The following is a 56,011-nucleotide window of genomic DNA, read 5'->3' on the forward strand; positions in this document are numbered from 1 at the left end:
CCCATTGTCGACATCGCCACCGACCAGGCGGTTGCCTTTGTCATCGAACTTCTCGACGTGCTCCAGAACCTGGACAGCGCGATAGGCGGCGTCCGGGTCTTTTTCGAAGTCTCCGACACGTTCCTTGAGCTTGTCTTTCACCCCGCCCTGGTTGCCGAGGTTTTTGAGGATGGGTGAGTCCTTGATGATGTCCTGCGCAGAGCGCTGATCGTCCGCGGGCCTTTCCCAGCGGATGCCGACATCCTTGGCTTGTTGCGCGGCTTGTTCCCAGGCAGTGACGGAGTCCGAGCCTCCTTTCGAATCGACGTCTGTATTGCCCGCTGGCTTGACGGTCATTGTCTACTCCTTTTGCAGGACGCCAGAAAAGTACAGTAGCTGCCGAAGCCTTCCCGGGCCGGGCGCAAACGTTGCTACTGGCTGAACTGGCAAATATGTGGGTGAGAGAGGCAGCTCTCCTGATTCGCACCGGCCATGCCTTGCCCCAGGCAGGGCACTGGTCGCTGTGCCAGCACATGAAAACGGGTCTCTATGAACGTTCCATGACGCGCTTCGGGTCTACTGAACCCAAAAAATGATGGCGAATTGGATATGCAGCGCCGCCCAAGCGGCTGGAAACAAGGGCTGCCGCAGGGGCAAGGCAGGTTGTGAAAACTTGTGAATTCGGTGGTTCGCGCTGAATCGATGGAGAGCTTGCAGGCGACTTCGATTGACGTGGAGTTTCAGAGACAGCGCGTTGCGGCTGTCGCGGGCAAGCGCGCTCCTACTCTGGGTAGGTGCAAACAGATGCTCCTGCAAGGTTCATTCAATCCGCTGTGATGCCTGGCCCATGGCTGTGGGGCGGACTTGTCCGCTCCCACAAAAGTGCACGACGGACCTACAGGCTCAGCACGTAGAACTTGCTGTCTACGGCCATCAGCGGGAAGCTGGCGGGCAACGTTTCTTTCGCGACTTCGGTGAAGCCGTGCTTTTCATAGAAGCGGTGGGCGGCGAGGAATTTGTCGGTGGTGCCGAGGAAGATGTCCTTCACGCCGCGATGCCGAGCATCTTCAATCAGACGGTGCAGCAGCTGGGTAGCAACGCCGAACTCCCGGCCTCGGTACTCGGCGTCGACAAACATTTTGCGCAGCGCTGCCTGGCCTGAACCGATGTCCTTGAGACCGATGGTGCCGATCACCTGCTCGCCTGCCTTGGCAACCCAGAAGTCGCCCGTCCCGCTCTGGTAGAAATCCGGAATCGCTTTCAGATCCGGCTGATCTTCGGCGGTGATCGCAATGCCGAACTCTTCACGCTGGATCGGCACGATGACGTCGATCACACCTTGTTGGTCGTCGGGTTCGAAACGCTTGATCTGTATGTCGGGCATTGACTGAGGGCTCCGGTCATCCTCTGTGTAGGAAAGACAATATGCCAGATAACGAACCATTAAGGTATTGACTCAAGCCTCAGTTTCGGATTAGTTACAGGAACTCGCTGGTAATTCAAAAACAGCCTTATTCTTAACTATTGCTCAACCTGGAAGCCTGCTATCTGACCTGCGCGATCAATTCGCGAGCCATATATAATTATATCTTTCGATCCAAACCTGAAACATATCCTCCACTTACAAGCGGTCGTCGCCTTTCGCCTTTTGATTGCTGCACCGCAAACAAGATGAAGTTAATAACTTAACAAGGAATAGTACTCATGAAAGCAACTAAAATCTTACTGCCCGCCCTTGCCCTCGCCGTGATGACAGCGGCCGCTACGGCACAGGCAGGCCCGCCTGTGACAGTAACCTTTAAAAACCTGGGAACCGAGGCGGCTGAATATACCGTTGTTACGAGCAACGAAATGTCTACACAGCGAAATGCGAGGTCCCCTATCAGCCAAAAGGTGGAAGCTGGCGGGTCCAATACCTACACAGTACAAAGTACTATTTCGCCAGACACAAGCTACGCCAATGTTCGCTACGTGATGGGCGGCAAGACCTGCGTGTTCTCTACGACATTTAGCAAACTTCCGGCTGCGGGTGGCGTTCGGGTGCCGAAGTGGACCCGAACCGCAACCCCTAGCGGTGGTGCGGTCTGTACAGCTACTTCCAGGGTCACTGACCTCTCTAGGCACGCCTGGGCTGCCGAGTTTACGATGAAGTAAATTATGCGCGTGCGCGTCAAAATGTGACGCGCACGTCTTCTTGAAACTCAAGTTTACGCTCGCTCTGCCGATATGGATAACGAACATAACGCCATGGATTGGCAAATGACGCGAGGACGCAAGCATGATCGATAGCTACTCTATTTCTGGCTTTAGTGCCAACAGGACAGTTCACACTCTAACGAAAACCGCTTCAATAGCGACCGACAACACTGACGTTAAAGCGCTGACCGTTGAAACTGCGAAATCGGATGAGGCGACACTCTCGGCGCTGGCCCGACAATTGGGCGATAGTGCAGTACGCGCCGCAAATCGAGATGCCAGCCTCAGCCCAAAAGAGCTAGGCGGGTTTGGAAAAGCTGTTATTGATAAACTAATCGGTAACAGTTACTACGGAAACAAAGCAGCGCACGACGCCGAAGTTCCTGACAGCAACGATCCTGAGCTTCTTGAAAGAGCCAAACGGGCAACTCTTTTTACGAACAAAACAGGAACTAATCCGTTTACGGGATTATCCCAAGACCAGCTAAGGCTGATCATCTACGATGAAAGTGGTAATTACACTATCAATGAGAGGAAGGCAGCGTACACAGAAAATGATAGGCAGGAGCAGATTTGGAAGAGAGCCATATGCCAGCGCTATGTAGACGAGTACTGTGAAACCGGCAAAAGTACCGAGACGCTGGTCATGATCCTGGCGCATTATAACGAACTGCCGCCTATAGAAAAAGCGCAATACCCCGCCAACTTCGCTGCCAACCTGACGTCGGACGACAGTTCTGCCATGGCTATTTTCAACAGACTGCAAATCCAGTCGGCCGGCCCGGAAGCATAAGGTAACGCGAGGACGCAAACATGACAGACATTCAGTTTGGCCCAAGTTTTATCACCTACACGGCTATCCACAAGATAGCGAAAACTTCTGCAGCAGCCACCGAAAATAGCAGCGTCAAAGAGACTGCCTCTGCAGCCATCAGCTCGGATGGCGCTACGCTCTCGCCCCTGGCAATACAGCTAAATGATAGCGCGGCGCGCGCCGAGTCCCGCGATAACACTCAAAGTCCCAAAAGCCTGGGGGCTCTGGCAAAAAACATTATCGATAAAATTGCGGGTCGAACTTACTACTCAAATCGACAGGTGCACGATGCCGAGGTGCCTGACACAGATGACGCGGCTCTTCTGGAAAGAGCCAGACAGGCAACTCAGTTCGCCAACGGCACAGGAAAAAACCCATTCGCAGGCCTGTCTCAGGATCACCTGAGACTAATCATGTACGACGAAAGCGGCTCCTACACAATCAATGAAAGATCTGCGGCTTTTTCTGAAAACTATGCGCAAGAAGAAGTCTGGAACAGAGCCATGGCCCAGCGCTATGTAGACGAATACAACGAAACCGGCAAAAGTACCGAGACGCTGGTCATGATCCTGGCACATTACAACGAACTGCCGCCTATAGAAAAAGCGCAATACCCCGCCAACTTCGCTGCCAACCTGACGTCGGACGACAGTTCGGTCATGGCTATTTTCAACAGGCTGCAAAACCGGTCGGCCGGCCCGGAAGCATAAGGACAGCCCTTGTGCCGGACACGAAAACGCCCCGACAAGTCGGGGCGTTCGCTCAAGCCAGCTGAATATCGCGTAGCGAATTACAGCTTCGGACCGGCTTCCTTGATGGCGTCGCTCACTTCGAACTTCTTGAAGTTCTCGATGAACAGACTGGCCAGGCCTTTGGCCGCTTCGTCGTAGGCCGCTTTGTCAGCCCAGGTATTGCGCGGGTTGAGCAGCACGGTGTCGACGCCTGGAACCGATTTCGGCACGTCCAGGTTGATGATGTCCAGGTGCTCGGTTTCAGCACCGATCAACGCGCCGCTCTGGATCGCAGCGATCACGCCGCGAGTAGTCGGGATGTTGAAACGCTTGCCAACGCCGTAGCCGCCGCCAGTCCAGCCGGTGTTGACCAGATAGACCTTGGAGCCGAAGCCGCGGATACGCTTGATCAGCAGCTCGGCGTAAACGCCAGCGGGACGCGGGAAGAACGGAGCGCCGAAGCAGGTAGAGAAGGTGGACTTGATGCCCGAGCCCGAACCCATTTCAGTCGAGCCGACCAGTGCAGTGTAGCCGGACAGGAAGTGGTAGGCCGCCTGCTCTTCGCTGAGGATCGACACTGGAGGCAGTACGCCAGTCAGGTCGCAGGTCAGGAAGATTACAGCGTTTGGCTCGCCGCCCAGGTTCTTCGGCGCGCGCTTGTCGATCAGCTCGCGAGGATAAGCGGCGCGGCTGTTCTGGGTCAGGCTGTCATCAGCGTAATCGGCCTTCTTGGTCACAGGGTCCAGGACCACGTTTTCCAGTACCGCGCCGTGCTGAATGGCTTTCCAGATAACAGGTTCGTTCTTCTCGGAGAGGTCGATGCACTTGGCATAGCAACCGCCTTCGATGTTGAACACTACGCCTTCACCCCAACCGTGTTCGTCATCGCCGATCAGGTAACGGCTTTCGTCGGCGGACAGCGTGGTCTTGCCGGTGCCGGACAGGCCGAAGAACAGGGTGACGTCGCCGTCTTCGCCCATGTTGGCGGCGCAGTGCATCGGCAGTACGTCGGCTTCCGGCAGCAGGAAGTTCTGCACGGAGAACATGGCTTTCTTCATCTCGCCGGCATAACGCATGCCTGCGATCAGGACCTTGCGGGCCTGGAAGTTGATGATGACGGTGCCGTCGGAATTGGTGCCGTCGCGCTCAGGGTCGCAGACGAACCAAGGGGCGTTCTGGATTTCCCACTCGTCCTTGCCAGCCGGGTTGTACTGTTCCGGATTGATGAACAGGCAGCGGCCGAACAGGTTGTGCCATGCCGTCTCGGTGGTCATCTTGACAGGCAGGTAGTGCGCAGGATCAGAACCTACATGAACGTGGGAAACGAAGCGCTCGCGTTCGGCCAGGTAGGCACCTACACGATTCCACAAAGCATCGAATTTCTCGGACGGGAACTTGCGGTTGATCGGGCCCCAGGCAATAGCATCCTGAGTACCGGGCTCGTCAACAATGAAACGATCGACCGGCGAACGGCCAGTGCGATGGCCTGTCTGCACAACCAGTGCGCCAGTGTCGGAAAGTTCGCCTTCGCCGCGGGCAAGGGCTTCCTTCACCAGTTCGTCGATGCTCAGATCGGTGTACACAGCGTTGTTGGTTTGCGTCATGAGGGTCCCCGTCGGCCAGCGGCCGAGTGCTCCAAACGGTTTTGTAGTAAAAAAACAACCACTACTACAGCCTAAAAGTGGGCCGGATTATGCCAGAAAAGCTCAGGAATGGTAGGACCCTCCTGTCAGAACTGCTTTACAGCGGCCCACGTAGTGTTCTGAGTCTGTTTCAGACGTAATCAGTGGCGCGTATCGGACGGCGAGTCAACACCACCGCCAGCGAAAAGCTGGGCTACGTCAGTGGCATCGAACAGATAGCGCTCGTTGCAGAACTGGCAGTCGATTTCGATCTTGCCGCCATGCTCTTCAACCAACTGCTGCGCATCTGCCAGCCCAAGACTGACCAGCGCATTGGCAGAACGTTCGCGAGAGCAGCTGCAACGGAAGCAGATCGGCTGAATATCGAAGAGCCGAACAGGGTCTTCGTGATACAGCCGGTGGAGGATAGTCTGGTTATCCAGGCCCAGCATTTCCTCGGCGGAAAGCGTGTTGGCGAGCGTAACCACATGTTCCCAGCTGGCATCGCGTTCTTCTGGATCGGTGATCTGCGCGACCGGCAACTGCTGCAGCAGCAGACCTCTGGCGCGGTGGCCGTCGGCCTTGAGCCAGAAGCGAGTGCCCAGCTGTTCGGACATGACGAAGTAGCTGGAGAGGCTTTCCGACAGGTCAACGCCATCGAGCGCAACGATGCCCTGATAACGCTTGCCCTTGCGCGGATCGACCGTCAGCGCCAGCGAGCCTTCAGGCATCAGGTCCTGCAAGCCCGCACCGGGGGTGATCAGGGATTCGTCGTAGCGCGCGATGCCGCGCAGCTCACGCTCGCTCGAACACTCAACCATCAGCAGCGGTACCGCGCCGCTGGAGCGGGCCTGAAGGATCAGCAGCCCGTCGAACTTCAGGGTGCCAACCAGCAAAGCGGCGGCGGCCATCAGCTCACCGAGCAGTTGGGCGACAGGCTCCGGGTAGGGATGCTTGGCAAGGACTTCGGCGTAGCTGCGCTCCAGGGCAACCAGCTCTCCACGAACGTCGCTTTCGTCGAAGATGAAGCGTTGGGTGAAATCGATGTCCGGGGAATCATGCATAGGGAAAGGTATCTGAAAAGGTGACAGTTCGCTGACAGACGCTCCTGAGCGTCGATGGCACCCAAGGGTGCCTTATGCCATGCCGTTGGGATGGCATTTTAGGAGCTATCCCCCGCTCTTCCAACCCGCAGGCGTGAAGAGTCCGTAAAGGCGGCCGACGCCGAGCGTATCAGTTGCCGTGATCGCTGCCGTGAAACTCGAACAACTGCCGACGCTGTTTCTTGGTCGGGCGTCCCTCGGTGGTCACGCCCAGATTGCCGGCCTTGCGCTGAGCGGCTGCGTGCTCACGCTTGGCGACACTTTCCGGGGTTTCGCGATAAAGTGTCTGCGCTTCGGGCGCACCGCGGCGAACAGTGGATAAAGCCTCGACCACAACCGTCCGTTCGTCGAATCCGGTACGGATCTGGAATTCGTCGCCGATACGTGGTTCTTTACCCGGCTTGCAACGCTCGCCACGGCAGTGAACCTTGCCACTTTCTATAGCCGCTTTGGCCAGCGCGCGTGTCTTGAAGAAGCGTGCAGCCCAGAGCCATTTATCCAACCTGACTTTTTCGTCGTCTTCTGGCTTTTGCGCCATATGAATTCCCCAACTGCGTGACAGTCTCAAAACTTGCTGGCTGCAACCGGGCCGCCCCGTGCGAGCGCCCGTTTTGCAGCCGATACGTCATCAAGAACATGAAGTACCCGAACCTTGATTGTCAAAACCAGTTATCCGGAATTTCATGGACCTGACCAACCCTGGAGTGCGTTATGACCGATTTTCCAGCCTCATTGACCTCGCCCAGGACAGGCTGTGAGGGTTGCACCGGCAGCCCGGAACTCAATTTCTCGTTTGAATACGCCTATCAACCCATTGTCGACCTGCGCGACCACTCGATCTTTGCCCATGAAGCTCTGGTGCGTGGCCCCAACGGTGAAGGTGCGTTCACCGTTCTTAATCAAGTGACCGATCAGAACCGCTATCGGTTCGATCAAAGCTGTCGGACACGCGCCATCGCAGGGGCTGCGCAGCTGGGCATGGCCGAGCGCTTGTCGATCAATTTTCTGCCCAACGCCGTGTACCGCCCCGAGCTGTGCATTCGCAGCACGCTGGAAGCGGCTCGGAAGCACAATTTCCCCATCAGCAATCTGATTTTCGAAACTGTCGAGACGGAGCATCTGGACAATCATGCTCATCTGAAAAATATTCTGCGCGAATACCGCGAGTTTGGTTTCATGACCGCGATCGACGATTTCGGCGCTGGCTACTCCGGCTTGTCGCTGCTGGCAAACTTTCAACCTGATCTGATAAAACTCGACATGGATTTGATCCGCAATATCCATCGCGATCGTCCGCGTCAGGCTATCGTTCGTGGGATCGTGAGCATGTGTATGGAGCTGGGGGTCACCGTTATCGCCGAAGGCATCGAGCAGGCGGAGGAGCGGGATTTTCTTGCTGACTGCGGCATTTTCCTGATGCAGGGTTACTGGTTCGCCAAACCTGCGTTCAAAGCCCTGGCCCAGGTTCCGCCTGGCGCCTGGCAGACGTCCTGAAGAGTACGGAATCGCATTGAAGACATTCGACCACCTGACAGTTATCGGCCTGCGCGAATGGGTGGCACTGCCCGATCTGGGTGTTGCCGGTCTGCGGGCCAAGATTGACACCGGCGCCAGCACCTCAAGCCTGCACGCGACCGAAATCGAACCCTTTGAACGCGACGGACAGAAGTGGGTCCGTTTCAACGCTCATCTGGGCACCGTGGTTCAGTTGCGGCACCGGCGTTGTGAAGCGCAGCTAGTTGCCATCAAGACCATAAAGAGTTCCAACGGTCAGGCGCAGGTGCGGTATGTAATTCGAACTACGCTGGCCCTGGGGGATCGTATCTGGCCGGTGGAATTCACGCTGGCATGCCGCAAGTCAATGCGCTATCGACTGCTGCTGGGTTCCAACGCCCTGATTGACGGCCAGTTGGTGGTCAATCCAGGCATAACTTACGTACAAGACAAGCCGGTGTTCCCGGCCTCTACTTCCTCAGGTGCTGCATGAAGATCGCTGTGCTTTCGCGTAACCCGCGTCTGTATTCCACCCGCCGCCTGGTTGAAGCCGGGATCGAGCGCGGTCATGAAATGGTGGTGATCGACACCCTGCGCGCCTACATGAACATCGCCAGCCACAAGCCGCAGATTCACTATCGCGGCAAGCCACTGGAGGGTTTCGACGCGGTCATCCCGCGCATCGGTGCTTCGGTGACGTTCTACGGCTGCGCGGTGCTGCGCCAGTTCGAAATGATGGGCGTGTTTCCGCTCAACGAATCCGTGGCCATCGCACGCTCGCGGGACAAGCTGCGCTCGCTGCAGCTGCTGTCTCGCCGGGGCATCGGCTTGCCGGTCACAGGCTTTGCTCACTCGCCGGACGACATCCCGGACCTTATCCAGATGGTCAACGGCGCGCCGCTGGTCATCAAGGTGCTCGAAGGGACTCAGGGAATAGGCGTAGTGCTGTGCGAAACGGCCACGGCGGCCGAGTCGGTGATCGAGGCGTTCATGGGCCTCAAGCAGGACATCATGGTTCAGGAGTACATAAAAGAAGCCGGCGGCGCGGACATTCGCTGCTTTGTAGTCGGTGACAAGGTCATCGCCTCCATGAAGCGTCAGGCCAAGCCAGGCGAGTTCCGCTCCAACCTGCACCGTGGCGGCAGCGCCAGCCTGATCAAAATCACCCCCGAAGAACGCATGACAGCCCTGCGCGCCGCGAAAGTCATGGGCCTGAGCGTGGCCGGCGTCGACATCCTGCGTTCCAACCACGGCCCGCTGGTGATGGAAGTCAACTCATCGCCCGGTCTGGAAGGCATCGAAGTGACCACCAGCAAGGACGTCGCCGGGATGATCATCGAATACCTGGAAAAGAACAGCGGCCCGCACATGACCAGAACCAAGGGGAAGGGTTAACGTTCAAGGTACGCGAACCATGTGGGAGGGAGCTTGCTCGCGACGCAAGCACCTCGGTGCTTCAGGAACAACGCAGCAGCGTTTATCGCGAGCAAGCTCCCTCCCACAAGGATCGTATTTGAGGCGACACTTGTGAGGTTGCAGGCCAAGACTGACTGACGCAAGGGCAGCAAATGCAGCGGTGGATCTCATGGCCCTCTCGCCAGCAAGCTGGCTCCCACGGACTCGTTGCGCGTTTCAGTCAGCATGTAAAACCAGATCGCTACGTTTCGGAAAGGGCCCTAGGAGACGCGATCTCTGCGGGAGGGAGCTTGCTCGCGACGCAAGCACCTCGGTGTTTCAGGACCCACGCATCAGCGTTTGTCGCGAGCAAACTCCGTCCAGATACCCCATGCATCCAAACCGCCCTACACGGCATCCCTGGGCAACATCAGCCCCAGCGGTAGGCGTACGCGGGCTTCCAGGCCACCGCCTGAGCGGTTGCGCAATTCGACATTGCCGCCGTGCATGGACGCAATCCGTTTGACGATGGCCAGTCCCAGACCGGTGCCTTTGCCGCTGCGGGCACGGTCGCCGCGAATGAAAGGGTTGAAAATGGTGTCCAGCTCGGCCGGATCGATACCCGCGCCCCGATCCAGAACGCTCAGCACCACGTAAGGAGCGTTTCGGTCGCCGGATACGTAAGCGGCCACTTCGATACCGCTTCCGGCATGATGCATGGCGTTGCCGATCAGATTCGTCAGCAGCCGCTTCATCGATATCCGTCGCAACGGAAACGGCGGAATCGGTTCAAGGCAGAGACGGATGTTGTCGTCAGGGCTGTTGAACGGCGCGACCACTTCCCGCACCAGTTCGCTGAGGTCGACTTCTTCGATCTGTTCGTCGCGCCCGTCGCGGATGAACGCCAGGAACTGATCGAGGATGGCGTCCATGTCTTCGATATCGCGGACCATGCCTTCGCTGAACTCGTTGTCGTTCATCAATTCCAGTGAAAGACGCAGCCGGGTCAGCGGCGTTCGCAGGTCGTGGGAAACGCCTGCCAGCATCAGCTCCCGCTCTTGCCCTGCCTGCTCGACATCTTCCGCCATCTGGTTGAACGCGCGATACACCTCGGTCATTTCGCTGGGCGTGTCGCTGATCGGCAACCGCACGCTACGCCCCTGGCCCAGTTGGCGCGCGGCGAAAACCAACCGCTTGAGCGGCTGGTTGAGCTGGCTCACGAAAATCCACGCCGATGCCGTGGACAGCAGGCCGATGGCCAGGAACCAGCCAAGCACGCTCCAGATTTTCTGCCCGCGCAACGGGTGCGGATACAGCGGTACCTTCAGCCAGCCGTCCCCAAGGCTTGGCGCCCGAACCCACAGCGCGGGCGGTGCGTGTACGCGCAGGCGCACCTCGGTGTCGGCGCCCAGCTCGGCCTGCATCTGGCGCTGATAGATTTCACTGTAGGGCCAGTGTTGCTCACCTTCCGGCACACCGCCGCCAACCACCCGGATCAGGCCTGCCGCCTCGGCTATGGCTTCACGGTCGTCCTCGTCGGCGGCCCAATAGGCGCGCAAAGTCAGGGCGACACCGTGACTGTACTGCCGGTCGACGAGCACGTCTTCATTCATCAGCAGGTAAACCAGGGTCAGCGCCTTGGAAAACAACACGACGATGAGCACCAGCCAGAGGGTGCGGGAGAAAAAGCTTTGCGGGAACCAGAGCGGAGTCTTCATAACTGCAGCCATACACTTTGCAGGACAAGCCTGGCTCGCAGAGTATGCGGGACGCGGGCCAGCCGGGGTTACACATGCGAAAAACCAGTCAGCTCGACAACCCTTGGGTTATCGACCTGACTGGCATGGACTTCAGCGCTCGGCACGGCAAGCGGTTGGTCAGCGGTTTCCGGCACCGTCGGGAACGAACACGTAGCCTACACCCCAGACGGTCTGGATGTAGCGTGGCTTGGACGGGTCAGGCTCGATCAGTCGACGCAGACGGGATATCTGCACGTCGATGGAGCGCTCCAGCGCGTCCCACTCCCGGCCACGAGCCAGGTTCATCAGCTTGTCCCGGGTCAACGGTTCACGCGCATGCATGACCAGCGCCTTGAGTACCGCGAATTCGCCGGTGGTGAGCATATGCACCTCATCGCCGCGCTTGAGTTCGCGCGTCGCGAGAGAAAGCACATAGTCGCCGAAGCTGACCGACTCGTCTTCGCTGCCGGGCGCACCCGGAACCGGGGAGGCCTGACGGCGCAGGACAGCCTTGACACGAGCCATCAGTTCGTCGGGGTTGAAAGGCTTGGCCAGGTAATCGTCGGCGCCCAGTTCCAGGCCCTTGATCCGACTCAGCTCATCACCCTTGGCGGTGAGCATGATGATAGGCACCTGGTTATTTGCAGCGCGCAAGCGGCGGCAAGCGGAAAGGCCGTCTTCGCCGGGCAGCATCAAATCCAGCACCACAAGGTTGAATACCTCACGGGACAAGAGCCGATCCATTTGCTCAACGTTGGCCACGGCGCGGGCACGATAACCCTTGCTGGTGAAAAAGCGCTCCAGAAGGCTGCTCAACCCCGGATCGTCATCGACGATCAGGATTTTTTCGCCTTCAGCATTTTGTGCAGTGCTGCTCATCGGATGCTCCTTTGATCTCGGGGCGCATTATGGCGTAGCTGCGGTGATGCGCACCGTGTGCATTGTTAGCAGATTTTACTAGGGGGCTACACCCGAGCCTTCCCGGATGCGCAAAATAGTGCACGCTTGTCGACCGATCCCCTAATCCGGGTTCGCTGGGTATAATGCGCCGCCCTCGAAGTCAGGCAACACCGGACTTCTGGCAGTTCGCCAGCGACGGAAACAAACCCCGGCGGGCGCAGCCAAGGCAGCGCAAAACCGTATACAGCCCAGTTTTTTGCTCACAATTCCAGGTGGTCTCATGGACAGCATCAACAGCCGCATTGCCGAAGAACTCGGCGTACGCCCCCAACAGGTCGCAGCGGCCGTAGCACTACTGGATGAAGGCTCGACCGTGCCCTTCATTTCCCGCTACCGAAAGGAAGTGACCGGCAGCCTCGATGACACGCAACTGCGCCATCTGGAAGAGCGCCTGCGCTACCTGCGCGAACTCGACGAGCGCCGCGTCAGCATCCTTGCCAGCATCGAAGAGCAAGGCAAGCTGACCCCGGAACTGGCCCGTGATATCAAGCTGGCAGATACCAAGACCCGCCTCGAAGACCTGTATCTTCCGTACAAGCAGAAGCGCCGCACCAAAGGTCAGATCGCCCTTGAGGCCGGTCTGGGCGAACTGGCTGACGGCCTGTTCAATGACCCAAGCCTGACGCCCGAGGCTGAAGCCGCGCGTTTTGTGAATGCCGAAAAAGGCGTCGCCGACGTCAAGGCGGCTCTTGAAGGCGCCAAATACATCCTCATGGAGCGCTTCGCCGAAGACGCCACGCTGCTGGACAAGCTGCGCAGCTTCCTCAAGCAGGAAGCCGTGATCAGCGCGCGAGTGGTGCCGGGCAAGGAAGAAGAAGGCGCCAAGTTCCGCGACTACTTCGAACACGACGAGCCGCTCAAGAGCATGCCGTCGCACCGCGCGCTGGCAATATTCCGCGGTCGCAACGAAGGTTTCCTCAGCTCGGCGCTGAAAGTCGGTGAAGAGCTGCCGGGCACTCTGCATCCATGCGAAATGATGATCGCCGAGCGCTTCGGCCTGCAAAACCAGAACCGTCCGGCTGACAAATGGCTGGCCGAAGTGGTGCGCTGGACCTGGAAGGTCAAGCTCTACAGCCATCTGGAAACCGACCTGCTGGGTGAGTTGCGCGACAGCGCGGAAACCGAGGCCATCAACGTTTTCGCTCACAACCTGCATGACCTGCTGCTGGCCGCGCCGGCCGGCCCGCGCGCGACGCTGGGCCTCGATCCCGGCCTGCGTACCGGCTGCAAGGTGGCGGTCGTCGATGCGACAGGCAAACTGCTCGATCACGCTACCGTTTACCCGCATGTTCCCAAGAACCAGTGGGATCAGACCATCGCGGTGTTGGCTGCGCTCTGCGCCAAGCATTCGGTCGACCTGATCGCCATCGGCAACGGTACGGCCAGCCGCGAGACCGACAAACTGGCCGGCGAGCTGATCAAAAAGTATCCAGGCCTGAAAATGACCAAGGTCATGGTTTCGGAGGCAGGTGCTTCGGTGTACTCGGCGTCTGAACTGGCTGCCAAGGAGTTCCCGGACCTGGACGTATCGATCCGGGGCGCGGTGTCCATCGCCCGCCGCCTGCAGGACCCGCTCGCCGAACTGGTGAAGATCGATCCGAAATCCATCGGCGTCGGCCAGTATCAGCACGACGTTTCGCAGCTGAAACTGGCGCGCGGCCTGGACGCCGTGGTGGAAGACTGCGTAAACGCCGTCGGCGTCGACGTGAACACCGCATCGGTGGCGTTGCTGGCGCGCATCTCCGGCCTCAACACCACACTGGCGCAGAACATCGTTGCCCACCGCGACGCCAATGGCGCGTTCAAGAGCCGCGCGGCATTGAAAAAAGTCAGCCGTCTCGGGGAGAAGACCTTTGAACAGGCTGCCGGCTTCCTGCGCGTCATGAATGGTGACAACCCGCTGGATTCGTCTGCCGTTCACCCGGAAGCCTATCCGCTGGTGCAGCGCATCGCGGCGCAGACTGACCGCGATATTCGTTCACTGATCGGTGATGCGAGCTTCCTGAAACGCTTGGACCCGAAAAAATTCACTGACGAAACCTTCGGCCTGCCAACAGTTACTGACATCTTGCAGGAACTTGAGAAGCCTGGCCGCGACCCGCGTCCCGAGTTCAAGACTGCCGAATTTCAGGACGGCGTCGAGGATCTCAAGGATCTGCAACTAGGCATGATTCTCGAAGGCGTGGTGACCAACGTCACCAATTTCGGCGCGTTCGTGGATATCGGCGTTCATCAGGACGGCCTGGTACACATCTCGGCGCTGTCCGAGAAGTTCATCAAGGACCCACGCGAAGCGGTCAAGGCCGGCGATGTGGTCAAGGTCAAGGTCATGGAAGTCGACATCCCGCGCAAACGCGTCGGCCTGTCGATGCGCATGAGCGACACGCCCGGCGAGAAAATCGACGGCGCTCGCGGTGCCCGCCCAGGCTCGACCCCGCGCCAGCCAGGCAGCGCCCCGCGTCGCGAAACAGTTGCGGCGGCCCCGGTCAACAACGCCATGGCATCGCTGTTCGCCAATGCCAAACAGTTGAAGAAGCGCTGATGGACATTCCAGAAGACCTTATCCACAGCGCCTACTTCAAGATGCTCGGCTGTGAGCTGCGACGTCTTGATGAGGGAGTGGCCGAAGTGGCGTTGCCGCTGGAGGCGCATCTGCGCAATCGCGGCAACGTGATGCACGGCGGTGCGATCTTCAGCCTCGTCGACATCGCCATGGGGCTGGCCTGTTCCAGCTCCCATGGTTTCGACCAGCGCAGCGTGACCATCGAATGCAAGATCAACTACGTGCGCGGCGTGTCGGAGGGTGAAGTGCTGTGCATCGCCAAGGTCCTGCATGCCGGCCGGCGCACGCTGGTGGTCGAGGCGGAGGTGGTGCAAGGCGACAAACTGGTCGCCAAGGCGCAGGGCACTTTCGCCGTAATCTGACGGCTTGCGGCGACCCGATACATCGTCTTAATGAACTGCACCTAGCTGTGCAGGGCCGATTTGCGGTAATTTCGGCACCATTAACGTGGTGCCGTGTCCATTTGGGCAGCGCGACGAAGAGCCGTGATTGCGGGAGCCGTTACCGACCCGACCAGGCGACAACGCCGGTTCCCTTTCCTCACCCCTTGTAGACCGTCGCGTCCACCCCCATATCGGGGCGACAGATGCGTGAAGGATTCCACTTTGAGCGAACTTCTCAACCGCCGCCTGGCTTTGCTCGGCGAGCGCAACAACCTCTCTCTGCTGGAGCAGTGCCTGCACGGTATCGAGCGTGAATGCCTGCGCATCACCGGCCAGGCAGAGCTGGCCCGCACGCCACACCCGCCAAGCCTGGGTGCCGCGCTGACCAACAGCCTGATCACCACCGATTATTCCGAATCGCTCCTGGAATTCATCACACCGGCCTTGAAAGACCCGGCCCAGACGCTGGACAGCCTGGACAAGATTCATCGGTTCGCCTACAGCAAGCTGAATGACGAGATGCTGTGGAGCCCGTCGATGCCATGTCCGCTGCCGGCCGAGGAAGATATTCCGATTGCCTATTACGGCACCTCGAACATCGGCAATCTCAAGTACGTCTATCGCAAGGGGCTGGCGCTGCGCTACGGCAAGACCATGCAATGCATCGCCGGTATTCATTACAACTTTTCGCTGCCTGAGGACGCCTGGGCGTTGCTCAAGCAGACCGAGAAGTTCGAAGGCGACGCGCGCGATTACCAGTCGCACGCCTACATCGCTCTGATCCGCAACTTCCGCCGTTACAGCTGGCTGTTGATGTACCTGTTCGGTGCTTCGCCGGCGCTTGATGCAGGTTTCCTGCGTGGGCGCCCGCACCAGCTGGAACAGTTCGACGCCGACACGCTCTACCTGCCTTACGCTACCAGCCTGCGGATGAGTGATCTGGGTTATCAGAGCAACGCTCAGGCCGACTTGACGCCGTGCTACAACGATCTGGTCAGCTATACCGACAGCCTGCGCAAGGCAGTGGCCACGCCCTACCCGGCCTACGTGAAAGTCGGCACTCACGACGAGAACGGTGAATGGGTTCAGCTCAACACAAACGTGTTGCAGATCGAAAACGAGTACTACTCCAACATTCGTCCCAAGCGCGTGACCTACACGGGTGAGCGCCCGATTCAGGCGCTTACATCCCGTGGCGTGCAGTATGTGGAAGTGCGCTGTCTGGACATCAATCCATTCCTGCCGACCGGTATCAGTCTTGAGCAGTCGCGGTTCATCGACGCGTTCGTCTTGTACTGCGCGCTTCAGGAAAGCCCACAACTGGCCAGCCACGAATGCTCGAATGCCAATTCGAATTTTCTGACCGTGGTCAAGGAAGGCCGTCGTCCGGGCCTGGAACTGCACCGCAATAGCACGCCTGTGGCGCTCAAGGACTGGGCGACCGAACTGCTCAAAGAGATCGCGCCTATCGCGCAGCTGCTCGACAAGGCCCAAGGCACCGATGAGCATGCAAAATCGCTGGCGGCCCAACAAGCCAAGGTGGACGATGCCGCGCTGACCCCGTCGGCGCAGGTGCTGGCAAGCATGAAGGCCAACCACGAAGGTTTTACGGCGTTCTCGTTGCGCCAGAGCAAGCTCCACGCGGAGTACTTCCGCAGTACCCCACTCAGCGCCGCCGAGCAGGCGCATTTCGAAGAACTGGCGAAAAGCTCAATCGAAGAACAGGCCGAGCTGGAAGCCACCGAAGAAGTCGTTGATTTCGACACCTTCGTCGGCGCCTACCAGGCGAGCATCCTGTCGATCAGTACCTGATAGTAGGGACGCGCCGTAGGAGCGGACCGGGCGGCGCTCCGCTTGTCCGTGAAGACTAGGTATAGCCGACACGGATCTGTCGGATGTACCGGCCTCTTCGCGGACAAGTCCGCTCCCACTACGGCCCGCTCCCACAAGAGGGCGTTTGCTTAGAGCGCCTTTTCGAAGATCTTCGAATTGCGCTGGTAGTTGTAAAGCGAAGCCCGGGCGCTGGGCAGGCGGTCGACGCTGCTTGGCTCGAAGCCCCGTTCGCGAAACCAGTGCGCGGTGCGCGTAGTCAACACGAACAGCGTCGTGAGCCCAAGCGCCCTGGCACGGCTCTCGATGCGCTCCAGCAACTCGTCGCCACGCCCACCGTGCCGGTATTCCGGATTGACCGCCAGACAGGCCAGCTCGCCCGCTTGCGAATCGGCAATCGGATACAACGCGGCGCAAGCGATGATCAGGCCTTCGCGCTCGACCACGCTGAACTGTTCAATTTCACGCTCCAGCACTTCACGCGAGCGGCGCACCAGAATGCCCTGCTCCTCCAACGGCGTGATCAGGTCCATCAGACCACCGACGTCTTCGATGGCGGCTTCACGAACCAGCTCGAATTGCTCTTGCGCGACCAGAGTACCGCCACCGTCGCGCGTGAACAGCTCGGTCAGCAGCGCGCCATCCTCGGCGTAGCTGACGATGTGGCTGCGACCCACGCCGCCACGGCAAGCCTCGGCTGCGGCATCAAGCAGCTCTGCCTGATAGTTGCTGCCCAGACGCTGCAGATGCGTCGGCACCTGCTGCGGACGCAGCTCGCGGACCAGCCGTCCCTGCTCATCCAGCAACCCGGTTTCGGCACCGAACAGCAGCAGTTTGTCCGCGCCAAGATCAATGGCGGCGCGGGTCGCGACGTCCTCGCACGCCAGGTTGAAAATCTCACCGGTCGGTGAATAGCCCAACGGCGACAGCAGAACGATGTGACGCTCGTCCAGCAAGCGGTTGATACCCTTGCGGTCGACCCTGCGGACTTCGCCTGTGTGCTGATAATCGACACCTTCAAGCACGCCGATGGGCCGGGCGGTGACCACGTTGCCGCTGGTCACCCGCAAACGGGAGCCCTGCATGGGCGATGCGGCCATGTCCATCGAAAGCCGGGCCTCGATGGCGATACGCAGTTGGCCGACGGCATCAATCACGCAGTCCAGGGTCTCGGTGTCGGTGATGCGCATGTCGCGGTGAAAACGCGGGGTAATGCCGCGCTGGGTCAGGCGGCTTTCAATCTGCGGACGCGAGCCGTGCACCAGCACCAGGCGCACGCCAAGGCTATGCAGCAACACAAGGTCGTGGACGATATTGCCGAAGTTGGGATGCGCAACGCCGTCGCCGGGCAGCATGACGACAAAGGTGCAGTCGCGGTGGGCATTGATATACGGGGACGCGTGGCGAAGCCAGTTAACGTAATCGGGCATGACAGCAAGAGCCTGTGGAAAAGGGACGAAGGACAGAAACACGCACAACGTTGTGGTGGTTATCGTCGTAACAGGCTTGGCAACACGCGCTTTCTCCTCTGGTTCGCAAACTCCTGCCCCCGGCTCACTGCGGGCTCAGGCAATAATGTTCGATCAACTGCCGTATCAGACGCACTGTAGGCTGCAAGCGTGACATTTCGAGGTATTCCCCCGGTTGATGCGCGCAGGCGATGTCACCAGGCCCCAGTACCACCGTCTCGCAGCCGAGCCGTTGAAGATAAGGCGCTTCGGTGCCAAATGCTACCGCAGCTGCCGTATGGCCGGTCAGACGCTCCGCCACGCGGACCAGTTCTGCGTCGGCGGCCTGCTCGAAGGGTGCGCATTCGGGGAACAGCGGCTTGTAGTCGATCTGCACCTGGTGCCGTTCGGCCAGAGGACGCAGCTTGTGCATGATGGCCTCGCGCAGCGCTTCCGGGTCCATGCCCGGCAATGGCCGCAGGTCGAATTCAAGCGAACACTGTCCGCAGATCCGGTTGGGATTGTCGCCGCCATGAATGCAGCCGAAATTCAGCGTCGGTTGCGGCACTGTGAATTGCGGATTGTGGTATTGCAGCTGCCACTGACTGCGCAGGCCGCGCAGCTCGGTGATCACGTCGTGCATGGCGTCGAGCGCGCTGTGCCCCAGACTCGGGTCGGACGAGTGACCGCTGCGCCCGAGGATCTCGATGCGCTCCATCATCACGCCCTTGTGCAGGCGAATCGGCTTGAGTCCGGTCGGCTCGCCGATTACCGCGGCTCTGCCCAACGGCCGACCGGCTTCAGCCAGCGTCCGGGCGCCAGCCATCGAGCTTTCCTCGTCGCAGGTAGCGAGAATCAGCAGCGGCTGGCGGAACGGCTGATCGAGCACCTCGCGGACCGCTTCGATCACCAGCGCAAAAAAGCCTTTCATGTCGCAACTGCCCAACCCTACCCAGCGACCATCGACCTCAGTCAGCTTCAACGGATCGGTGGTCCACAAGGCCTCGTCGTACGGCACGGTGTCGCTGTGCCCCGCCAGCACCAGGCCGCCGGGCCCCGAGCCAAGGGTCGCCAGCAGGTTGAACTTGCCGGGCGAGACTTGCTGAATGTCACAGGCAAAACCCAGATCGCCGAGCCAGCCGGCCAGCAGATCGATCACGGGGCGGTTGGACAAGTCCAAAGAGGGCTGAGTGCAGCTCACCGAAGGCGTAGCGATCAGCGCTGCGAACTGATCTTTCATGGATGGCACGGGCATAGGCTCTTCCTGAGATCGGAATCCGGACACCGGCCATCATAGGGCCAGAACGGACCAGGAATAAACCGTTACGGGCCATGTCCTGTACACTGCCGTCCTCGGCAGCCGCTCGTTCATGGCTGCGCTCTCGTCATCAGCATCAGCGTTTGGATTCCACCGGCCATGCAAAAAGAAACAGAAATCAAACTCCGCGTCAGCCGCGAGACCCTCGCTGCATTGCGCGAACACCCGTTGCTCAAGAAGCGCAACAAAAGTGGCTGGGAGCGCCATGAGCTGTCGAACCAGTATTTCGACACCCCGGAGCGGGAGCTGGCCCAGGCCAAGGTTGCCCTGCGCATCCGCCGCGACGGCGATCAGGTCATCCAGACCATGAAAACCCGTGGGCAGAGCGTGGCCGGTCTGTCCGAGCGCAACGAATACAACTGGGATCTGCCCAAGCCCAAGCTGGACCTCAAGAAGCTGGATGGCGACTTCTGGCCCGAGCAGCTGGCGGATCTGGACAAGAAAACCATCAAGCCGCTGTTCAGCACCGACTTTGTGCGGGAAAAAGCCGAGATTGCCTGGGGCCGTGGCAAGACCAAAGTAGTCATCGAAGCCGCACTGGACCTGGGCCAGGTGGCCGCCGGCAAGCTGAAAGAAGAAATCTGCGAGCTGGAGCTGGAATTGCGCGAAGGCGAGCCGGCCGCTCTGCTGGAGCTGGCCGCCGAGCTGGCCGCCACCCTGCCGCTGATGCCGTGCGATATCAGTAAAGCCGAGCGCGGCTATCGTCTGCTGGATGCCAGCAGCTACTCGCTCAGCCTGTCGGCTCCCGAGCTGACGGCCGAAACGCCGCTGGACGACGCCTACGCGGCACTCGCCTGGCACTTGCTGGGCAGCAGTCAGCGGCTGGCCGAGCAGTATCGTTTCAATGGTCATTGGCGCTTGCTGCAGGACTGGGTCGAGATGCTGGCCGAGCTGCGCTCGCTGACCAGCAGCCTCGGTCAGGCCGCACCTCGCGCCTCCTCAGCGCAACTGCGCACCGCGCTGGATGCGCTGCTGGAGGACTGGCGTCCGCTGGTTCAGGCCGGTCAGGATGATGCCGATGTGCGCGCCGCCGCTCACGAACAATTCCTTGAAGAACTGCAGGACACCCGCTGGGGCGAATTCTCGCTGAATACATCGCGCTGGTTGCTGGAGCGCAGCTGGACTGTGGAGCGCAACAATCGTGGCAACCGCCAGGGCGCCGCGCTGCTGTACAGCTGGCTGCCACGCCTGTTGGCCGAGGAAGCGACCGCGCTGCAGTTGGGCCGCTACCAGCAGCAGCCGGAAGACCTGGCCGAGCAACTGCCACGTATCGAACGCATCCAGGTCTGGCTGCACTGGGCTCGCGGCGCACTGGAGTTGCCGGACCTCGATCGTCTTTATGGCGAGCTGAACAAGCTGCAAGAACTGGCCAGTCAGGACATCACCGACGAAGTCCTCGAAGCCCGCGTGCAGCAAGCCCTGACCGTTTTCCAGAGCCGCGTCTGGAAGCAGTTGCTGCGTTTGTAATCCACCCTTCTGGCCGGAGTAGATCGGCTGCGCAGCTTTTGTGGGAGGGAGCTTGCTCGCGACACCCGTAGTTCAGGCGAAATATATGTACAGCCCGATCGGTCGTCGCGAGCAAGCTCCCTCTCACATCAGTGCAGTCCGGTGGCACCAGGGTTATTTCAACAACGGCAGGCTCGTTGTCGACTTGATCTCGGACAGCGCTACGGTGGAGTTCACTTCCTGAATCCCCGGCACCAGCGACAGCTTCTCGAAGAAGAATCGCTCATACGCCTCGATGTCCGGCGTGACTATGCGCAGCAGGAAGTCCACCGACCCCATCAGTACGTAACATTCCAGCACCTCGGGGAAGCCGCGAATCGCATCGGTGAACTCGGTAAAGTTGGAGCGGCCGTGGGCGTTGAGTTTGACCTCAGCGAAGATCTGGGTATTCAGCCCGATCTTCTTGCGATCCAGCAAGGTGACCTGGCGACGGATCACGCCTTCATCCTTGAGCCGCTGAATCCGGCGCCAGCACGGCGACTGCGACAGGCCTACCTGTTCGGCGATCTGTGCGCTGGACAGCGAGGCATCGTCCTGCAGCAGAGCAAGAATCTTGCGGTCGTAGCTATCCAGCTCGGTTTGCATAATCAATTCTCGATCAGAGTTTTCTGGGCATTAACAAGTCGTAACAAGCGTAATCCAATCGATCAACGATCAGAAATTTCTTTTCTGGCATGCAAGACTTTTCTCCATTGAACAGGAGATGCCAGATGCCCACTCTCGAAGCCGTGAATACCCCCGTACACCGCGTCGACACCTGGTCGGCGACCAGTATTCATTGTGGCGCCAGCTACCGGATCGTGGCCTGCGCCGAACCGGCGTTGCTGTGTCAGGTACTGAACCTGTTTGCCTTGCAATACCTGGTACCACGGGAAGTTTCGGTAAGTCGCGTGGATGATTTGTTGACCATCGAGGTGGCAATCGACGGCCTGAGCTGGCATCGTGCGCAGGTCATTGGTGAGAAAATGCGCAACTTGATCGACGTATGCTCGGTTGAACTGACGCGGCTCGACTCGGTCGATCCTGTACAACATCACGTCGCCCTGGCAGCCGGCTAACATCTCGCGAAAAATCGACAACACCGGTCACACAGCGAAGCTCATATCGGTCTGCCCGGGCGCTACTCTTGCTCATCGTCAAGATGAACTGTTCAAGGAGCGCGCATGGCAGTCCTCGCCCCCTCTTCCCAAGATCGCTGGCTGGATCTGAATGACCTGCTGCGGGATCTGGTCGCGCAGGGCCATCTTGGCCAGGATGACGCGGAAACAGCGCTTACTCAGCGGCGCAGCGCTGCCAATATCCAGCTTCACCCGCTCGAATTTCTCGCTTCGCTGCAGTTCGATGACCTCAAGCGTCCCGGCAAGCGCCTGGATCTGGAAACTCTCACCGCGTGGCTGGCCCAGGAATGCGGCCAGCCGTACATGCGCATCGACCCGCTGAAGATCAACGTCACGGCGGTAACGCCCCTGATGTCCTACGCCTTTGCGCAACGCCACAAGATTCTGGCGGTTGCCATCGACCGCGAATCGGTGACCATTGCCAGTGCTCAGCCTTATGTGCGCTCGTGGGAGGCGGACCTTGCCCATGTGCTGAAACTCCCGATCAAGCGCGTTGTGGCGAATCCGGTGGATATTCAGCGGGTGGCGGTCGAGTTTTTCAGGTTGGCCAAATCGGTCAGCGGCGCCAATTCGACTGAACAGAAAATGAGCAACATGGGCAACTTCGAACAGTTGCTCAAGCTTGGCGCCAGTGATCAGGAGCCTGATGCCAACGATGCTCACATCGTCAACATCGTTGACTGGCTGTTTCAATACGCATTCCAGCAGCGCGCCAGCGATATTCATATCGAGCCGCGACGCGAGCAAGGCACGGTGCGGTTCCGCATCGACGGCGTGTTGCACAACGTCTATCAGTTTCCGCCTCAAGTGGTCATGGCTGTCGTCAGCCGCCTCAAGAGCCTGGGCCGCATGAACGTGGCGGAAAAGCGCAAGCCGCAGGACGGCCGGGTCAAGACCACGACACCCGATGGCGGCGAGGTGGAGCTGCGGCTTTCCACGTTGCCCACAGCGTTCGGCGAAAAGATGGTCATGCGGATTTTCGACCCGGAAGTGTTGCTGAAGAATTTCGATCAGTTGGGGTTTTCCAATGACGATCTGCGGCGCTGGCAGGACATGACCCGCCAGCCCAACGGCATCATCCTGGTGACCGGCCCGACTGGCTCGGGCAAAACCACCACGCTCTACACCACCCTCAAAAAACTGGCGACCTCGGAGGTCAACCTCTGCACCATCGAAGACCCGATCGAGATGGTGGAACCGGCGTTCAACCAGATGCAGGTGCAGCACAACATCGACCTGAATTTCGCCAGCGGAGTCCGGGCACTGATGCGACAAGACCCGGACATCATCATGATTGGCGAGATTCGCGATCTGGAAACTGCGGAAATGGCTATTCAGGCAGCGCTGACCGGGCACCTGGTGCTGTCGACCCTGCACACCAACGACGCTCCAAGTGCAATCAGCCGCATGCTCGAACTGGGCGTCCCGCATTACTTGCTCAAGGCCACGATTCTGGGCGTCATGGCGCAGCGTCTGGTCCGGACCCTGTGCCCGCATTGCAAGGCGCCGATCAATCTGAACGAGACCGATTGGCAGACGCTGACGCGACCCTGGCAAGCACCGGTACCTACGGGTGCGCACCAGGCTGTGGGTTGCGTGGAATGCCGCGAAACAGGCTACCGAGGCCGGGCAGGCGTCTACGAAATCATGTTGATGTCCGATAACGTCAAGGCGCTGATTTCGGCGGATCTGGACCTCACCGCGATGCGCCGTCAGGCGTTCAAGGAAGGCATGCGCAGCTTGCGTCTGTCCGGCGCGCAGAAGGTATCGGCGGGCCTGACGACTCTGGAGGAAGTGCTGCGGGTCACGCCGCAGAGTGAACAGCGCTGATCCTTCACCTCCGCGTGGCTGCACCGACCTCTTCGCCAGCAAGCTGCCTCCTACAGTTCAGCAGCGTGCCGCAGCACTGTGGACATGTGCCGCAGCCCTGTGGGAGCCAGCTTGCTGGCGAGAGGCAGAACTGCCGCAGCCGCTATGTCCTCTGTACCAAAGTCCTCGCCAGCAAGCTGGCTCCTACAGTTCAGCAATATGCCGCAGCACTGTGGACATGTGCCGCAGCCCTGTGGGAGCCAGCTTGCTGGCGAGAGGCAGAACTGCCGCAGTCGCTGTGTCGTCTGTACCTATGTCCTCGCCAGCAAGCGGGCTCCTACAAGACCACTCAAGACCGTTGCAGGCTCTCACGATGGGCTATTGAACTAGTCCTGTGCTGCGCCTATCCAAGTGATCAGAACAACCACAGTTGGAGTACCTGATTATGCGTCTCAAGTTTGCTGTTGCCACGGTAGCCTTGCTATCTCTTCCAGTCGGCTCAGCGATGGCTGACACTTTCTGGCGTAACGTGATTTCCTCGGGCGCGACCACCGGCTCGACTTACCTGACTTTCAAGGATCACAAGTTGATCGTTGCCGCTCAAGACGATGCCGGCAGTTTCGTTGCCAGTGACGGCGGGATTCGCGGCCCGTTCCTGGAAGCGGCTATTCAGCAGGTACGTAACGACAATCCGGGGCTGCAGGCGACAGACATGGATTTGGCCAACGCCATCCTGGACAAGAATCTGGTCGCCGAAAACCAGTAAGCGGCGCAAAAAAAATGCCGCTCAATCGAGCGGCTTTTTTTTGTGTCCGGTTTACTCGCCGATGGCGTTCCTGTAACCGGCGGCGTCCAGCAGCTTGCCCAAGTCGGCATCAGCGTTCGACGGAGCGATCTTGAAGATCCACGCGTCGTACGGGGTGCTGTTGAGCAACTCCGGGCTGGCGCCCAGCTCTTCGTTGACAGCGGTTACTTCGCCGGCAATCGGCGAGTAGATGTCGGACGCAGCCTTGACGGACTCCACGACGCCAGCAGCTTCGCCTGCGGCAAACACTTTGCCGACTTCCGGCAGCTCGACGAACACGACATCGCCCAATGCTTCCTGTGCATGGTCGGAGATACCGACCGTTACCGTGCCATCCGATTCCAGACGCGCCCATTCATGGCTTTCGGCGAAACGCAGTTCGGCGGGAATATTGCTCATTTAGTCATCCTCTACATCGAGTCAGCGGAAACCCGCCAGATAGGTTAGATAAGGACCTTGCCATGGCGCACGAACACCGGCTGTACGACCCGTACGGGATACCATTTGCCGCGGATTTCCACCTCGGCCCGGTCGGCGGTCGCCATGGGTACACGTGCCAGGGCAATGGATTTGCTTAGCGTAGGCGAGAAACTACCACTGGTGATCTCACCTTCGCCAATTTCTGCGATCCGCACAACCTGATGCGCCCGCAGCACGCCGCGCTCTTCGAGCACCAGGCCGACCAGCTTGGACGCCACACCACGGGCTCGTTCGTCCTGCAACGCAGCCCGCCCGATAAAGTCGCGTTCCGCCGGCTCCCACGCCACGGACCAGGCAATGTTGGAAACCAGAGGCGAGACGCCTTCGTCGATGTCCTGGCCGTACAGATTCATGCCGGCTTCCAGGCGCAGCGTATCGCGAGCTCCCAGGCCGATCGGCGAGATACCCGCACCAACCAGATCGTTGAAAAAGCTGGGCGCCTGTTCGGCCGGCAGCATGATCTCCAACCCGTCTTCGCCCGTGTAGCCGGTTCGGGCGATAAACCAGTCGCCTTCATCGTGGCCCTCAAAGGGCTGGAGCCTGCGAATCAGTTCGGCGCGAGAGCTGGTCACCAGCTCGGCGATCCGGCTCCGTGCCTGCGGCCCCTGAATGGCCAGCATGGACATTTCGTCTCTGGCGATCAGCTCCACATCGAAGCCCGCCAGCTGCGACTGCATCCAGGCCAGGTCCTTGGCACCGGTAGCCGCGTTGACCACAAGCCGATAACCGTTGGCGGTGAGGTAAACGATCATGTCATCGATGATGCCGCCACTGGCATCGAGCATGGCGCTGTAAAGCGCTCGACCCTCGCTCTTGAGGCGGTCGACATCGTTGGCGAGCAGGTAGCGCAGCCAGGCCTTGGCCTGACTGCCGATCACATCGATTACACGCATGTGAGAGACATCGAACACCCCGCAATCGCGGCGCACCTGATGGTGCTCCTCGACCTGCGATCCATAATGCAACGGCATGTCCCAACCACCAAAATCGACCATTTTCGCGCCAAGCGCGAGGTGCAGGTCAAAGAGGGGCGTACGCTGTCCCATGGGTTTCTCCTTCCGGGCGTGGCGAAGGCGCGGACCGGCAAATGTTCGACAAGCCCCCATGACTCGGGGTTTGCAGCAAATATCAGCTCATCGAAAAATCTGACAGACCGCACCGATTGCGGCGCATTGTAGCCGCATGGTGGGGGACCCGCACCTAGCCAATCTGCCGGGCAGAACGCCGGATCAGACCGATGACCGGCAACAGGCCGACGAGCACCAGCGTCAGGGCCGGTAACGCGGCCCGCGCCCACTCGCCTTCGCTGGTCATTTCGAAGATTCGGACGGCCAGCGTGTCCCAACCGAACGGGCGCATCAACAGGGTGGCCGGCATTTCCTTCAGCACGTCAACGAACACCAGCAGCGCGGCGCTCAAGGCACCCGGCACCAGCAACGGCAGATACACCTTCAAAAACAGCTTCGGTCCGCTGACGCCGAGGCTGCGCGCGGCCTCCGGAAGCGAAGGTCGGATGCGCGCCAGACTGTTTTCCAGCGGCCCGTACGCTACTGCGATGAAGCGCACCAGGTACGCGAGCAGCAACGCCGACAGGCTGCCCAGCAACAGCGGCTTGCCCGCGCCACCCAGCCAGCCGGACAGCGGGATCACCAGTACGCGATCCAGGTAGCTGAATGCCAACATGATGGACACCGCCAATACCGAGCCCGGCAGCGCGTAGCCCAGGTTGGCGATGCTGACGCCGGAACGAATCGCGCGAGTAGGCGCCATGCGCTGAGCAAAGGCCAGAATCAGCGCAACGCTCACTGTGATCAGCGCCGCAATGCCACCTAGATACAGCGTATGCAGAATCAGTCCGGTGTATCGCTCATCCAGGTCGAAACGGCCCCGCTGCCAGACCCAGACGATCAACTGCAACAGCGGCACCACAAAGGCGCAGGCAAACACCAGTCCACACCAGAACGTAGCGGCCAGAGCCTTGAAACCATGCAGGTGGTAGAGCGCCTTGCCACGAGGACGTTCGTTGGTGGGCCGGCTGGCTCCGCGCGCCCGGCGCTCGCCATACAGCACGATCATGACCGCCAGCAGCAACAGGCTGGCTAGCTGCGCCGCGCTCGAAAGGCTGAAGAAACCGTACCAGGTCTTGTAGATGGCGGTAGTGAAGGTGTCGAAATTGAAAACCGACACGGCGCCGAAATCAGCCAGCGTCTCCATCAATGCCAACGCCACGCCCGCGCCGATGGCCGGGCGAGCCATCGGCAGGGCAACCCGCCAGAACGCTTGCAGAGGCGATAGCCCGAGAACCCGCGCCGCTTCCATCAGGCCTTTGCCTTGAGCGAGGAAGGCGGTCCGCGCCAACAGGTAAACGTAGGGGTAAAACACCAGTACCAGAACCAGAATGACCCCGCCGGTGGACCGCACCCGAGGCAACCGTAGCCCGGTGCCGAACCAGTCGCGCATGAGGCTTTGTACCGGCCCGGAAAAATCCAGCAATCCGACAAAGACAAACGCCAGCACGTAGGCCGGGATGGCGAAAGGCAGCATCAACGCCCAGTCCAGCCAACGACGGCCGGGAAACTCGCACAGGCTGGTCAGCCAAGCCAGGCTCACGCCCAGCACGGTGACGCCAATCCCCACACCCAACAACAGCGTCGCCGTGTTGCCCAACAGGCGGGTCATCTGCGTGTCGAGCAGGTGGGACCAGATCTCGCGATCTATGGTCTCCCACGACAACAGCAACACGCTAAGCGGCAGCAGCACCAACGCGGCGATGGCGAAGACCAGAGGGTACCAGCGGCGTTGGGCGGGATGGGCCAAGGGGAAAACTCAGTGCAGAAAAGGAAGATGGCCCGTGTTAGGCGGCGGCTATTAAATCAATTCCAGCCGACGCGATCCATCATGCGAATCGCTTCGGCCTGACGCTTGCCCGCCACTTCGACGGGAATGGTGTCGGCCTTGAACGAACCCCAGCTTGCCACTTCATCAGACGGCGCAACCTTCGGGTTAGCCGGGAACTCCTGATTGACGCTGGAGAAGATGGTCTGCGCCTCGGGGCCGGTCATCCATTCGACCAGCGCCTTGGCTGCCTCGGGATGCGGCGCGAATTTGGTCAGGCCAATGCCCGACAGGTTCACGTGAACGCCACGGTCTGCCTGATTCGGCCAGAACAGTTTCACGGCCAGATTCGGATCCTGCTTGTGCAGGCGACCGTAATAATAGGAATTCACGATGCCAACGTCGCACTGCCCGGCGTTGATCGCTTCCAACACCGCGATGTCGTCGGAAAACACGTCGGTGGACAGGTTGTTGACCCAGCCCTTGAGGATCTTCTCCGAGGCTTCGGCGCCGTGGGTCTCGATCAGGGTTGCAGTCAATGACTGGTTGTAGACCTTCTTGGCCGTGCGCAGACAGAGTCGACCCTCCCAGTTCTTGTCCGCCAGCGCTTCGTAAGTACTCAGCTCCGCCGGTTTCACGCGGTCGGTGGAGTAAGCGACAGTCCGCGCTCGCAGACTCAGGCCTGTCCAGCCTTGGGTCGAGGAGCGATATTGAGGCGGGATGTTGCTCTCGATAACGGGTGTAATGAACGGCTGGAGAATGCCCATCTGTTCGGCCTGCCACAGGTTGCCGGCATCAACGGTCAATAGCAGGTCGGCGGTCGCATTCTCGCCCTCTGCCTTGATGCGCTGCATCAACGGCGCTTCCTTGTCGGTAATGAACTTGATCTTTACCCCGGTCTTGGCGGTGTAGGCGTCGAACACCGGTTTGATCAGTTCATCGATCCGAGAGGAATACACCACGACTTCATCGGCGGCCTGCGCAGTGCTGCCAAGAATGGCCAGTGTCAAAGCAGCCAGAATACGCTTGCTTGCCTGCATGGGAGTCTCTCGCGTTCGCAAATTGAGGCGAAATGGTAGTGAATACCATTTGCTATCTCAATCAGCGGGGGTCTTTAGACGTTACAGAATGTTGCGAGGCAAGCAATGCAGGAGCGCGCTTGCCCGCAACTGCATAATGCCAGTTGAACCATCCGGCACTGACACAACCCAGTCGCGGGCAAGCGCGCTCCTACGGGTCTAGAGCCGCGCCAGCTCAGGTAATTCGCCAGACAAACCCAGCGCCTCGCGCACGAACAGCGCCTTGGCTTCGGGCATCTGATTTACCAGCTTCAGACCGGTGTTGCGCAGCCAGCGCAACGGCATGCGGTCGGTCTGGAACAGGCGCTCGAAGCCTTCCATCGCGGCCATCAGCGCCAGGTTGTGCGGCATGCGGCGGCGCTCGTAGCGGGCAAGCACACGCATGTCAGCCAAGTTCTCGCCACGATCCGCGGCATGGCGGAGCACTTCGGCCAGCACCGCAGCGTCTAGAAAGCCAAGGTTCACGCCCTGCCCTGCAAGCGGGTGGATTGTGTGGGCAGCATCGCCAATCAGTGCCAGCCCTCTGGCGACATAACGCTTGGCGTGACGCTGGCGCAGAGGGACGCACAAGCGAGAGTCAGCGGCCAGCACCTGACCCAACCGCCCCTCGAAGGCCTGCTCAAGCGCGCGGCAGAATGGTTCGTCGCCCAGCGCCATCAGCCGCTCGGCTTCCTTGGGCGTGACCGACCAGACAATCGAGCACCAATGCTCGTCGCCACGCTCAAGCGGAAGAAAGGCCAGAGGACCGTCATCAGTGAATCGCTGCCAGGCTGTCCGCTTGTGCGAATCGGCACAACGAACGCTGGTGACGATGGCGTGGTGCATGTAGTCCCACTCCCGCGTCGGCGTGCCGGTCAGGCGGCGTACAGCGGAGTTGGCACCATCGGCAGCAATCACCAGCGGAGCACGCAATCGCCGCCCGTCGGAGAGGGTCAGCAGCCAGTCATCACCGGAATGGCGCATCTGCTCCAGCCGCGCATTGCCCAGCAGACCGATGTCGCTGTCATGCAGCCGGTCCAGCAAAGCGTCCTGCACCACACGGTTTTCCACGATATGCCCGAGCACATCGGCATGCACACTGGACGCCGAAAAGTGAATCTGCCCGGTGCCGCTGCCGTCCCAGACATGCATGTGCCCATACGGGCTGACGCGCCTCGCGGCAATGCCGTCCCACACATCGAGGCGTTGCAGAATTCGCTGGCTGGCGGCCGACAGCGCGCTGACCCGCGGTTCGAAGGCCGACTGCGAATCGAACGGTTTGACGCTCAGCGATCCGCCGTCGACGACAATGATGTCCAAACCACTGCCCTGCAAAGCCAATGCAAGAGCGCTGCCGACCATACCGGCTCCGACAATCAACACATCCGCGCGCGTTTCCATGCTTACTCGATCTCGTGAATGAAGTGTCGAAGCGTCAGACATCGGGGCGGGTTCCCAAGCCCATGGCCTGGCGGGCGAACCAGCGTTTGGCGGGCGGCAGCAGGTCGAGGCCGAGGAGGCCAAGGTTGCGTCCAGTAGCGATCACCGACTGTTTGCTGCCGAACAGGCGAGTCACCTTGTCGGAAAAGCCGACGGTGAGCTGCTGGTCCATACGTTGCCTGTCCCGATACGCTTGCAAGGTCGCCAGGTCGCCCAGCGGCCCATCGCTATCGAGCAGCGTTTCGGCAAGAGCATCGGCATCGCGCAAGGACAGGTTGAAACCTTGCCCGGCAATGGGGTGCAGGCTGTGGGCGGCATTGCCGAGGATCACGAGATTGGAGCGAATCTGTTCTTGCGCCTCGATCAGCGCCAGCGGGTAAACATGCCGTGCGCCTACCTGCCGCAAGGTACCCAGCCTGTAGCCGAACACACCTTGCAGTTCCTCAAGGAAGCTGCGGTCGTCCAGCGCGGCGAGACGTCGAGTGTCACTGCCAGTGCGTGTCCAGACCAGCGCACAACGGTTTTCCGGCAACGGCAGCAGCGCCATCGGGCCATCTTCGGTGAAACGCTCGAACGCCTGGCCGCAGTGAGCTTCGCTCGGGGTGATGTTGGCGATCAGCGCGCTCTGGTCGTAAGGCCGCTGGTGCACGGCGATACCCAGTTGTTCGCGCAGGCTGGAACGGCCACCGTCCGCGAGTATCGCCAGATCGCATTCCAGCTCAGTTTCGTCGTTGAGCGTCAGGCGATACCCGTCGGCGACAGCCTGCATGCTCTGGACTTCGGCCGGAACACGCCAACTGATGACATCGCTGTCCAGGGCTGCCCACAGGCATTGGCCCAGCCACGCGTTTTCGACCACGTAGCCCAGCGCCGGAACACCCTCTTCCATCGCCGACAGCCGAGTGGCGCCGAAGCGGCCCTGATCGGAAACCTGGATCTGCAGGATCGGCTCGGCGCGACGTGATATCTGCTGCCACAATCCGAGACGCTCGTAGATACGACGCGCGCCGAAAGATAATGCGGATGAACGTGCGTCGTAGCTCGGCTGCCAGGTTTCACCCGGCGCGAAGGGTTCGATCAGCACGATTTTCCAGCCGCGCGCCTTGGCACCGGCCTGCAGGGCAAGCGCAAGACTGGCACCGACCAGCCCGCCGCCCACGATGGCAAGATTGAAGCGGCTCATGCGGCCTCCACGCGCGCGGCGGCCATCAGTGCCTCGATTTCAGCGACTGTCTTGGGCACGCCGCTTGAGAGGATTTCGCACCCTTGTCGCGTGACGACCACGTCATCTTCGATTCGCACACCAATACCTCGCCATTTTTTCGCGACATTGTGATCGTCGGGAGAGATGTAGATCCCTGGCTCCACGGTGAGGGTCATGCCGACCTCAAGCACCCGCCATTCGCCGCCGACCTTGTAATCGCCGACGTCATGCACGTCCATGCCCAGCCAGTGCCCGGCACGATGCATATAGAACGCCTTGTGGGCTTCGTCCTGGATCAGCTGCTCGACGTCACCCTGCAACAGACCCAGCTCGACCAGGCCAGCGGTTATTACCTGGACCGTCGCCTCGTGGGCCTGGTTCCAATGCTTGCCGGGACCAATCGCCGCAAAGGCCGCCTGCTGCGCCTTGAGCACCAATTCATAGATCGCTTTCTGCTCAGGCGTGAAGCGACCATTGACCGGGAACGTGCGCGTGATATCGCTGGCGTAGCAGTCGATCTCGCAGCCCGCGTCGATCAGCACCAGATCACCATCCTTCAGAACGGCGTCGTTCTCCTGATAGTGCAGGATGCAGCCGTTGCGACCCGAGGCAACGATGGACCCGTAGGCCGGCATCTTTGCCCCGCCCTTGCGAAACTCGTAGTCGAGTTCGGCTTCCAGACTGAACTCGTGCAGCCCCGGGCGGCTTGCCTGCATGGCTCGCACGTGGGCCCGCGCGGAGATCTGCGCAGCCTCGCGCATGACCTTGATTTCAGCCGACGATTTATACAGCCGCATGTCATGAAGCAGATGATCCAGCGCAACGAACTCGTTGGGCGGCTGCGCGCCCAGATGGGCCTTGGACCGAATGGCGTTTATCCACTCCATCAAATGCCTATCGAACTCGGAGTTGCTGCCCATCGCCGAATACACCCGATCACGGCCTTCGATGAGGCCGGGCAGAATGTCGTCGATATCGCTGATGGGAAATGCGTCGTTGGCTCCGTAGTCGCGGATCGCGCCTTCCTGCCCCGCACGCAGCCCGTCCCACAGCTCCCGCTCGGGACTGCGCTCGCGGCAGAACAGCACATATTCGCCATACTCGCGCCCCGGAATCAGCACCGCTACCGCTTCAGGCTCGGGGAAGCCGCTTATGTACTGGAAGTCGCTGTCCTGGCGGTACACATGCTCGACATCCCGGTTGCGAATCGCAACAGCAGCGGCCGGAATAATGGCGATGCTGTTAGGCTCCATCTGGGCCATCAAGGCTTTGCGGCGCCGCGCGTACTCAGACTTGGGGATGCGGATCATGGGCGGTCGGTGTTCCTTGTGGAACGCATCGGCCAAAGCGCTGAGGCGCCCGGCCGAACGCGGTATGTGGACTCAGTGCAGGGAAGGCTTGGGCTGTGGCGCGGCCGACTTGTTGAGTTCGGTGAACAGCAGCAGCGGCGCAACCCGCAGGTATTCCATGACTTCCATGTAATCGGTCTCGCCGTCTTCGGACTCTTCCAGCGCATCCTGAACCTGCGCGATGGCAGCCAGGTCCTGAAGAACCTCGGTCGCTTCGACGCTCAGCACCTTGTCGCCAGCGGCCAGGCCAAAGCCCGACAGGAAACCCTGGCACCACTGGCCCAGCGCAGCGGCGCGGTCAGCCAGCGGCTCGTCGTCGCCAGGCAGCAAGAGCACGACGGTCATGTCGTCGCTGGTAAGCTCGCCCTTGACCATTTCCTGCAGGCCGATCAGGGCCTGACGAACGTTTTCCTGCGGCTCGGTTTCCAGAAGCACGGAGGCGTCGGCGAACCAGCCTTCGTTATCAAACCCGGCGCCTGCGCAACTGCGGCCCAGCAGCAGACCATGCAGCTCGGCAGGAGAAACAGGATGGCCGCTGCTGGTGAGCAGAGTGGCGAATGCTTTGTACGGGGAATTCTGAATGGGCATGGGTAGCTAGTCGCCAAACGGCGCAATGTCTAGAATGAAGGCCTTGTATCCTAGACTATCCGCGCGACAAGATCACCAAGGCGGCGGTCGGAGGCTTTGGCATAAGGTGGCTCCTCTGCCATTCATCAGAAAGTATTCAGTGGAAAACAATGGAAGACACCGATCTGCAAGCACTGATGAGCCGGCTGGAGTTGCTGTTGAAGCATGTCGAGCAACTTAAAAGCCAAAACGCACTCCTATTAGCTCAGGAAAAATCCTGGCGCGAGGAACGCGCCCACCTCATTGAAAAGAACGAAATCGCCCGGCAAAAGGTCGAGACCATGATTTCGCGCCTTAAAGCCCTGGAGCAAGACTCATGAGCAACGGCAACAGCGTCACCGTTCAAATCCTCGACAAGGAATATTCCATCATCTGCCCTCAGGAAGAGCGCACCAATCTGGTCAGTGCAGCCCGCTACCTCGACGGCAAAATGCGTGAAATCCGCAGCAGCGGCAAAGTCATAGGCGCTGATCGCATCGCCGTCATGGCGGCTTTGAACATCACCCACGATCTGCTGCACAAGCAGACCGTGCCGGATGTGCAGACCAGCGGCTCGACCCGCGAGCAGGTCCGCGACCTGCTGGAAAAAGTCGATCTGGTGCTGGCAACCGATACCCCCGGCACACCGGATTCAACCCGGGGCTGATTATTTCCGGGCATTTCGGTATACTTGCGTCGCTCCCTGGAGTGCTTGCCAGTCGGTCATGTCCCTGAGCCGATACGCACAACCACGGGGGTTGCACGTGGGGTTGGTGTGCATGTCCGCTCGACGGAAAGCCTGAAAACCTCCTGTAATCTCCACCTTGAACTTTCGGGTTCAAGGGCTAAACCGACAGCGGTTCGTCGGGGAGTCCATATTCAATGCATTGCCAGCGTTCATGCCTGGCAATGACGATCCAGCTCCGGTTCTCTGCCTCATGGATCAGCCTGCATGACCTTCCAATCATGACAAGCGCTCCTGCGCTTACCCGCGCACAACTTCGTCGCCAGCTGCGCCATGCACGTCGCGCACTGAGCGGCAGCGAGCAACGCGCCGCTGCCCGCGGCTTGTTTCGCCAGGTGGTACAACACCCGATTTTTCGTCGTGCCCGGCATGTCTCGCTCTATCTACCGATGGACGGCGAAATCGATCCGCGCTTGCTGCTGCGTGCCGCCCAGCGACGCGGCAAAGCGACCTACCTTCCTGTACTCAATGCCTGGCCGCGGACCCGTATGGTGTTCCAGCGGGTGCGCCCCGGCGAGAAATTCAGACCGAACCGTTTCCGTATCCCGGAGCCGCGAATCAACCGCGCCCGGCAACGCAAGATCTGGGCGCTGGATCTGGTCCTGATGCCGTTGGTCGGGTTTGACGATGAAGGCGGAAGGCTGGGGATGGGCGGTGGTTTCTACGACCGAAGCCTGGCTTATCGAGCACGCAGAAAAATCTGGAAAAAACCGGTATTGCTGGGTCTGGCCCATGAATGCCAGAAGGTCGAGCGACTGGCTCAAGCCAGTTGGGATGTGCCGCTGACGGGCACGGTGTCGGAAAAGCGCTGGTATCTGTCCTGACGCAGACGTGATCGTGCCGAAACACGATCACCGCCGAGTGATCAGTGTCGACCGGGCACTTTTTGCTGCTGCTGTACGATCTCTACCGGCGCATCAGTCTTGTTAGCCCACAAGCTCTGCGCATAGCCGGTCGTGACGACGCCAAGGCCAAACAGAATAACCAGAATCCACAGTAAATCCGGCTTGCGTTTCATTGATTGCCCTCCTTCGGCAAATCAATACGATGTCAGCATCGGTTCGTTCGGGCCGTGCAGCAGCGTGATGCTTAAAATGGCGGCATTTTGCGATAACGTGAACCAGTACGCAAATATTGGCGCCAACCAACCGTCGGTTTGTCATCAAAGCCTCGACAAACCGGTTTTTTTATACTTTCCGGAGACGTAAAGATGGCCTATTGGCTAATGAAGTCAGAGCCTGACGAGTTCTCGATCAGCGATCTGCAACGCCTGGGCGACGCACGCTGGGACGGCGTTCGCAACTATCAGGCGCGCAACTTCCTGCGCGAGATGGCCGTAGGCGATGAGTTCTTTTTCTACCATTCCAGTTGCCCGGAGCCCGGTATCGCAGGCATCGGGAAAATCAGCCGTGCAGCCTATCCAGACCCCACCGCGCTCGACCCGGAAAGTCACTACCATGACCCCAAAGCCAACGCCGACAAGAATCCGTGGAGCGCCATCGATGTAGCGTTCGTGGACAACTTCGGCGACGTCCTGAGCCTGGGCTACCTGAAGCAGCAAGCCGCGCTGGAGCAGCTGCCTCTGGTACAGAAAGGCAGCCGGCTCTCAGTCATGCCAGTGACCGCCGAACAATGGTCGGCGATCCTGGCGTTACGCTGATCGGGCGTTACTGGACGATGAAGTTGTTGAACAGCAGATCCTCGACGACCGGCTTGCCTTCCTCAGTATTCATGACCTGCTGAACCTGCTTGAGCGCTTCCTGACGAATCTTTTCCTTCGCCTCGGCGCTGCTCATGGTTTCGACGGTCTGCTGAGTGAAGAGCGCCACCAGTTGGTTACGAATCAACGGATCATTGCGCTTCACCGCCGCTTCGGCGTCAGCACCGGTGACGCGCAGCGCGATGTCGGCCTTGTAGACACGCAGTTTAGGGCCGCCGTCCAGCGCGTAGTTGCCCACGAACGGAGGTGTCAGCGAGACATAGGCCACTTTCGGTGGACCTTCTTCCTTCGCTTCTTCAGCGAGCGCCACGGTGGGCAGTGACAAGGCCAACAACATCAGAATCCACGCTTTCACAGTCCACTCCTTCAAATACATGTGCCACCCACAGCTTAGCGCTTATGAGCATTCATCAGGCGGGGTCATGCTGATTGACCCGCATACCTACATATCCGACTTTATCGGCCATCAATGGAAAAGGAATAGTCCGATGAAAGCCGTGCTTTGCAAAGCGTTCGGTCCCGCCAGCAGCCTGGTGCTCGAAGAGATCGCCAGCCCTGTCATCAAAGCCAATGAAGTTCTGCTCGACGTCCACGCCGCCGGGGTCAACTTTCCGGACACCCTGATCATTGAAGGCAAGTACCAGTTCAAACCGCCCTTCCCATTTTCCCCCGGAGGTGAAGCGGCGGGCGTCGTCGCAGCAGTGGGCGAGAAGGTAAAAGCCTTCAAACCCGGCGACCGGGTCATGGCCCTGACCGGCTGGGGTGCTTTCGCCAAGCAGGTCGCCGTACCAGGCTACAACCTGCTGCCGGTCCCGCCGAGCATGGATTTCAATACAGCCGCCGCGTTCAGCATGACCTACGGCACTGCCATGCATGCCCTCAAGCAGCGCGGTCACTTGAACGCAGGCGAAACCCTGCTGGTGCTTGGCGCTTCCGGTGGCGTCGGTCTGGCCGCCGTGGAAATCGGCAAGGCGCTCGGCGCCCGGGTCATCGCCGCCGCCAGCTCCGCCGACAAACTTGAAGTGGCCCGTAACGCAGGCGCGGACGAATTCATCAACTACACCGAGACCAGCCTCAAGGATGAAATCAAACGTCTCACCAACGGCAACGGTGCCGACGTTATCTTCGACCCGGTAGGCGGCGACCTTTTCGATCAGGCCGTACGCGCCATCGCCTGGAATGGCCGCCTCTTGGTAATCGGCTTCGCCAGTGGCCGCATCCCGGACTTTCCGGTCAACCTCGCCCTGCTCAAAGGCGCGGCGGTAGTCGGCGTCTTCTGGGGCGCATTTGCCCAACGCCAGCCGGAAGACAATGCGGCCAACTTTGCACAGTTGTTTACATGGTTTGAAGAGGGGTTGATCAAGCCATTGGTGTCGAAGGTTTATCCACTTGAGCGGGCGGCGGAAGCGATTGAATCATTAGCCACGAGGAAGGCGGTGGGGAAAGTGGTAGTGACAACGGGTTTGGCGGAGTAAGCCGTTACTCCAGGCAGATTTTTCAACGAGCCCAACAAGCCAGTCTTCCTTTCGCGGACAAGCGGTGCGCCGCCCAGTCCGCTCCAATACCGCATTTCATCTGTAGGGGCGGACTCGTTCGCGAGGACGTCAGGCCCACTCGACTGCTCCCAGCCTTGCGGGCATATCTGAGTGACGTCCCGCATGCACCGTGGAGTACGCTTATCGCTACAGGTGCTGCCTCACATTAAGCGGGAGAAAGTCCACGTATTTCCGCATTGGGTGTTTTTTGCACTGCTCGACAACATATGGCGTTGCCTTGATGAATTCGCTGACCAAGGCATCACGCTCCGCGAGCGAAAGAAATTGAGAAATCACAGGGTTGCTGCTCAAAAAGTGTTCTGTTTCATGCAGGATTTTCAGCTCGCTATCCGCCCGTTTTCCAACCCATGCATCCCGACTCCGCTGTACCTGCGTATTGAGCTGGTGGCAGCGTACTGACTTGAGTTCGAGATTGTTGGCCAGACCCAAGCCTGTTTCTGGCTTGCCCGTGTAAGAGACGGTCACTTTCACCGCCTCGCCTTCCGGACTGGAAGCCGGCGGCGTCCAGGGTTCGAATTGCCACTGTTCGACCGACTTTTTGGTTGCCTCAATGAATCGCGGATCGGTCGCGCTCACGACTTCGAGGAAGCGTACATTGCCGTCCGCCTGGATGAAAATTCGCACCGTTACACTGGCCTTCGCGGGTATGCCGCGTAGCTCTCTGGGATAGTCCTCCATTGGCATGGAGCGCGGCACCGGATAACTGTCGGCCGCGTGCAGGGTACTCGGAAGCCAGAGTCCGATGAGCAAGGAAATCAGCAGTCTGCTCATTCAGACATCCTCCGGTGGTTCAACCGCACCAACCATCAATGCTTTGATTCCTGTCGGCAGAAAACCGCCGTAACGCCGCTCCGGATGTCGTTCGCAACTTTCGATTATGCTCGGCATCGCCTGCTCCCTTGTACTTGGCCACGATGGTAAGGAGCGTGCGCCGCATCCATAAGGTGATGAGGTCCTGCTGATGCGTAGGACCAATCGCAAAGTTCATGCACAAAATGAACGGCGCTGGAATAGTGATAACGGACGTGGCGAGCAAGGATTGCTCAGACCACTACCAAGGAGACGGGCGATCGCTCTGAAGGTGTACTTCGCTCACAAAACAACACTGGTAATTCACATTCCTACGAAAATCCGACCGAAAGCCGCTGCTTTTTTCTGTAACGAAAATGTAATATTCGCTTCCGCACACCAAAACAATAATTCGGAGCGTCAACATGTTTGCGTTTTTCCGTCCCGCCAAGCATCAGGCACCCCTGCCTGAAGAAAAAGTCGACAGCACCTACCGCCGCCTGCGCTGGCAAATCTTCGCCGGTATCTTCATCGGGTACGCCGGTTACTACCTGCTGCGCAAGAACTTCTCGCTGGCGATGCCTTACCTGATCGAAGAAGGCTATACCCGCGGTCAGCTGGGCGTGGCGATGTCGGCGATTGCGATTGCGTACGGGCTTTCGAAATTTCTGATGGGCCTGGTGTCGGACCGATCCAACCCGCGTTACTTCCTGCCCTTCGGCTTGCTGGTATCTGCCGGCGTGATGTTCATCTTTGGTTTCGCGCCCTGGGCGACGTCCAGCGTGACGATCATGTTCGTGCTGCTGTTCATCAATGGCTGGGCACAAGGCATGGGCTGGCCGCCAAGCGGGCGGACCATGGTGCACTGGTGGTCGCAGAAGGAGCGCGGCGGTGTGGTGTCGGTGTGGAACGTGGCGCACAACGTTGGTGGCGGCCTGATCGGCCCGCTGTTCCTGCTGGGCATGGGCTTGTTCAACGACTGGCATGCGGCGTTCTATGTTCCGGCAGCGGTAGCGCTGTTGGTTGCGGTATTCGCCTTCGCGACCATGCGTGACACGCCTCAGTCCGTAGGTCTGCCGCCTATCGAGCACTACAAGAACGATTACCCGGAAGGCTACGATGCGAGCCACGAAGAAGAATTCAGCGCCAAGGAAATCTTCGTCAAGTACGTGCTGCGCAACAAGCTGCTGTGGTACATCGCCATGGCCAACGTGTTCGTCTACCTGTTGCGCTACGGCGTGCTGGACTGGGCACCGACCTACCTGAAAGAAGCCAAGCATTTCACCGTCGACAAGACCTCGTGGGCTTACTTCCTGTACGAGTGGGCCGGTATTCCGGGCACGCTGCTGTGCGGCTGGATGTCCGACAAGATCTTCAAGGGTAATCGCGGCCTGACCGGCATGGTGTTCATGTTCCTGGTGACCATCGCCACCCTGGTGTACTGGCTGAACCCGGAAGGCAATCCAACCGTGGACATGATCGCACTGGTCTCCATCGGCTTCCTGATCTACGGGCCGGTCATGCTGATCGGTCTACAGGCACTGGAGCTGGCGCCCAAGAAAGCGGCCGGCACGGCGGCGGGCTTCACCGGCCTGTTCGGCTACCTTGGCGGCTCGGTCGCGGCCAGCGCCGCGATGGGTTATACGGTTGACCACTTTGGCTGGGATGGTGGTTTCGTACTGCTGATCGGCGCATGTGTGCTGGCGATGGCGTTCCTGGCCCCAACGCTGGGCCACAAGCAGGTTGCCAGCAGTGCCCGCGCCGTGAAAGCCTGATTCAGGCGCTCACCAGACAGCAACGTTTGAGCCGCGCCTCCAGATTCAGATCTGGCATGGCGTGGCTGCGCAAAGCGTTGGCGGTCTGCTCCACGTAATCAAGCGTGGTGCCGTACCGCCCGCATGCGCTGGCCAGCACCTGGGTCAGCACGCTGTCAGGCAGATTGCCCGCATAGCTGGGCAAATGCCGCTCCAGAACGAAGCCCAGAGCCTGCACTTTTCTTCCGTCAGCCAGCCGGCAGCTCAGCCAATGTGGGCGATAAGAGGGATACGGCATTTCGCGTTGCCAGAGTGCGAGCAGCGACTGCTCAAGGTCCTCGTCAGGAAGGCGATAAGCGAATCCCGTGCATGAGCCTCCACGATCCAGACCGAACACCAGGCCCGGAGCCTCCGGCGTGCCGCGATGCTCGTGTGACCACAGGTACAGGCCGCGATGATAACCATGGACCCGACCACGCTGACGCTCCACCGCCGTGCATTCGGGACGCCAGATCAGAGAGCCATAGGCGAACAACCAGACCGGCCCGCCCTTGTGCTGCTGCAAGGTGGCGTTCATTGACGCCAGCAGCTGCTCACGGGTCAGCTGCGGACCAAGATCGATGACCGGCGGATAGGTCAGACCCAAGCCGTCATGTATGGCCACCGCCAGCTCATTGATGGGACTTTCCATTTGCCTCCCTGACAGCATGGCTGTCAGAAGTTGCCGACCGGCCGCCAGTCCATGGCGAAAGGTCATGTTGCGATCAGTTTCGGATATACAGAAGTGTCCGACGAGCTTTTGGCGTCCCCGGACGGGTCAAGCGGATAAAGCAATTTGCAAACCAGCCTGAAGGCCGTCAGTCAGCTCTCAAGGACGCGGCGCGTAGGCGAAAACGTCTGCGCGCATCTGATGGGCGTCCATCCCGGCCTCGACCAACGCATCAAGGGTGCCGTAAATCATTGCGGGCGAGCCACTGGCGTAGACGTGTGCGCCAGACAGGTCCTTGATATCCTCGCAAACGGCTTCGTGCAGCAGACCGCAGCGCCCTTCCCAACCGCAAAGGTCACTGACGACCTTGTGCAGGAACAGATTGGGCAGCTTCGCCCATTCATCCCAGTGGCTGATCTCGTAGAAGTCGTCGGGCCGCCGCACTCCCCAATACAAGTGCACGGGATGGCTGAAGCCCCTGGCGCGGCAATGTTCGATAAGGCTGTGCATCTGCGCCATGCCAGTGCCCGCCGCAATCAGGATCAACGGGCCATCGGGCAGCTCGGCCAGATGCGTATCGCCGAACGGCAGCTCGACGCGCGCCATGCGGTTGCGTTGCAGTTGTTCAAGCAGGGATCGTGCGCTGTCTTCGCGCACCAGAACGTGCAGTTCCAGATCTCGTCCGCTGTGCGGCGCCGACGCCAGGGAAAACGCCGACTTCTCGCCACTTTCACGTTCAATCATCAGGTATTGACCTGCGTGATAGCGCGGCGCCTTGCCAGCCGGAGCGCGCAGGCCCACACGCCAGACGTCGCCGCCGACTTCAACGCACTCGCTCAATTGGCAGGCAAAGCTGCGTACCGGCAGTTCACCGATCGCCAGCACGCCATCCCACAACAAAATGCAGTCCTGCAGCGGCTCGGCCAGGCAGGTATAGATCTCGCCGTGGTCATGCTCCTGACCCGACTGCACAACCCGACCCTCTACCAGCAAAGCCGAGCAAACGTGGCAGTTGCCATTGCGACAGCTTTGCGGGCACTCATAGCCCAGACGCTGAGCGGCATCGAGAATCCGCTCACCCGGCAAGGTTTCCAGTACCGCTCCCGAAGGCTGCAAGGTTATGCGCATCAATCTATTCCCAGCTCGTTCCAGATCTCGTCGACCCGACGTGTCGTGGCTTCATCCTTGACGATAGCCCGGCCCCACTCGCGAGTGGTTTCGCCCGGCCATTTATGCGTCGCATCCAGCCCCATCTTGGAGCCGAGCCCGGACACCGGTGACGCGAAGTCCAGATAGTCGATTGGCGTGTTGTCGATCATCACGGTATCGCGCTTGGGGTCCATGCGCGTGGTGATGGCCCAGATCACGTCGTTCCAGTCGCGAGCATTGATGTCGTCGTCAGTAACTATCACGAACTTGGTGTACATGAACTGCCGCAGGAACGACCACACGCCGAGCATTACGCGTTTGGCATGGCCCGGATACTGTTTCTTTATAGTCACCACCGCCATCCGGTAGGAGCAGCCTTCGGGCGGAAGATAGAAGTCGACGATTTCCGGAAACTGCTTTTGCAGGATCGGCACGAACACTTCGTTCAGAGCCACGCCCAGAATCGCCGGCTCATCCGGCGGCCGGCCGGTGTAGGTGCTGTGGTAGATCGGCTTGATCCGGTGAGTGATGCGCTCCACGGTAAACACCGGGAAGCTGTCGACCTCGTTGTAGTAACCGGTGTGGTCGCCATACGGGCCTTCGTCGGCCATCTCGCCCGGATGAATCACGCCTTCCAGCACGATTTCCGCACTGCCCGGCACTTGCAGGTCGTTGCCACGGCACTTGATCAGTTCGGTACGCGAGCCACGCAGCAGACCGGCAAAGGCGTACTCGGAGAGGCTGTCCGGCACCGGCGTAACGGCGCCCAGGATAGTAGCCGGATCGGCGCCCAACGCCACTGCTACCGGAAACGGCTGGCCGGGATGCTTGGCGCACCACTCCTTGAAATCCAGCGCGCCACCGCGATGGCTGAGCCAGCGCATGATGACTTTGTTGCGACCGATGACCTGCTGACGATAGATCCCCAGGTTCTGGCGTTCTTTGTTCGGGCCACGGGTTACCGTCAGGCCCCATGTGATCAGCGGCGCAACGTCGCCCGGCCAACAGGTCTGGACGGGAAGCATGCTCAGATCGACGTCATCACCTTCGATGACGATCTCCTGGCAAGGCGCGTCCTTGACCACCTTTGGAGCCATCGAAATGACTTTCCTGAAGATCGGCAGCTTGGACCAGGCATCCTTGAGCCCCTTCGGCGGCTCGGGCTCTTTGAGAAAGGCCAGCAGCTTGCCGATTTCCCGCAGCTCGCTGACCGACTCAGCGCCCATGCCCATTGCTACACGCTCAGGCGTGCCGAACAGGTTGCCCAGCACCGGGATGTCAAAGCCGACCGGCTTCTCGAACAGCAGGGCCGGGCCCTTGGCACGCAAGGTGCGGTCGCAGATTTCAGTCATTTCCAGCACGGGGGAAATCGGCATCTGAATGCGCTTCAACTCTCCGCGCTGCTCAAGCTGCTGCACGAAATCCCTTAGATCATTGAATTTCATTAACCCGGCCACTTACTCAAATAGACGCACATCGTACCTGCTCCAGCCCGTCAAGACAGCTAATGACCTGCACGGGAGCAAAAAAAATGGCGCTCCGAAGAGCGCCACTTTTTGAATCGACCTGTCTGTTACTTGCGTTTCATGGACAGGAAGAATTCGTCGTTGGTCTTGGTCTGCTTGAGCTTGTCGACCAGGAACTCGATGGCGGCGACTTCGTCCATCGGGTGCAGCAGCTTGCGCAGAATCCACATACGTTGCAGTTCGTCGTCGGCCGTCAGCAACTCTTCGCGGCGAGTGCCGGAGCGGTTGATGTTGATGGCCGGGAACACGCGCTTCTCCGCGATCTTGCGATCCAGCGGCAGCTCCATGTTGCCAGTACCCTTGAACTCTTCGTAGATGACTTCATCCATCTTCGAGCCGGTCTCAACCAGCGCGGTAGCGATGATGGTCAGCGAGCCGCCTTCTTCGATGTTGCGCGCCGCGCCAAAGAAACGCTTCGGCTTCTCAAGGGCGTGCGCATCGACACCACCGGTCAGTACCTTGCCGGAGCTAGGGATGACGGTGTTGTAGGCACGAGCGAGACGGGTGATGGAGTCGAGCAGGATGACGACGTCTTTTTTGTGCTCGACCAGGCGCTTGGCCTTCTCGATCACCATTTCGGCAACCTGTACGTGACGGGTCGGCGGCTCGTCGAACGTGGAAGCGACCACTTCGCCGCGCACGGTACGCTGCATTTCGGTCACTTCTTCCGGGCGCTCGTCGATCAGCAGAACGATCAGGTGCACTTCCGGGTTGTTACGCGTGATGTTCGAAGCGATGTTCTGCAGCATGATGGTCTTGCCCGCCTTCGGCGGCGCAACGATCAGACCACGCTGACCTTTACCGATTGGCGCACACAGATCGATCACGCGACCGGTCAGGTCTTCGGTGGAACCGTTACCGGCTTCCATCTTCATGCGAACGGTCGGGAACAATGGCGTCAGGTTTTCAAACAGAATCTTGTTCTTGGCGTTTTCCGGACGATCGAAGTTGATCGTGTCGACCTTCAGCAGAGCAAAGTAACGCTCGCCTTCTTTCGGCGGGCGGATCTTGCCAACGATGGTGTCGCCGGTACGCAGGTTGAAGCGGCGGATCTGGCTGGGCGAGACGTAAATGTCGTCCGGGCCTGCCAGGTAGGAAGCGTCCGCGGAGCGCAGGAAGCCGAAGCCGTCCTGGAGGATCTCCAGCACGCCATCACCGGAAATTTCCTCGCCACCTTTAGAGTGCTTTTTGAGCAGGGAGAAAATCACATCCTGCTTGCGCGAACGGGCCATATTTTCTATGCCCATCTGTTCGGCCATTTCGAGCAGATCGGTAATCGGCTTTTGCTTGAGTTCAGTCAGGTTCATATAGGAATGACGTAATCATGTATGGAGGGGGAATTAAGCTTTTGGCTTAATGAGGCCGCGCCGCAGAGAAGGCGACAGGATCGCGTACTAAATCGAAAGGAGAGCGTCGGCGACGGCTAGCAGGGGGCAACGGAGAAACCGTTGCGGGGCCGAATGTACCACCTGATTTTCGAGGCGTCCAGTATGAACCCCGAAAAAAACCCCGCTATTAGCGGGGCCTTTAAACACTTCAGATATTAGCGTCGAGGAATGCCGCCAGCTGAGACTTCGACAAGGCCCCTACCTTGGTGGCTTCGACGTTGCCGTTCTTGAACAGCATCAGGGTCGGGATACCACGCACGCCATGCTTGGCTGGAGTTTCCTGGTTTTCATCGATGTTCAGTTTGGCAACAGTCAGTTTGCCTTCGTAGGTGCTGGCGATTTCATCCAGAACCGGGGCAATCATCTTACACGGGCCACACCACTCAGCCCAGTAGTCAACCAGCACAGGACCGTCGGCTTTGAGTACGTCGGCTTCAAAGCTGGCGTCGGTGACGTGTTTGATCTTATCGCTACTCATGAAAGTCTCCGAGAGTCATAGGCTAAAAACGACGCCCATCATAGCCGCCTCCAGAACATTCAGGAAGCGGATGATCATTGAGTATCCCTATGAAGGCCCATGATTGAGCTTATAGCCCATTCCCGAATCGAGGGCGATACCGACGCAATTCCGACGCATGGTCACCCGGCAACAGCCGCGCCCAAGCATGGGGCGGGCAATAACAGCGCGCGCTAAAGCAGGGCGTCGCACCAGCCAGCAGAGCACTACAAAAGCCCGCCGCGTGCCCCAAGGCTGCGGCCTGGCTTGCCCATGGCATGGGCTGTGCACTGGCGTCCTCGTCCCTATCTTTCGTTCAGTTCGGAGATTCCAATGACCAAGCGTTCCAACGCACTGCTCGCTGCCCTGTTTGCCAGCCTGATGCTGAGCCATGCCACGGCTCAGGCCAACGGCCTGGAAGATGTCGTGACGCGAGGCACCTTGAAAGTCGCCGTGCCGCAAGACTTCCCGCCCTTCGGCTCGGTCGGCCCGGACATGAAGCCGCGTGGTCTGGACATTGACACCGCCCAACTGCTGGCCGACAGGCTGAAGGTCAAGCTGGAGCTGACGCCAGTCAACAGCACCAACCGCATCCCGTTCCTCACCACCGGCAAGGTCGATCTGGTGATTTCCAGCCTGGGCAAGAACCCTGATCGCGAGAAGGTCATTGATTTCTCACGTGCCTATGCACCTTTCTACCTGGCTGTATTTGGCCCGCCTGAAGCGCAAATCAAGGACATCGCGGATCTGAACGGCAAGACCATCAGCGTCACGCGCGGCGCCATTGAAGATATCGAGCTGAGCGCGGTTGCTCCCAAAGGCGCCACGATCAAGCGCTTCGAGGACAACAATTCGACCATCGCTGCCTACCTGGCCGGCCAGACCGACCTGATCGCCAGCGGCAACGTGGTCATGGTGGCGATCAGCGAGCGCAATCCCAAACGCATTCCGGCACTGAAAGTGAAACTCAAGGACTCACCGGTTTACGTTGGTGTGAACAAGGGCCAGCCGGAGCTGCTGAGCAAGGTCAACGACATCCTGAACGCCGCCAAGGCCGACGGCTCGCTGGAGAAAGCCGCCGTGACCTGGCTCAAGCAGCCGCTGCCGGCCGATCTTTGACTGCCGATTACTGAGCGCGGGATCCACCGATGGCCTATCAATTCGACTTCGCTCCGGTCCTGCACAACATGGACTTGCTGCTGCGTGGCGCGCTGTTCACTCTGGAGCTGACCGCAATCGGCACCCTGCTCGGCGTCAGCCTCGGCATCATCGGGGCGGTGGTTCGGGCCTGGAAAATCCAGCCCTTCGCCACGATATTCGCTGTCTACGTCGAGCTGATTCGCAACACGCCGTTTCTGGTCCAGCTGTTCTTCATTTTCTTCGGGCTTCCTTCACTGGGCGTGCAGATTTCCGAATGGCAGGCCGCCGTGCTGGCGATGGTGATCAATCTGGGGGCTTACTCCACCGAAATCATTCGCGCCGGTATCCAGGCGATTTCGAAAGGGCAACTGGAGGCGGCCGCCGCTCTGGCGATGAGTCGCTTCGAAGCGTTCCGCCATGTGGTGTTGGTCCCCGCATTGGGCAAAGTCTGGCCCGCGCTGAGCAGCCAGATCATTATCGTGATGCTTGGCTCGGCGGTCTGTTCCCAGATTGCCACCGAAGAGCTGAGCTTCTACGCCAACTTCATCCAGTCCCGTGATTTCCGTGCGTTCGAGACTTACTTCGTCACCACGCTGATTTATCTGTGCATGGCTCTGCTGATCCGGCAATTGCTGGCCTGGGTTGGACGGCGCTATATCGTGAGGAGCCGCTGATGGACTTCACGTTGTGGGACATCCTGCGCAACCTGCTCACCGGCCTGCAATGGACGCTGGCCCTGTCGCTGGTTGCTTTTATCGGCGGCGGGCTGATCGGTTTGCTGATCATGGGCATGCGCACGTCCGACAAGGCCGGGCCGAGGTTTGTGGCCGGGTTGTATATAGAACTGTTCCAGGGCACGCCTCTGTTGATGCAGCTGTTCCTGGTGTTTTTCGGCGTGGCGCTGATGGGCGTGGAGATTTCACCCTGGGCCGCAGCCGCGCTGTCCCTGACGCTTTTCACCAGTGCATATCTGGCCGAGATCTGGCGCGGCTGCGTCGAATCCATCGCCAAAGGTCAGTGGGAGGCATCCGCCAGCCTGGCCATGACGCCGCTGGAGCAGATGCGTTACGTCATCCTGCCGCAGGCGCTGCGTATCGCCGTCGCGCCGACCGTGGGGTTTTCAGTTCAGGTGGTCAAAGGCACAGCGGTCACTTCTATCATCGGTTTCACCGAGCTGACCAAAACCGGCAGCATGCTGGCCAACGCCACGTTTGAGCCCTTCATGGTCTATGGCTTCGTTGCCCTGGGCTACTTCATCCTCTGCTATCCCTTGTCACTCTGTGCTCGCCGCCTTGAGAGGAAACTGCATGCCTCTGCTTAGAATTTCCGCCCTGCATAAGTATTACGGCGATCATCACGTACTCAAGGGGATTGACCTGTCAGTCGAGGAAGGCCAGGTCGTGGCAATCATCGGCCGTAGCGGGTCGGGCAAAAGCACTCTGTTGCGTACGCTCAACGGGCTGGAGTCGATCAACGACGGCGTGATCGAAGTCGATGGCGAGTATCTGGACGCCGCGCGTGCCGACCTGCGCACCCTGCGCCAGAAGGTCGGCATGGTGTTTCAGCAGTTCAACCTGTTCCCACACCTGAGTGTTGGTGAGAACGTGATGCTCGCGCCTCAGGTCGTGCAGAAGGTGCCAAAGGCCGAGGCAACGCGCCTGGCGCGGCAGATGCTCGAACGCGTGGGCCTGGGAGAAAAGTTCGATGCCTTTCCGGATCGACTGTCCGGCGGCCAGCAGCAGCGGGTCGCCATTGCCCGGGCGTTGGCGATGTCTCCCAAGGTGCTGCTGTGTGACGAAATCACCTCGGCGCTTGACCCGGAACTGGTCAGCGAAGTGCTCGGTGTGGTGCGTCAGCTGGCCGCCGACGGCATGACCCTGATCATGGTGACCCACGAAATGCGCTTCGCCAGGGAAGTTGGCGACAAACTGGTGTTCATGCACCATGGCAAGGTGCATGAGGTGGGCGACCCAAAAACCCTGTTCGCCAACCCGCGCACGGCGGAGTTGGCCAATTTTATCGGCACCGAAGCTCCCGTACTGTAATCGGCTGGCGCATGTCCTGTGGGGGGAGCGTGCTCGTGAAAGAGCCGGTATGGCCCATACATATCCGGTGACTGCCCATTAGCCCTCGCCAGCAAGCTGGCTCCCACGCAGCTCCTGGAGCGCCTTGGCCCTGTGGGAGCCAGCTTGCTGGCGAGGGCGGCGTGCGCTCCGAAAAGGCTGATGGCCATCAGTGTTTGCTACCGCCTGCACAGCTTCGCGTTGGCGGCAGGCATGGATCGTGGCACGATGACGCGGTTATCGAACGGGATTTTCTGATCATGCCGCAATCAAAAGCCAAGAATCTTTCACTGATCGCCGCGATCGACTTGGGCTCCAACAGCTTCCACATGGTGGTAGCCAAGGCCAACCAGGGCGAAATACGCATTCTTGAGCGCTTGGGCGAGAAGGTTCAGCTGGCCGCCGGCATCGACGAAGAGCGCCAGCTCAGTGAAGAATCCATGCAGCGCGGCCTTGATTGCCTCAAGCGTTTCGCGCAGCTGATCAACGGTCTGCCGCTGGGCGCCGTGCGCATCGTCGGCACCAACGCGCTGCGCGAAGCACGCAACCGAAATGAATTCATTCATCGCGCAGAAGAGATCCTCGGCCATCCGGTCGAAGTAATCTCCGGGCGGGAAGAAGCACGACTGATCTACCTGGGCGTATCCCACACACTGGCCGACACTCCGGGCAAGCGTCTGGTAGCCGACATCGGCGGCGGCAGCACCGAGTTCATCATTGGTCAACGCTTCGAGCCATTGCTACGTGAAAGCCTGCAGATGGGCTGCGTCAGTTTTACCCAGCGCTATTTCCGCGACGGCAAGGTGACCCCGGCGCGCTATGCGCAGGCCTATACCGCCGCGCGTCTGGAAATCATGAGCATCGAGCACGCCCTGCACCGCCTCAAGTGGGATGAAGCCATCGGCTCGTCCGGCACCATCCGAGCCATCGGGCTGGCGCTCAAGGCCAACGGCTACGGTTCGGGCGAGGTCAACGCCGAAGGGCTGGCCTGGCTCAAGCGCAAGCTTTTCAAACTGGGCGATGTCGACAAAATCGACTTCGACGGCATCAAGCCCGACCGCCGCGCGATCTTTCCCGCGGGGCTGGCGATCCTGGAAGCCATATTCGACGCGCTGGAGCTCAAGCGCATGGACCACTGCGAAGGAGCGCTGCGCGAAGGCGTGCTCTACGACCTGATGGGCCGTCATCACCACGAAGACGTACGCGAACGCACTTTGAGTTCGCTCATGGAGCGGTACCACGTCGACCTGGAACAGGCCGCGCGCGTCGAAGCCAAGGCGTTGCACGCTCTGGAGCAAGTTGCCGAAAGCTGGGACTTGCAGGACGAAGGCTACGCTGAACTGCTGAGCTGGGCCGCCAAGGTGCATGAGATCGGGCTGGACATCGCCCATTATCACTACCACAAGCACGGCGCCTACCTGATCGAGCATTCGGACCTCGCCGGCTTCTCACGCGAAGACCAGCAGATGCTCGCGCTGCTGGTGCGTGGTCATCGTCGCAACATTCCGAGGGACAAGTTTGCCGAGTTCGGCGATGAGGGCATCAAGCTGATTCGCCTGTGCGTGCTGTTGCGCTTCGCGATCCTGTTCCACCACATTCGCGGCACCCAAGAGATGCCGCATGTGGTGTTGCGAGCCGATGGCCCCAACCTGGACGCTAAATTCCCGGACGGCTGGCTGGAAAACAACCAGCTGACTCAGGCCGACTTCGCGCTTGAAGCGGAGTGGCTGACCCGAGTCGGCATCGTCTTCAGCGCACGCTGAGAACCGGGTTACTCAGGCGCTCCAGCAGGGTCGCCTGGGCGCTGCGCGGGTTCTGGTTGCCGGTCGGCGTGCTGCGCACGTAACGACCATCGGCCTGCAGCAGCCAGCTGTGGGTGTTGTCGGTCAGGTAGCTTTCCAGCTCCTTCTTCACCCGCAGCGTCAGCTTTTTGCCTTCTACCGGGAAGCAGGTCTCGACACGCTTGTCGAGGTTGCGCTCCATCCAGTCGGCACTGGACAGGAACATCTGCTCGTCGCCGCCATTGAGGAAGTAGAACACCCGCGTGTGCTCAAGGAAGCGGCCGATGATCGAGCGCACATGGATGTTGTGCGACACACCGGCGATACCCGGACGCAGGCAGCACATGCCGCGCACGATCAGATCGATACGCACACCCGACTGACTGGCCTTGTACAGCGCGCGGATGATCTTCGGGTCGGTCAGCGAGTTGAACTTGGCGATGATGTGCGCAGGCTTGCCGTCGAGCGCAAACTGCGTCTCGCGCCCGATCATGTCGAGCATGCCCTTCTTGAGCGTGAACGGCGCATGCAGCAGCTTCTTCATGCGCAGGGTCTTGCCCATGCCGATCAACTGACTGAACAGTTTGCCGACGTCTTCGCACAAAGCGTCATCGGACGTCAGCAGGCTGTAGTCGGTGTAAAGACGAGCGTTGCCGGCGTGGTAGTTGCCCGTACCCAGGTGCGCATAGCGCACGATCTCGCTGCCTTCGCGGCGCAGGATGAGCATCATCTTGGAGTGAGTCTTGAAGCCGACCACGCCATAGATCACCACCGCGCCCGCCGCCTGTAGCCGGCTGGCCAGTTGCAGGTTGGACTCTTCGTCGAAACGCGCACGCAGCTCGATCACCGCAGTGACTTCCTTGCCGTTACGCGCCGCGTCCACCAGTGCATCGACAATTTCCGAGTTGGCGCCGCTGCGATAAAGCGTCTGACGCACGGCCAGGACGTGCGGGTCCTTGGCGGCCTGACGCAACAGATCGACAACCGGCGTGAAGGACTCGAACGGGTGCAGCAGCAGGATGTCCTGCTTGCTGATGACGCTGAAAATGTTTTCGCTGTTCTGCAGCAATTTGGGAATTGCCGGAGTGAACGGCGGGTATTGCAACTCGGGATGGCTGTCCAGACCGGTGATGCTGAACAGCCGGGTCAGGTTGACCGGCCCGTTGACCTGATACAACTCGGACTCGTTGAGGTTGAACTGCTTGAGCAGGTAGTCCGACAGGTGCTTCGGACAGGTATCAGCCACTTCCAGACGCACCGCATCACCGTAGCGACGCGAGAACAGTTCGCCACGCAGCGCGCGGGCAAGGTCTTCCACGTCTTCGGAATCCAGCGCCAGGTCGGCGTTACGCGTCAGGCGGAACTGGTAGCAGCCCTTGACCTTCATGCCCTGGAACAGGTCATCGGCGTGAGCGTGAATCATCGACGACAGGAACACGAAGTTATCGCCCGCGCCGCCCACGTCTTCCGGGACCTTGATGATACGTGGCAGCAGACGGGGCGCTGGAATGATCGCCAGACCCGAATCGCGACCGAATGCGTCGATGCCTTCGAGCTCGACGATGAAGTTCAGGCTCTTGTTGACCAGCAACGGAAACGGGTGAGTCGGGTCCAGGCCGATCGGCGTGATGATCGGCGCGATCTCGTCACGGAAATAGCGACGCACCCAGGCCTTGAGCTTGGCCGTCCAGTGACGGCGGCGGATGAACCGGACCTGATGCTTTTCCAGCTCCGGCAAAAGAATATCGTTGAGGATCGCGTACTGACGGTCGACATGACCATGGGTCAGCTCGCTGATCCGCGCCAGAGCCTGATGCGGTTGCAGACCGTCGGCACCGGCCTGCTCGCGGGCGAAGGTGATCTGCTTCTTGAGGCCGGCGACACGAATCTCGAAGAACTCATCGAGGTTGCTGGAAAAGATCAGCAGGAACTTCAGCCGCTCCAGCAATGGATAGGACTCATCCAGCGCCTGCTCCAGAACCCGGATGTTGAACTGCAGTTGCGACAGTTCGCGGTGGATGTACAGGCTACTGTCATCCAGGTTCACTGCAACGACCGGGGGCGCGGCGGGCGGCTCGACCACCGGGACCGCTTCGATCTGCGGCTCGACCACTGGCGCGGATTCCTTAACGTCGACTTCAGCTGTGGCTTCGATGAGTCCTTCGGTATTCATGTACGTTCCTGTAAGGCTATTGCCCTTTTAGCAGTTGAGCGGCACGGACGGCGAAGTAAGTAAGAATGCCGTCAGCACCAGCGCGTTTGAAGGCGGTGAGGGATTCGAGAATCACCCCCTCACTCAGCCAGCCGTTCTGGATCGCAGCCATATGCATCGCATACTCGCCACTCACCTGATAGACGAAGGTCGGGACCTTGAACTCATCCTTGACCCTGTGAAGGATGTCCAGATAAGGCATGCCCGGCTTGACCATCACCATGTCCGCGCCTTCAGCCAGGTCGGCGGCCACTTCGTGCAATGCTTCATTACTGTTGGCCGGGTCCATCTGATAGGACGCCTTGTTGGCCTTGCCCAGATTCAGCGACGAACCCACGGCATCGCGGAACGGCCCGTAGTAGGCGCTGGCGTACTTGGCCGAGTAGGCCATGATGCGCACGTTGGTGTGTCCGGCCAGCTCCAGCGCTTCACGGATCGCCTGAATGCGTCCGTCCATCATGTCCGACGGGGCCACCACCTGAGCGCCGGCATCGGCATGGGACAGAGCCTGCTTGACCAGCGCATCGACGGTGATGTCGTTCTGCACATAGCCCTCTTCGTCGAGGATGCCGTCCTGACCGTGAGTGGTGAACGGGTCCAGCGCCACGTCAGTGATGACGCCCAGCTCCGGGAAACGGTCACGTAATGCGCGGGTCGCACGCTGCGCGATGCCATCCGGATTCCAGGCTTCAGCGCCATCCAGGGTTTTCTTCTGGGCGGGAGTTACCGGGAACAGCGCCAGCGCAGGAATACCCAGCGCAACCCAGCTTTCGGCTTCTTCAAGCAGCAGGTCGATGCTCAGGCGCTCGACGCCCGGCATGGAGGCAACGGTCTCGCGACGGTTTTCGCCATCGAGTACAAATACGGGAAGAATCAGATCGTCGACAGTGACGACGTTTTCACGAACCAGACGACGAGAAAAATCGTCGCGGCGATTGCGACGCAGGCGGGTGAGAGGAAACAGGCGGTTTGCGGGGGTAAAGCTCACGGCGAGACTCCTGAGCCCGCGTACGCGGGCAAGCGCGACAGTTATAAGCCGCCATTATGACCAAAGTGTGACAGTCATAGTGTGACCTGCGACTGGGGGTCGCAGCGACGGCAGCCTTTAGGGTAACCCCATTCACCTGTACCAATCTTTAACGTTGAGACACATATGGACACTTTCATGATTGTCTTTGGCGGGTTAGGCTGCGCGTTCATTTCGCCAGCATCCAGACCATGCTCCAGAATTTCTTGAACGAGTTTGGCTACTTCGCCCTATTCCTCGGCACCTTCTTTGAAGGCGAGACCATTCTGGTGCTTGCTGGATTTCTTGCGTTCCGTGGATACATGGATCTCAACATGGTCATCGTGGTCGCCTTTTGTGGCAGCTATGCGGGTGACCAGCTCTGGTATTTCATGGGTCGCAAGCACGGCCGCAGAATTCTGGCGCGCAAGCCACGCTGGCAGCTGATGGGCGACAAGGCACTGAGGCTGGTACGCAAGCACCCGGATATCTGGGTGTTGAGTTTCCGCTTCGTGTACGGGCTGCGTACCGTGATGCCGGTGGCGATCGGCATGTCAGGTTATCCGCCAGGCCGTTACCTGCTGCTCAACGGGATCGGTGCGGCGGTCTGGGCCGCAGCGCTTGGCTCGGCTGCCTACCACTTTGGCGCGGTCATGGAAGGTCTGCTGGGCAATATCAAGAAATACGAAATGTGGGTGCTGGGCGGGCTCCTGGTCCTCGGTCTCGCGCTCTGGTTGCGCCGTCGCATAAAGAACGCGCGGATCGCTCGTGAAGAGAAACGTCTCTTTGCCGAGGCTTCCGAGGTGGCGGTCGAAGTGCCAGCTGATGCCTCTTCAAAAAAGTCCGACGACTGATTCCTGTCCGGGCGCCTTTCTGCGCGCTCGGCACCTCTCCCGCCTTTCGCCTGTGCCGGTCGTTCCGCGCCAGCGCGCATACCCGGCACTGAACACATCGCCCCGATTACGATCCATTGATCAGCACCCATTGAAAAGCGCGGTTGTCCGACGGCCGTGGACGATCAGGAGTTAAGGTATGCACAAGAAAGTAGCGGTGATTCTTTCCGGTTGCGGCGTCTATGACGGCGCGGAAATCCACGAAAGTGTTCTGACCCTGCTGCGACTGGACCAGCGCGGCGTGGAAGTACAGTGCTTCGCGCCAGACATTTCCCAACGTCACGTCGTGAACCATCTGACCGGCGAGGAAATGTCGGAAACCCGCAGCGTACTCGTCGAATCGGCCCGTATCGCACGAGGCGCGGTCCTGGACATCCGTGAGGCCGATGTCAACGAGTTCGACGCCCTTATCGTCCCTGGCGGCTTCGGCTCGGCGAAAAACCTGTCCGACTTTGCCGAGCAAGGCCCGGCCTGTCATGTGGAAAGCAGTCTGCTGGCGCTGGCCGAGGCGTTTGCGGTGGCGGGCAAGCCGGTCGGGCTGATCTGCATTACCCCGGCGCTCGCTGCCAAGATCTATGGCCCCGGAGTGACCTGCACGATCGGCAACGATGCCGAAACCGCGGCCGCCATCACCAAAATGGGTGGCATCCATGAAGAGTGCGAAGTGACCGAGATCGTCGAAGACACTGCGCGCAAGCTCGTTACCACCCCGGCTTACATGGTCGCCAAAAGCATCAGCGAGGCAGCGGCCGGAATCAACAAGCTGGTCGACCGAGTGCTTGAGCTGACTCAGCCTTAGCGGCCCAGAAACAAACGGTTTTTCAGCAACCCGGTTGAATCACGTAATCACTCATTCGCTGTGGGCAGGCGCGGGTCTGCCCACAGCTGTTCCAGCCCGATTGAGCACGCTGATCGGGCCCCAGCGGCACCTTTCTCAGGTAATGCTTTTCCCTCCAAACCGTGAGCGTGTTCACACGCCGCTCGTAAGAAACGTCCGAAAGAATTGAACGAAAGCAAAAAGCCATTGTCAGCGCGCGCCTCCGGTTTATAATCCGGCCCCTTCGTCGCCAGATCCTGACGGCGAGACACCTGCGCGGCACCCTCGCCGCTCATCAAACGGACTTGAATAGCGGGCATGCGCCTGGCTATCGACTTCAGGGAATAGAACGCACATGTCTTCTCGTGCCTTGACCGCGCTTGCCTTAATCACGGCCGTACAGCTCACCGGCTGCGCTGCCTTCAGAAGTTATGATTCCGAGCTGAAGGAAACCAGTCAGCAGCTGGTATCCGGCAACGTCG

At 59.8% G+C, this 56,011-nt stretch carries 55 protein-coding genes and 1 other RNA gene (2 of these 56 only partly in view); 28 read left to right on the forward strand and 28 right to left on the reverse strand.

Annotated features, from left to right (window positions below):
- On the reverse strand, positions 1-336 hold the beginning of the coding sequence (locus J3P77_RS21050; RefSeq protein ID WP_434678495.1) for a hypothetical protein. Its footprint begins 2,547 nt before the window's first position; the window shows 336 of its 2,883 coding nt (coding positions 1-336); the start codon lies at positions 334-336; its stop codon lies beyond the left edge, outside the window.
- A 538-nt stretch (positions 337-874) separates the two neighbouring features.
- A complete protein-coding gene (locus J3P77_RS21055) occupies positions 875-1,363 on the reverse strand; it encodes a GNAT family N-acetyltransferase (protein WP_434678496.1) in 489 nt (162 codons plus the stop codon).
- Positions 1,364-1,683: 320 nt separating this feature from the next.
- On the opposite strand from J3P77_RS21055, the gene J3P77_RS21060 reads away from it, so the two are divergent.
- The 3 genes from J3P77_RS21060 to J3P77_RS21070 all read left to right on the forward strand — a co-directional run bounded on the left by J3P77_RS21060 (position 1,684) and on the right by J3P77_RS21070 (position 3,699).
- Positions 1,684-2,133: a hypothetical protein gene (locus J3P77_RS21060; RefSeq protein WP_434678497.1), complete on the forward strand. Its 450-nt coding sequence runs from the start codon at positions 1,684-1,686 to the stop codon at positions 2,131-2,133.
- A 124-nt stretch (positions 2,134-2,257) separates the two neighbouring features.
- The gene (locus J3P77_RS21065; protein WP_434678498.1) at positions 2,258-2,968 is read left to right on the forward strand and encodes a hypothetical protein; all 711 of its coding nucleotides are present in this window, start codon (positions 2,258-2,260) and stop codon (positions 2,966-2,968) included.
- Positions 2,969-2,988: 20 nt separating this feature from the next.
- Positions 2,989-3,699: a hypothetical protein gene (locus J3P77_RS21070; protein WP_434678499.1), complete on the forward strand. Its 711-nt coding sequence runs from the start codon at positions 2,989-2,991 to the stop codon at positions 3,697-3,699.
- Between the two features lie 80 nt (positions 3,700-3,779).
- Here J3P77_RS21070 and J3P77_RS21075 read toward each other — a convergent pair whose 3' ends face one another.
- The 3 genes from J3P77_RS21075 to J3P77_RS21085 all read right to left on the reverse strand — a co-directional run bounded on the left by J3P77_RS21075 (position 3,780) and on the right by J3P77_RS21085 (position 6,983).
- Entirely contained in the window at positions 3,780-5,324 is a 1,545-nt protein-coding gene (locus tag J3P77_RS21075) for a phosphoenolpyruvate carboxykinase (protein ID WP_434678500.1), read from the reverse strand.
- Between the two features lie 179 nt (positions 5,325-5,503).
- Positions 5,504-6,406: an Hsp33 family molecular chaperone HslO gene (gene hslO, locus J3P77_RS21080; RefSeq protein WP_434678501.1), complete on the reverse strand. Its 903-nt coding sequence runs from the start codon at positions 6,404-6,406 to the stop codon at positions 5,504-5,506.
- 169 nt (positions 6,407-6,575) lie between these two features.
- Entirely contained in the window at positions 6,576-6,983 is a 408-nt protein-coding gene (locus J3P77_RS21085) for an RNA-binding S4 domain-containing protein (RefSeq protein ID WP_434678502.1), read from the reverse strand.
- Between the two features lie 173 nt (positions 6,984-7,156).
- Here J3P77_RS21085 and J3P77_RS21090 point away from each other — a divergent pair, with 173 nt between their 5' ends.
- The 3 genes from J3P77_RS21090 to rimK all read left to right on the forward strand — a co-directional run bounded on the left by J3P77_RS21090 (position 7,157) and on the right by rimK (position 9,334).
- Positions 7,157-7,939 (forward strand): EAL domain-containing protein, encoded by a 783-nt coding sequence (locus J3P77_RS21090; RefSeq protein WP_434678503.1) that lies wholly within the window; start codon positions 7,157-7,159, stop codon positions 7,937-7,939.
- A 76-nt stretch (positions 7,940-8,015) separates the two neighbouring features.
- Positions 8,016-8,432, forward strand: coding sequence for an ATP-dependent zinc protease family protein (locus J3P77_RS21095; RefSeq protein WP_434682094.1), 417 nt, complete (start codon positions 8,016-8,018; stop codon positions 8,430-8,432).
- Positions 8,429-9,334, forward strand: a complete 906-nt coding sequence (gene rimK, locus J3P77_RS21100) for a 30S ribosomal protein S6--L-glutamate ligase (protein WP_003318100.1) — start codon at positions 8,429-8,431, stop codon at positions 9,332-9,334. Before J3P77_RS21095 ends, rimK begins: the two co-directional genes overlap by 4 nt.
- A gap of 407 nt (positions 9,335-9,741) precedes the next feature.
- Here rimK and J3P77_RS21105 read toward each other — a convergent pair whose 3' ends face one another.
- Positions 9,742-11,052 (reverse strand): ATP-binding protein, encoded by a 1,311-nt coding sequence (locus tag J3P77_RS21105; protein ID WP_434678505.1) that lies wholly within the window; start codon positions 11,050-11,052, stop codon positions 9,742-9,744.
- Between the two features lie 159 nt (positions 11,053-11,211).
- The gene (gene ompR, locus J3P77_RS21110) at positions 11,212-11,952 is read right to left on the reverse strand and encodes an osmolarity response regulator transcription factor OmpR (protein WP_434678506.1); all 741 of its coding nucleotides are present in this window, start codon (positions 11,950-11,952) and stop codon (positions 11,212-11,214) included.
- Between the two features lie 301 nt (positions 11,953-12,253).
- Here ompR and J3P77_RS21115 point away from each other — a divergent pair, with 301 nt between their 5' ends.
- From J3P77_RS21115 to gshA, 3 genes are all read left to right on the forward strand, one after another.
- Entirely contained in the window at positions 12,254-14,575 is a 2,322-nt protein-coding gene (locus J3P77_RS21115) for a Tex family protein (protein ID WP_434678507.1), read from the forward strand.
- Positions 14,575-14,958, forward strand: a complete 384-nt coding sequence (locus tag J3P77_RS21120; RefSeq protein ID WP_434678508.1) for a PaaI family thioesterase — start codon at positions 14,575-14,577, stop codon at positions 14,956-14,958. The genes J3P77_RS21115 and J3P77_RS21120 overlap by 1 nt, the downstream gene beginning before the upstream one ends.
- Before the next feature lie 243 nt (positions 14,959-15,201).
- Positions 15,202-16,791: a glutamate--cysteine ligase gene (gene gshA, locus J3P77_RS21125; protein ID WP_434678509.1), complete on the forward strand. Its 1,590-nt coding sequence runs from the start codon at positions 15,202-15,204 to the stop codon at positions 16,789-16,791.
- A 149-nt stretch (positions 16,792-16,940) separates the two neighbouring features.
- On the opposite strand, the gene argA is transcribed toward gshA, so the two are convergent.
- Both argA and argE read right to left on the reverse strand, forming a co-directional pair.
- Positions 16,941-18,239, reverse strand: coding sequence for an amino-acid N-acetyltransferase (gene argA / locus J3P77_RS21130; protein WP_434678510.1), 1,299 nt, complete (start codon positions 18,237-18,239; stop codon positions 16,941-16,943).
- 124 nt (positions 18,240-18,363) lie between these two features.
- The gene (argE, locus tag J3P77_RS21135) at positions 18,364-19,512 is read right to left on the reverse strand and encodes an acetylornithine deacetylase (RefSeq protein ID WP_434678511.1); all 1,149 of its coding nucleotides are present in this window, start codon (positions 19,510-19,512) and stop codon (positions 18,364-18,366) included.
- 162 nt (positions 19,513-19,674) lie between these two features.
- Here argE and J3P77_RS21140 point away from each other — a divergent pair, with 162 nt between their 5' ends.
- Entirely contained in the window at positions 19,675-21,042 is a 1,368-nt protein-coding gene (locus J3P77_RS21140) for an inorganic triphosphatase (protein ID WP_434678513.1), read from the forward strand.
- Positions 21,043-21,195: 153 nt separating this feature from the next.
- On the opposite strand, the gene J3P77_RS21145 is transcribed toward J3P77_RS21140, so the two are convergent.
- Positions 21,196-21,666, reverse strand: a complete 471-nt coding sequence (locus tag J3P77_RS21145) for an Lrp/AsnC family transcriptional regulator (protein WP_434678514.1) — start codon at positions 21,664-21,666, stop codon at positions 21,196-21,198.
- A 125-nt stretch (positions 21,667-21,791) separates the two neighbouring features.
- Here J3P77_RS21145 and J3P77_RS21150 point away from each other — a divergent pair, with 125 nt between their 5' ends.
- The 3 genes from J3P77_RS21150 (at position 21,792) to J3P77_RS21160 (ending at position 24,774) form a co-directional block, all read left to right on the forward strand.
- Positions 21,792-22,139 (forward strand): hypothetical protein, encoded by a 348-nt coding sequence (locus J3P77_RS21150; protein WP_434678515.1) that lies wholly within the window; start codon positions 21,792-21,794, stop codon positions 22,137-22,139.
- Between the two features lie 105 nt (positions 22,140-22,244).
- The gene (locus J3P77_RS21155; protein ID WP_434678516.1) at positions 22,245-24,029 is read left to right on the forward strand and encodes a GspE/PulE family protein; all 1,785 of its coding nucleotides are present in this window, start codon (positions 22,245-22,247) and stop codon (positions 24,027-24,029) included.
- Positions 24,030-24,453: 424 nt separating this feature from the next.
- Complete coding sequence (locus J3P77_RS21160; protein WP_434678517.1) at positions 24,454-24,774, forward strand: DUF2388 domain-containing protein; 321 nt, start codon at positions 24,454-24,456, stop codon at positions 24,772-24,774.
- A 51-nt stretch (positions 24,775-24,825) separates the two neighbouring features.
- On the opposite strand, the gene gcvH is transcribed toward J3P77_RS21160, so the two are convergent.
- The 8 genes from gcvH to J3P77_RS21200 all read right to left on the reverse strand — a co-directional run bounded on the left by gcvH (position 24,826) and on the right by J3P77_RS21200 (position 33,767).
- The gene (gcvH, locus tag J3P77_RS21165; RefSeq protein WP_434678518.1) at positions 24,826-25,212 is read right to left on the reverse strand and encodes a glycine cleavage system protein GcvH; all 387 of its coding nucleotides are present in this window, start codon (positions 25,210-25,212) and stop codon (positions 24,826-24,828) included.
- Between the two features lie 44 nt (positions 25,213-25,256).
- Positions 25,257-26,339 (reverse strand): glycine cleavage system aminomethyltransferase GcvT, encoded by a 1,083-nt coding sequence (gene gcvT / locus J3P77_RS21170; protein ID WP_434678519.1) that lies wholly within the window; start codon positions 26,337-26,339, stop codon positions 25,257-25,259.
- 154 nt (positions 26,340-26,493) lie between these two features.
- Positions 26,494-28,110 carry an ABC transporter permease gene (locus tag J3P77_RS21175; protein ID WP_434678520.1) on the reverse strand — a complete coding sequence of 539 codons (1,617 nt, stop codon included), beginning with the start codon at positions 28,108-28,110 and terminating at the stop codon, positions 26,494-26,496.
- Between the two features lie 56 nt (positions 28,111-28,166).
- Positions 28,167-29,168 carry an extracellular solute-binding protein gene (locus J3P77_RS21180; RefSeq protein WP_434678521.1) on the reverse strand — a complete coding sequence of 334 codons (1,002 nt, stop codon included), beginning with the start codon at positions 29,166-29,168 and terminating at the stop codon, positions 28,167-28,169.
- 198 nt (positions 29,169-29,366) lie between these two features.
- The gene (locus J3P77_RS21185) at positions 29,367-30,587 is read right to left on the reverse strand and encodes a 2-octaprenyl-3-methyl-6-methoxy-1,4-benzoquinol hydroxylase (protein ID WP_434678522.1); all 1,221 of its coding nucleotides are present in this window, start codon (positions 30,585-30,587) and stop codon (positions 29,367-29,369) included.
- A gap of 34 nt (positions 30,588-30,621) precedes the next feature.
- A complete protein-coding gene (gene ubiH / locus J3P77_RS21190) occupies positions 30,622-31,809 on the reverse strand; it encodes a 2-octaprenyl-6-methoxyphenyl hydroxylase (protein WP_434678523.1) in 1,188 nt (395 codons plus the stop codon).
- Positions 31,806-33,140, reverse strand: coding sequence for a Xaa-Pro aminopeptidase (gene pepP / locus J3P77_RS21195; protein ID WP_434678525.1), 1,335 nt, complete (start codon positions 33,138-33,140; stop codon positions 31,806-31,808). The genes ubiH and pepP overlap by 4 nt, the downstream gene beginning before the upstream one ends.
- Before the next feature lie 72 nt (positions 33,141-33,212).
- Entirely contained in the window at positions 33,213-33,767 is a 555-nt protein-coding gene (locus J3P77_RS21200; RefSeq protein WP_434678526.1) for a YecA family protein, read from the reverse strand.
- A 149-nt stretch (positions 33,768-33,916) separates the two neighbouring features.
- Here J3P77_RS21200 and J3P77_RS21205 point away from each other — a divergent pair, with 149 nt between their 5' ends.
- The 4 genes from J3P77_RS21205 (at position 33,917) to J3P77_RS21220 (ending at position 35,354) form a co-directional block, all read left to right on the forward strand.
- On the forward strand, positions 33,917-34,126 hold the full coding sequence (locus tag J3P77_RS21205; RefSeq protein ID WP_434678527.1) for a TIGR02449 family protein: 210 nt from the start codon (positions 33,917-33,919) through the stop codon (positions 34,124-34,126).
- Entirely contained in the window at positions 34,123-34,452 is a 330-nt protein-coding gene (locus J3P77_RS21210) for a cell division protein ZapA (RefSeq protein WP_434678528.1), read from the forward strand. Before J3P77_RS21205 ends, J3P77_RS21210 begins: the two co-directional genes overlap by 4 nt.
- A gap of 30 nt (positions 34,453-34,482) precedes the next feature.
- A non-coding RNA gene (ssrS, locus tag J3P77_RS21215) (6S RNA) lies at positions 34,483-34,660 on the forward strand.
- Positions 34,661-34,751: 91 nt separating this feature from the next.
- The gene (locus tag J3P77_RS21220; RefSeq protein ID WP_434678529.1) at positions 34,752-35,354 is read left to right on the forward strand and encodes a 5-formyltetrahydrofolate cyclo-ligase; all 603 of its coding nucleotides are present in this window, start codon (positions 34,752-34,754) and stop codon (positions 35,352-35,354) included.
- A 41-nt stretch (positions 35,355-35,395) separates the two neighbouring features.
- Here J3P77_RS21220 and J3P77_RS21225 read toward each other — a convergent pair whose 3' ends face one another.
- A complete protein-coding gene (locus tag J3P77_RS21225; protein WP_434678530.1) occupies positions 35,396-35,548 on the reverse strand; it encodes a hypothetical protein in 153 nt (50 codons plus the stop codon).
- A 192-nt stretch (positions 35,549-35,740) separates the two neighbouring features.
- Here J3P77_RS21225 and J3P77_RS21230 point away from each other — a divergent pair, with 192 nt between their 5' ends.
- Positions 35,741-36,190, forward strand: a complete 450-nt coding sequence (locus tag J3P77_RS21230; RefSeq protein ID WP_434678531.1) for an EVE domain-containing protein — start codon at positions 35,741-35,743, stop codon at positions 36,188-36,190.
- A 7-nt stretch (positions 36,191-36,197) separates the two neighbouring features.
- Here J3P77_RS21230 and J3P77_RS21235 read toward each other — a convergent pair whose 3' ends face one another.
- Complete coding sequence (locus tag J3P77_RS21235) at positions 36,198-36,605, reverse strand: flagellar basal body-associated protein FliL (RefSeq protein WP_434678532.1); 408 nt, start codon at positions 36,603-36,605, stop codon at positions 36,198-36,200.
- 133 nt (positions 36,606-36,738) lie between these two features.
- Between J3P77_RS21235 and J3P77_RS21240 the strand changes: the two genes are divergently transcribed.
- Positions 36,739-37,725, forward strand: coding sequence for an NADPH:quinone oxidoreductase family protein (locus J3P77_RS21240; protein ID WP_434678533.1), 987 nt, complete (start codon positions 36,739-36,741; stop codon positions 37,723-37,725).
- Positions 37,726-37,932: 207 nt separating this feature from the next.
- On the opposite strand, the gene J3P77_RS21245 is transcribed toward J3P77_RS21240, so the two are convergent.
- The gene (locus J3P77_RS21245; RefSeq protein WP_434678535.1) at positions 37,933-38,577 is read right to left on the reverse strand and encodes an energy transducer TonB; all 645 of its coding nucleotides are present in this window, start codon (positions 38,575-38,577) and stop codon (positions 37,933-37,935) included.
- Positions 38,578-39,020: 443 nt separating this feature from the next.
- Here J3P77_RS21245 and glpT point away from each other — a divergent pair, with 443 nt between their 5' ends.
- Positions 39,021-40,370, forward strand: coding sequence for a glycerol-3-phosphate transporter (glpT, locus tag J3P77_RS21250; RefSeq protein WP_434678536.1), 1,350 nt, complete (start codon positions 39,021-39,023; stop codon positions 40,368-40,370).
- 1 nt (position 40,371) lies between these two features.
- Here glpT and J3P77_RS21255 read toward each other — a convergent pair whose 3' ends face one another.
- From J3P77_RS21255 to trxA, 5 genes are all read right to left on the reverse strand, one after another.
- A complete protein-coding gene (locus J3P77_RS21255; protein ID WP_434678538.1) occupies positions 40,372-41,040 on the reverse strand; it encodes a gamma-glutamylcyclotransferase in 669 nt (222 codons plus the stop codon).
- Positions 41,041-41,217: 177 nt separating this feature from the next.
- Positions 41,218-42,186 carry a CDP-6-deoxy-delta-3,4-glucoseen reductase gene (locus tag J3P77_RS21260; RefSeq protein WP_434678539.1) on the reverse strand — a complete coding sequence of 323 codons (969 nt, stop codon included), beginning with the start codon at positions 42,184-42,186 and terminating at the stop codon, positions 41,218-41,220.
- On the reverse strand, positions 42,186-43,652 hold the full coding sequence (gene ubiD, locus J3P77_RS21265; RefSeq protein ID WP_434678541.1) for a 4-hydroxy-3-polyprenylbenzoate decarboxylase: 1,467 nt from the start codon (positions 43,650-43,652) through the stop codon (positions 42,186-42,188). The genes J3P77_RS21260 and ubiD overlap by 1 nt, the downstream gene beginning before the upstream one ends.
- A 128-nt stretch (positions 43,653-43,780) precedes the next feature.
- Positions 43,781-45,040 (reverse strand): transcription termination factor Rho, encoded by a 1,260-nt coding sequence (gene rho / locus J3P77_RS21270; protein WP_434678543.1) that lies wholly within the window; start codon positions 45,038-45,040, stop codon positions 43,781-43,783.
- A 229-nt stretch (positions 45,041-45,269) separates the two neighbouring features.
- The gene (gene trxA, locus J3P77_RS21275; protein WP_125829741.1) at positions 45,270-45,599 is read right to left on the reverse strand and encodes a thioredoxin TrxA; all 330 of its coding nucleotides are present in this window, start codon (positions 45,597-45,599) and stop codon (positions 45,270-45,272) included.
- Positions 45,600-45,950: 351 nt separating this feature from the next.
- Between trxA and J3P77_RS21280 the strand changes: the two genes are divergently transcribed.
- The 5 genes from J3P77_RS21280 (at position 45,951) to ppx (ending at position 50,583) form a co-directional block, all read left to right on the forward strand.
- Entirely contained in the window at positions 45,951-46,736 is a 786-nt protein-coding gene (locus J3P77_RS21280) for a transporter substrate-binding domain-containing protein (protein WP_434678544.1), read from the forward strand.
- Between the two features lie 29 nt (positions 46,737-46,765).
- Positions 46,766-47,431, forward strand: a complete 666-nt coding sequence (locus J3P77_RS21285) for an amino acid ABC transporter permease (protein ID WP_434678545.1) — start codon at positions 46,766-46,768, stop codon at positions 47,429-47,431.
- Positions 47,428-48,078: an amino acid ABC transporter permease gene (locus J3P77_RS21290; protein WP_434682095.1), complete on the forward strand. Its 651-nt coding sequence runs from the start codon at positions 47,428-47,430 to the stop codon at positions 48,076-48,078. Before J3P77_RS21285 ends, J3P77_RS21290 begins: the two co-directional genes overlap by 4 nt.
- Positions 48,065-48,802, forward strand: a complete 738-nt coding sequence (locus J3P77_RS21295) for an amino acid ABC transporter ATP-binding protein (RefSeq protein ID WP_434678546.1) — start codon at positions 48,065-48,067, stop codon at positions 48,800-48,802. The genes J3P77_RS21290 and J3P77_RS21295 overlap by 14 nt, the downstream gene beginning before the upstream one ends.
- A 278-nt stretch (positions 48,803-49,080) precedes the next feature.
- Positions 49,081-50,583 carry an exopolyphosphatase gene (gene ppx, locus J3P77_RS21300; RefSeq protein WP_434678547.1) on the forward strand — a complete coding sequence of 501 codons (1,503 nt, stop codon included), beginning with the start codon at positions 49,081-49,083 and terminating at the stop codon, positions 50,581-50,583.
- Here ppx and ppk1 read toward each other — a convergent pair.
- Both ppk1 and hemB read right to left on the reverse strand, forming a co-directional pair.
- Positions 50,570-52,774 carry a polyphosphate kinase 1 gene (ppk1, locus tag J3P77_RS21305; protein WP_434678548.1) on the reverse strand — a complete coding sequence of 735 codons (2,205 nt, stop codon included), beginning with the start codon at positions 52,772-52,774 and terminating at the stop codon, positions 50,570-50,572. The genes ppx and ppk1 overlap by 14 nt on opposite strands.
- 16 nt (positions 52,775-52,790) lie before the next feature.
- Positions 52,791-53,801, reverse strand: coding sequence for a porphobilinogen synthase (gene hemB, locus J3P77_RS21310; protein WP_434678550.1), 1,011 nt, complete (start codon positions 53,799-53,801; stop codon positions 52,791-52,793).
- Positions 53,802-54,031: 230 nt separating this feature from the next.
- Here hemB and J3P77_RS21315 point away from each other — a divergent pair, with 230 nt between their 5' ends.
- The 3 genes from J3P77_RS21315 to J3P77_RS21325 all read left to right on the forward strand — a co-directional run.
- Entirely contained in the window at positions 54,032-54,673 is a 642-nt protein-coding gene (locus tag J3P77_RS21315) for a DedA family protein (protein WP_434678551.1), read from the forward strand.
- A gap of 178 nt (positions 54,674-54,851) precedes the next feature.
- Positions 54,852-55,511 (forward strand): isoprenoid biosynthesis glyoxalase ElbB, encoded by a 660-nt coding sequence (gene elbB / locus J3P77_RS21320; protein WP_434678552.1) that lies wholly within the window; start codon positions 54,852-54,854, stop codon positions 55,509-55,511.
- A gap of 373 nt (positions 55,512-55,884) precedes the next feature.
- Positions 55,885-56,011 carry the 5' end (the start) of a COG3014 family protein gene (locus J3P77_RS21325; protein ID WP_434678553.1) on the forward strand. 1,265 nt of this gene lie beyond the right edge of the window, so 127 of the gene's 1,392 nt are visible here — the first part of the coding sequence; its start codon is at positions 55,885-55,887; its stop codon lies off the right edge, out of view.

The sequence above is a fragment of the Pseudomonas sp. R1-18 genome (genome assembly GCF_051132095.1).
In the GTDB taxonomy this organism is placed as follows: Bacteria; Pseudomonadota; Gammaproteobacteria; order Pseudomonadales; family Pseudomonadaceae; genus Aquipseudomonas.

What these genes read in the sequence shown, in the direction of transcription:
- J3P77_RS21055 (WP_434678496.1), bottom strand. Translation starts at nt 1,363, where the DNA reads ATGCCCGACATACAGATCAAGCGTTTCGAACCCGACGACCAACAAGGT.
- J3P77_RS21060 (WP_434678497.1), top strand. Translation starts at nt 1,684, where the DNA reads ATGAAAGCAACTAAAATCTTACTGCCCGCCCTTGCCCTCGCCGTGATG.
- J3P77_RS21065 (WP_434678498.1), top strand. Translation starts at nt 2,258, where the DNA reads ATGATCGATAGCTACTCTATTTCTGGCTTTAGTGCCAACAGGACAGTT.
- J3P77_RS21070 (WP_434678499.1), top strand. Translation starts at nt 2,989, where the DNA reads ATGACAGACATTCAGTTTGGCCCAAGTTTTATCACCTACACGGCTATC.
- J3P77_RS21075 (WP_434678500.1), bottom strand. Translation starts at nt 5,324, where the DNA reads ATGACGCAAACCAACAACGCTGTGTACACCGATCTGAGCATCGACGAA.
- hslO (WP_434678501.1), bottom strand. Translation starts at nt 6,406, where the DNA reads ATGCATGATTCCCCGGACATCGATTTCACCCAACGCTTCATCTTCGAC.
- J3P77_RS21085 (WP_434678502.1), bottom strand. Translation starts at nt 6,983, where the DNA reads ATGGCGCAAAAGCCAGAAGACGACGAAAAAGTCAGGTTGGATAAATGG.
- J3P77_RS21090 (WP_434678503.1), top strand. Translation starts at nt 7,157, where the DNA reads ATGACCGATTTTCCAGCCTCATTGACCTCGCCCAGGACAGGCTGTGAG.
- rimK (WP_003318100.1), top strand. Translation starts at nt 8,429, where the DNA reads ATGAAGATCGCTGTGCTTTCGCGTAACCCGCGTCTGTATTCCACCCGC.
- J3P77_RS21105 (WP_434678505.1), bottom strand. Translation starts at nt 11,052, where the DNA reads ATGAAGACTCCGCTCTGGTTCCCGCAAAGCTTTTTCTCCCGCACCCTC.
- ompR (WP_434678506.1), bottom strand. Translation starts at nt 11,952, where the DNA reads ATGAGCAGCACTGCACAAAATGCTGAAGGCGAAAAAATCCTGATCGTC.
- J3P77_RS21115 (WP_434678507.1), top strand. Translation starts at nt 12,254, where the DNA reads ATGGACAGCATCAACAGCCGCATTGCCGAAGAACTCGGCGTACGCCCC.
- J3P77_RS21120 (WP_434678508.1), top strand. Translation starts at nt 14,575, where the DNA reads ATGGACATTCCAGAAGACCTTATCCACAGCGCCTACTTCAAGATGCTC.
- argA (WP_434678510.1), bottom strand. Translation starts at nt 18,239, where the DNA reads ATGCCCGATTACGTTAACTGGCTTCGCCACGCGTCCCCGTATATCAAT.
- argE (WP_434678511.1), bottom strand. Translation starts at nt 19,512, where the DNA reads ATGCCCGTGCCATCCATGAAAGATCAGTTCGCAGCGCTGATCGCTACG.
- J3P77_RS21140 (WP_434678513.1), top strand. Translation starts at nt 19,675, where the DNA reads ATGCAAAAAGAAACAGAAATCAAACTCCGCGTCAGCCGCGAGACCCTC.
- J3P77_RS21145 (WP_434678514.1), bottom strand. Translation starts at nt 21,666, where the DNA reads ATGCAAACCGAGCTGGATAGCTACGACCGCAAGATTCTTGCTCTGCTG.
- J3P77_RS21150 (WP_434678515.1), top strand. Translation starts at nt 21,792, where the DNA reads ATGCCCACTCTCGAAGCCGTGAATACCCCCGTACACCGCGTCGACACC.
- J3P77_RS21155 (WP_434678516.1), top strand. Translation starts at nt 22,245, where the DNA reads ATGGCAGTCCTCGCCCCCTCTTCCCAAGATCGCTGGCTGGATCTGAAT.
- J3P77_RS21160 (WP_434678517.1), top strand. Translation starts at nt 24,454, where the DNA reads ATGCGTCTCAAGTTTGCTGTTGCCACGGTAGCCTTGCTATCTCTTCCA.
- gcvH (WP_434678518.1), bottom strand. Translation starts at nt 25,212, where the DNA reads ATGAGCAATATTCCCGCCGAACTGCGTTTCGCCGAAAGCCATGAATGG.
- gcvT (WP_434678519.1), bottom strand. Translation starts at nt 26,339, where the DNA reads ATGGGACAGCGTACGCCCCTCTTTGACCTGCACCTCGCGCTTGGCGCG.
- J3P77_RS21180 (WP_434678521.1), bottom strand. Translation starts at nt 29,168, where the DNA reads ATGCAGGCAAGCAAGCGTATTCTGGCTGCTTTGACACTGGCCATTCTT.
- J3P77_RS21185 (WP_434678522.1), bottom strand. Translation starts at nt 30,587, where the DNA reads ATGGAAACGCGCGCGGATGTGTTGATTGTCGGAGCCGGTATGGTCGGC.
- ubiH (WP_434678523.1), bottom strand. Translation starts at nt 31,809, where the DNA reads ATGAGCCGCTTCAATCTTGCCATCGTGGGCGGCGGGCTGGTCGGTGCC.
- pepP (WP_434678525.1), bottom strand. Translation starts at nt 33,140, where the DNA reads ATGATCCGCATCCCCAAGTCTGAGTACGCGCGGCGCCGCAAAGCCTTG.
- J3P77_RS21200 (WP_434678526.1), bottom strand. Translation starts at nt 33,767, where the DNA reads ATGCCCATTCAGAATTCCCCGTACAAAGCATTCGCCACTCTGCTCACC.
- J3P77_RS21205 (WP_434678527.1), top strand. Translation starts at nt 33,917, where the DNA reads ATGGAAGACACCGATCTGCAAGCACTGATGAGCCGGCTGGAGTTGCTG.
- J3P77_RS21210 (WP_434678528.1), top strand. Translation starts at nt 34,123, where the DNA reads ATGAGCAACGGCAACAGCGTCACCGTTCAAATCCTCGACAAGGAATAT.
- J3P77_RS21220 (WP_434678529.1), top strand. Translation starts at nt 34,752, where the DNA reads ATGACAAGCGCTCCTGCGCTTACCCGCGCACAACTTCGTCGCCAGCTG.
- J3P77_RS21225 (WP_434678530.1), bottom strand. Translation starts at nt 35,548, where the DNA reads ATGAAACGCAAGCCGGATTTACTGTGGATTCTGGTTATTCTGTTTGGC.
- J3P77_RS21230 (WP_434678531.1), top strand. Translation starts at nt 35,741, where the DNA reads ATGGCCTATTGGCTAATGAAGTCAGAGCCTGACGAGTTCTCGATCAGC.
- J3P77_RS21240 (WP_434678533.1), top strand. Translation starts at nt 36,739, where the DNA reads ATGAAAGCCGTGCTTTGCAAAGCGTTCGGTCCCGCCAGCAGCCTGGTG.
- J3P77_RS21245 (WP_434678535.1), bottom strand. Translation starts at nt 38,577, where the DNA reads ATGAGCAGACTGCTGATTTCCTTGCTCATCGGACTCTGGCTTCCGAGT.
- glpT (WP_434678536.1), top strand. Translation starts at nt 39,021, where the DNA reads ATGTTTGCGTTTTTCCGTCCCGCCAAGCATCAGGCACCCCTGCCTGAA.
- J3P77_RS21255 (WP_434678538.1), bottom strand. Translation starts at nt 41,040, where the DNA reads ATGGAAAGTCCCATCAATGAGCTGGCGGTGGCCATACATGACGGCTTG.
- J3P77_RS21260 (WP_434678539.1), bottom strand. Translation starts at nt 42,186, where the DNA reads ATGCGCATAACCTTGCAGCCTTCGGGAGCGGTACTGGAAACCTTGCCG.
- ubiD (WP_434678541.1), bottom strand. Translation starts at nt 43,652, where the DNA reads ATGAAATTCAATGATCTAAGGGATTTCGTGCAGCAGCTTGAGCAGCGC.
- rho (WP_434678543.1), bottom strand. Translation starts at nt 45,040, where the DNA reads ATGAACCTGACTGAACTCAAGCAAAAGCCGATTACCGATCTGCTCGAA.
- trxA (WP_125829741.1), bottom strand. Translation starts at nt 45,599, where the DNA reads ATGAGTAGCGATAAGATCAAACACGTCACCGACGCCAGCTTTGAAGCC.
- J3P77_RS21280 (WP_434678544.1), top strand. Translation starts at nt 45,951, where the DNA reads ATGACCAAGCGTTCCAACGCACTGCTCGCTGCCCTGTTTGCCAGCCTG.
- J3P77_RS21285 (WP_434678545.1), top strand. Translation starts at nt 46,766, where the DNA reads ATGGCCTATCAATTCGACTTCGCTCCGGTCCTGCACAACATGGACTTG.
- J3P77_RS21295 (WP_434678546.1), top strand. Translation starts at nt 48,065, where the DNA reads ATGCCTCTGCTTAGAATTTCCGCCCTGCATAAGTATTACGGCGATCAT.
- ppx (WP_434678547.1), top strand. Translation starts at nt 49,081, where the DNA reads ATGCCGCAATCAAAAGCCAAGAATCTTTCACTGATCGCCGCGATCGAC.
- ppk1 (WP_434678548.1), bottom strand. Translation starts at nt 52,774, where the DNA reads ATGAATACCGAAGGACTCATCGAAGCCACAGCTGAAGTCGACGTTAAG.
- J3P77_RS21315 (WP_434678551.1), top strand. Translation starts at nt 54,032, where the DNA reads ATGCTCCAGAATTTCTTGAACGAGTTTGGCTACTTCGCCCTATTCCTC.
- elbB (WP_434678552.1), top strand. Translation starts at nt 54,852, where the DNA reads ATGCACAAGAAAGTAGCGGTGATTCTTTCCGGTTGCGGCGTCTATGAC.